60 protein-coding genes and 1 riboswitch (2 of these 61 only partly in view) are annotated in these 57,671 nt (G+C 40.5%); of the genes, 28 read left to right on the top strand and 32 right to left on the bottom strand.

Translation table 11 applies throughout. The annotated features are described in order from the left end of the window. The 8 genes from GJU41_RS01190 to GJU41_RS01155 form a co-directional block, all read right to left on the bottom strand. A protein-coding gene (locus GJU41_RS01190) for a hypothetical protein (protein ID WP_154317863.1) crosses the window boundary here: on the bottom strand, window positions 1-477 show its 5' portion. The gene continues 12 nt to the left of window position 1, outside the view; 477 of the gene's 489 nt are visible here — the first part of the coding sequence; it begins with the start codon at window positions 475-477; its stop codon lies off the left edge, out of view. 167 nt (window positions 478-644) lie between these two features. Beyond that, window positions 645-2,138 (bottom strand): coproporphyrinogen III oxidase, encoded by a 1,494-nt coding sequence (locus GJU41_RS01185; RefSeq protein ID WP_070879380.1) that lies wholly within the window; start codon window positions 2,136-2,138, stop codon window positions 645-647. Window positions 2,139-2,562: 424 nt separating this feature from the next. After that, complete coding sequence (locus GJU41_RS01180) at window positions 2,563-3,291, bottom strand: Cof-type HAD-IIB family hydrolase (RefSeq protein WP_070879379.1); 729 nt, start codon at window positions 3,289-3,291, stop codon at window positions 2,563-2,565. Between the two features lie 107 nt (window positions 3,292-3,398). Continuing rightward, window positions 3,399-3,878 (bottom strand): hypothetical protein, encoded by a 480-nt coding sequence (locus GJU41_RS01175; protein WP_070879378.1) that lies wholly within the window; start codon window positions 3,876-3,878, stop codon window positions 3,399-3,401. A gap of 293 nt (window positions 3,879-4,171) precedes the next feature. After that, window positions 4,172-5,110 carry an FkbM family methyltransferase gene (locus GJU41_RS01170; RefSeq protein WP_070879377.1) on the bottom strand — a complete coding sequence of 313 codons (939 nt, stop codon included), beginning with the start codon at window positions 5,108-5,110 and terminating at the stop codon, window positions 4,172-4,174. Between the two features lie 496 nt (window positions 5,111-5,606). Further along, window positions 5,607-6,473: a Cof-type HAD-IIB family hydrolase gene (locus GJU41_RS01165; RefSeq protein ID WP_070879376.1), complete on the bottom strand. Its 867-nt coding sequence runs from the start codon at window positions 6,471-6,473 to the stop codon at window positions 5,607-5,609. A gap of 788 nt (window positions 6,474-7,261) precedes the next feature. Beyond that, entirely contained in the window at window positions 7,262-7,615 is a 354-nt protein-coding gene (locus GJU41_RS01160; protein ID WP_070879375.1) for a YlbF/YmcA family competence regulator, read from the bottom strand. 94 nt (window positions 7,616-7,709) lie between these two features. Beyond that, window positions 7,710-8,846: a DUF445 domain-containing protein gene (locus GJU41_RS01155; RefSeq protein WP_170292688.1), complete on the bottom strand. Its 1,137-nt coding sequence runs from the start codon at window positions 8,844-8,846 to the stop codon at window positions 7,710-7,712. 119 nt (window positions 8,847-8,965) lie between these two features. Here GJU41_RS01155 and GJU41_RS01150 point away from each other — a divergent pair, with 119 nt between their 5' ends. From GJU41_RS01150 to GJU41_RS01120, 7 genes are all read left to right on the top strand, one after another. Further along, window positions 8,966-10,339 carry a YheC/YheD family endospore coat-associated protein gene (locus GJU41_RS01150; protein ID WP_083328377.1) on the top strand — a complete coding sequence of 458 codons (1,374 nt, stop codon included), beginning with the start codon at window positions 8,966-8,968 and terminating at the stop codon, window positions 10,337-10,339. A 29-nt stretch (window positions 10,340-10,368) separates the two neighbouring features. Beyond that, complete coding sequence (locus GJU41_RS01145; RefSeq protein WP_070879373.1) at window positions 10,369-11,730, top strand: YheC/YheD family endospore coat-associated protein; 1,362 nt, start codon at window positions 10,369-10,371, stop codon at window positions 11,728-11,730. Further along, window positions 11,727-12,788 (top strand): YheC/YheD family endospore coat-associated protein, encoded by a 1,062-nt coding sequence (locus GJU41_RS01140; protein ID WP_070879372.1) that lies wholly within the window; start codon window positions 11,727-11,729, stop codon window positions 12,786-12,788. The genes GJU41_RS01145 and GJU41_RS01140 overlap by 4 nt, the downstream gene beginning before the upstream one ends. A gap of 23 nt (window positions 12,789-12,811) precedes the next feature. Continuing rightward, on the top strand, window positions 12,812-13,024 hold the full coding sequence (locus tag GJU41_RS01135) for a YheE family protein (protein WP_154317860.1): 213 nt from the start codon (window positions 12,812-12,814) through the stop codon (window positions 13,022-13,024). 51 nt (window positions 13,025-13,075) lie between these two features. Next, window positions 13,076-13,264, top strand: coding sequence for a hypothetical protein (locus GJU41_RS01130; protein ID WP_070879370.1), 189 nt, complete (start codon window positions 13,076-13,078; stop codon window positions 13,262-13,264). A gap of 56 nt (window positions 13,265-13,320) precedes the next feature. Further along, window positions 13,321-14,208, top strand: a complete 888-nt coding sequence (locus GJU41_RS01125) for a PucR family transcriptional regulator (protein WP_083328376.1) — start codon at window positions 13,321-13,323, stop codon at window positions 14,206-14,208. Between the two features lie 126 nt (window positions 14,209-14,334). Next, entirely contained in the window at window positions 14,335-15,447 is a 1,113-nt protein-coding gene (locus GJU41_RS01120) for an ABC transporter ATP-binding protein (RefSeq protein ID WP_070879368.1), read from the top strand. A gap of 68 nt (window positions 15,448-15,515) precedes the next feature. On the opposite strand, the gene GJU41_RS01115 is transcribed toward GJU41_RS01120, so the two are convergent. Beyond that, the gene (locus GJU41_RS01115; protein WP_224771155.1) at window positions 15,516-15,785 is read right to left on the bottom strand and encodes a hypothetical protein; all 270 of its coding nucleotides are present in this window, start codon (window positions 15,783-15,785) and stop codon (window positions 15,516-15,518) included. Between the two features lie 253 nt (window positions 15,786-16,038). Here GJU41_RS01115 and GJU41_RS01110 point away from each other — a divergent pair, with 253 nt between their 5' ends. Together GJU41_RS01110 and GJU41_RS01105 are read left to right on the top strand one after the other, a co-directional pair. Beyond that, the gene (locus tag GJU41_RS01110) at window positions 16,039-16,245 is read left to right on the top strand and encodes an alpha/beta-type small acid-soluble spore protein (RefSeq protein WP_070879367.1); all 207 of its coding nucleotides are present in this window, start codon (window positions 16,039-16,041) and stop codon (window positions 16,243-16,245) included. A gap of 144 nt (window positions 16,246-16,389) precedes the next feature. Further along, window positions 16,390-16,539 carry a hypothetical protein gene (locus GJU41_RS01105; protein WP_154317859.1) on the top strand — a complete coding sequence of 50 codons (150 nt, stop codon included), beginning with the start codon at window positions 16,390-16,392 and terminating at the stop codon, window positions 16,537-16,539. Window positions 16,540-16,594: 55 nt separating this feature from the next. Here GJU41_RS01105 and GJU41_RS01100 read toward each other — a convergent pair whose 3' ends face one another. The 3 genes from GJU41_RS01100 to GJU41_RS01090 are packed head-to-tail and all read right to left on the bottom strand — an operon-like array spanning window position 16,595 to window position 18,851. Next, window positions 16,595-17,332 carry an amino acid ABC transporter ATP-binding protein gene (locus GJU41_RS01100; protein WP_070879366.1) on the bottom strand — a complete coding sequence of 246 codons (738 nt, stop codon included), beginning with the start codon at window positions 17,330-17,332 and terminating at the stop codon, window positions 16,595-16,597. 15 nt (window positions 17,333-17,347) lie between these two features. Further along, window positions 17,348-18,049 carry an amino acid ABC transporter permease gene (locus GJU41_RS01095; protein WP_154317858.1) on the bottom strand — a complete coding sequence of 234 codons (702 nt, stop codon included), beginning with the start codon at window positions 18,047-18,049 and terminating at the stop codon, window positions 17,348-17,350. Further along, the gene (locus tag GJU41_RS01090) at window positions 18,036-18,851 is read right to left on the bottom strand and encodes an amino acid ABC transporter substrate-binding protein (RefSeq protein ID WP_070879364.1); all 816 of its coding nucleotides are present in this window, start codon (window positions 18,849-18,851) and stop codon (window positions 18,036-18,038) included. Before GJU41_RS01090 ends, GJU41_RS01095 begins: the two co-directional genes overlap by 14 nt. Before the next feature lie 183 nt (window positions 18,852-19,034). Between GJU41_RS01090 and GJU41_RS01085 the strand changes: the two genes are divergently transcribed. Beyond that, a complete protein-coding gene (locus GJU41_RS01085; protein WP_070879363.1) occupies window positions 19,035-19,652 on the top strand; it encodes an NAD(P)-dependent oxidoreductase in 618 nt (205 codons plus the stop codon). A 64-nt stretch (window positions 19,653-19,716) separates the two neighbouring features. On the opposite strand, the gene GJU41_RS01080 is transcribed toward GJU41_RS01085, so the two are convergent. From GJU41_RS01080 to GJU41_RS01070, 3 genes are all read right to left on the bottom strand, one after another. Then, entirely contained in the window at window positions 19,717-21,735 is a 2,019-nt protein-coding gene (locus tag GJU41_RS01080) for an ABC transporter ATP-binding protein (protein ID WP_070879362.1), read from the bottom strand. After that, a complete protein-coding gene (bmrC, locus tag GJU41_RS01075; protein ID WP_154317857.1) occupies window positions 21,732-23,489 on the bottom strand; it encodes a multidrug ABC transporter ATP-binding protein BmrC in 1,758 nt (585 codons plus the stop codon). Before bmrC ends, GJU41_RS01080 begins: the two co-directional genes overlap by 4 nt. Before the next feature lie 443 nt (window positions 23,490-23,932). Beyond that, entirely contained in the window at window positions 23,933-24,250 is a 318-nt protein-coding gene (locus GJU41_RS01070) for a YbjQ family protein (RefSeq protein WP_070879360.1), read from the bottom strand. A 352-nt stretch (window positions 24,251-24,602) separates the two neighbouring features. Here GJU41_RS01070 and GJU41_RS01065 point away from each other — a divergent pair, with 352 nt between their 5' ends. After that, on the top strand, window positions 24,603-24,917 hold the full coding sequence (locus tag GJU41_RS01065) for a hypothetical protein (RefSeq protein ID WP_070879358.1): 315 nt from the start codon (window positions 24,603-24,605) through the stop codon (window positions 24,915-24,917). A gap of 177 nt (window positions 24,918-25,094) precedes the next feature. Next, the gene (locus GJU41_RS24570; RefSeq protein WP_165970973.1) at window positions 25,095-25,253 is read left to right on the top strand and encodes a hypothetical protein; all 159 of its coding nucleotides are present in this window, start codon (window positions 25,095-25,097) and stop codon (window positions 25,251-25,253) included. A gap of 377 nt (window positions 25,254-25,630) precedes the next feature. Here GJU41_RS24570 and GJU41_RS01060 read toward each other — a convergent pair whose 3' ends face one another. Continuing rightward, window positions 25,631-27,976: a transglycosylase domain-containing protein gene (locus GJU41_RS01060; protein WP_070879357.1), complete on the bottom strand. Its 2,346-nt coding sequence runs from the start codon at window positions 27,974-27,976 to the stop codon at window positions 25,631-25,633. A 200-nt stretch (window positions 27,977-28,176) separates the two neighbouring features. Here GJU41_RS01060 and GJU41_RS01055 point away from each other — a divergent pair, with 200 nt between their 5' ends. The 4 genes from GJU41_RS01055 (at window position 28,177) to nhaC (ending at window position 32,255) form a co-directional block, all read left to right on the top strand. Further along, a complete protein-coding gene (locus GJU41_RS01055; RefSeq protein ID WP_070879356.1) occupies window positions 28,177-28,695 on the top strand; it encodes a universal stress protein in 519 nt (172 codons plus the stop codon). 109 nt (window positions 28,696-28,804) lie between these two features. Further along, window positions 28,805-30,106: a globin-coupled sensor protein gene (locus GJU41_RS01050; RefSeq protein WP_070879355.1), complete on the top strand. Its 1,302-nt coding sequence runs from the start codon at window positions 28,805-28,807 to the stop codon at window positions 30,104-30,106. Between the two features lie 208 nt (window positions 30,107-30,314). Then, window positions 30,315-30,596, top strand: a complete 282-nt coding sequence (locus tag GJU41_RS01045) for a hypothetical protein (protein ID WP_070879354.1) — start codon at window positions 30,315-30,317, stop codon at window positions 30,594-30,596. Between the two features lie 267 nt (window positions 30,597-30,863). Then, on the top strand, window positions 30,864-32,255 hold the full coding sequence (gene nhaC, locus GJU41_RS01040; RefSeq protein ID WP_154317855.1) for a Na+/H+ antiporter NhaC: 1,392 nt from the start codon (window positions 30,864-30,866) through the stop codon (window positions 32,253-32,255). A gap of 414 nt (window positions 32,256-32,669) precedes the next feature. On the opposite strand, the gene dat is transcribed toward nhaC, so the two are convergent. Further along, window positions 32,670-33,524 carry a D-amino-acid transaminase gene (gene dat, locus GJU41_RS01035; protein WP_070876124.1) on the bottom strand — a complete coding sequence of 285 codons (855 nt, stop codon included), beginning with the start codon at window positions 33,522-33,524 and terminating at the stop codon, window positions 32,670-32,672. A gap of 248 nt (window positions 33,525-33,772) precedes the next feature. Then, a riboswitch (cobalamin riboswitch) is annotated at window positions 33,773-33,955 on the top strand. Between the two features lie 192 nt (window positions 33,956-34,147). Here dat and GJU41_RS01030 point away from each other — a divergent pair. The 4 genes from GJU41_RS01030 (at window position 34,148) to GJU41_RS01015 (ending at window position 39,009) form a co-directional block, all read left to right on the top strand. After that, window positions 34,148-36,424 (top strand): ribonucleoside-diphosphate reductase subunit alpha, encoded by a 2,277-nt coding sequence (locus tag GJU41_RS01030; RefSeq protein WP_154317854.1) that lies wholly within the window; start codon window positions 34,148-34,150, stop codon window positions 36,422-36,424. Window positions 36,425-36,439: 15 nt separating this feature from the next. Beyond that, window positions 36,440-37,483, top strand: a complete 1,044-nt coding sequence (locus GJU41_RS01025; protein ID WP_154317853.1) for a ribonucleotide-diphosphate reductase subunit beta — start codon at window positions 36,440-36,442, stop codon at window positions 37,481-37,483. A gap of 187 nt (window positions 37,484-37,670) precedes the next feature. After that, window positions 37,671-38,234, top strand: a complete 564-nt coding sequence (locus tag GJU41_RS01020) for an RNA polymerase sigma factor (RefSeq protein WP_070876127.1) — start codon at window positions 37,671-37,673, stop codon at window positions 38,232-38,234. After that, window positions 38,227-39,009 (top strand): anti-sigma factor, encoded by a 783-nt coding sequence (locus tag GJU41_RS01015; protein ID WP_070876128.1) that lies wholly within the window; start codon window positions 38,227-38,229, stop codon window positions 39,007-39,009. The genes GJU41_RS01020 and GJU41_RS01015 overlap by 8 nt, the downstream gene beginning before the upstream one ends. A 429-nt stretch (window positions 39,010-39,438) precedes the next feature. Here the strand turns inward: GJU41_RS01015 and GJU41_RS24565 are convergent, their stop codons facing one another. From GJU41_RS24565 to GJU41_RS01000, 4 genes are all read right to left on the bottom strand, one after another. After that, window positions 39,439-39,546, bottom strand: coding sequence for a YhdX family protein (locus GJU41_RS24565; protein ID WP_165970975.1), 108 nt, complete (start codon window positions 39,544-39,546; stop codon window positions 39,439-39,441). A gap of 262 nt (window positions 39,547-39,808) precedes the next feature. After that, window positions 39,809-40,696: a YitT family protein gene (locus GJU41_RS01010; RefSeq protein WP_165970976.1), complete on the bottom strand. Its 888-nt coding sequence runs from the start codon at window positions 40,694-40,696 to the stop codon at window positions 39,809-39,811. Between the two features lie 341 nt (window positions 40,697-41,037). Next, the gene (gene proC, locus GJU41_RS01005) at window positions 41,038-41,841 is read right to left on the bottom strand and encodes a pyrroline-5-carboxylate reductase (RefSeq protein WP_224771154.1); all 804 of its coding nucleotides are present in this window, start codon (window positions 41,839-41,841) and stop codon (window positions 41,038-41,040) included. Window positions 41,842-41,995: 154 nt separating this feature from the next. Then, window positions 41,996-43,084, bottom strand: a complete 1,089-nt coding sequence (locus GJU41_RS01000; RefSeq protein ID WP_154317852.1) for a mechanosensitive ion channel family protein — start codon at window positions 43,082-43,084, stop codon at window positions 41,996-41,998. 170 nt (window positions 43,085-43,254) lie between these two features. On the opposite strand from GJU41_RS01000, the gene GJU41_RS00995 reads away from it, so the two are divergent. Next, window positions 43,255-43,401 (top strand): hypothetical protein, encoded by a 147-nt coding sequence (locus GJU41_RS00995; RefSeq protein ID WP_154317851.1) that lies wholly within the window; start codon window positions 43,255-43,257, stop codon window positions 43,399-43,401. Between the two features lie 87 nt (window positions 43,402-43,488). Continuing rightward, complete coding sequence (locus GJU41_RS00990) at window positions 43,489-44,058, top strand: thioredoxin family protein (RefSeq protein ID WP_070876130.1); 570 nt, start codon at window positions 43,489-43,491, stop codon at window positions 44,056-44,058. A 78-nt stretch (window positions 44,059-44,136) separates the two neighbouring features. Here the strand turns inward: GJU41_RS00990 and GJU41_RS00985 are convergent, their stop codons facing one another. From GJU41_RS00985 to GJU41_RS00955, 8 genes are all read right to left on the bottom strand, one after another. Further along, entirely contained in the window at window positions 44,137-44,595 is a 459-nt protein-coding gene (locus tag GJU41_RS00985) for an OsmC family protein (RefSeq protein WP_070876131.1), read from the bottom strand. A 61-nt stretch (window positions 44,596-44,656) separates the two neighbouring features. Beyond that, window positions 44,657-45,730, bottom strand: a complete 1,074-nt coding sequence (locus GJU41_RS00980; RefSeq protein WP_070876132.1) for a copper resistance D family protein — start codon at window positions 45,728-45,730, stop codon at window positions 44,657-44,659. Window positions 45,731-45,735: 5 nt separating this feature from the next. Further along, window positions 45,736-46,302, bottom strand: coding sequence for a copper resistance CopC family protein (locus tag GJU41_RS00975; protein WP_154317850.1), 567 nt, complete (start codon window positions 46,300-46,302; stop codon window positions 45,736-45,738). 504 nt (window positions 46,303-46,806) lie between these two features. Continuing rightward, window positions 46,807-47,292, bottom strand: coding sequence for a hypothetical protein (locus tag GJU41_RS00970; RefSeq protein ID WP_224771344.1), 486 nt, complete (start codon window positions 47,290-47,292; stop codon window positions 46,807-46,809). Window positions 47,293-47,306: 14 nt separating this feature from the next. Then, window positions 47,307-47,912, bottom strand: coding sequence for a DedA family protein (locus GJU41_RS00965; RefSeq protein WP_070876134.1), 606 nt, complete (start codon window positions 47,910-47,912; stop codon window positions 47,307-47,309). Window positions 47,913-47,983: 71 nt separating this feature from the next. Next, window positions 47,984-48,169: an HD-GYP domain-containing protein gene (locus tag GJU41_RS00960; RefSeq protein WP_070876135.1), complete on the bottom strand. Its 186-nt coding sequence runs from the start codon at window positions 48,167-48,169 to the stop codon at window positions 47,984-47,986. 17 nt (window positions 48,170-48,186) lie between these two features. Then, on the bottom strand, window positions 48,187-48,321 hold the full coding sequence (locus GJU41_RS25145) for a hypothetical protein (RefSeq protein ID WP_263596906.1): 135 nt from the start codon (window positions 48,319-48,321) through the stop codon (window positions 48,187-48,189). A 273-nt stretch (window positions 48,322-48,594) separates the two neighbouring features. After that, window positions 48,595-50,064, bottom strand: a complete 1,470-nt coding sequence (locus GJU41_RS00955) for a potassium/proton antiporter (protein ID WP_070876136.1) — start codon at window positions 50,062-50,064, stop codon at window positions 48,595-48,597. 232 nt (window positions 50,065-50,296) lie between these two features. On the opposite strand from GJU41_RS00955, the gene GJU41_RS00950 reads away from it, so the two are divergent. The 6 genes from GJU41_RS00950 to GJU41_RS00925 all read left to right on the top strand — a co-directional run bounded on the left by GJU41_RS00950 (window position 50,297) and on the right by GJU41_RS00925 (window position 55,579). Continuing rightward, the gene (locus tag GJU41_RS00950; protein ID WP_070876137.1) at window positions 50,297-50,956 is read left to right on the top strand and encodes a cobalamin B12-binding domain-containing protein; all 660 of its coding nucleotides are present in this window, start codon (window positions 50,297-50,299) and stop codon (window positions 50,954-50,956) included. Then, entirely contained in the window at window positions 50,949-51,692 is a 744-nt protein-coding gene (locus GJU41_RS00945; protein WP_070876138.1) for an STAS domain-containing protein, read from the top strand. Before GJU41_RS00950 ends, GJU41_RS00945 begins: the two co-directional genes overlap by 8 nt. Before the next feature lie 96 nt (window positions 51,693-51,788). Further along, a complete protein-coding gene (locus GJU41_RS00940) occupies window positions 51,789-52,160 on the top strand; it encodes a DnaJ family domain-containing protein (protein WP_224771152.1) in 372 nt (123 codons plus the stop codon). Between the two features lie 184 nt (window positions 52,161-52,344). Continuing rightward, the gene (locus tag GJU41_RS00935; protein WP_070876163.1) at window positions 52,345-53,469 is read left to right on the top strand and encodes an AI-2E family transporter; all 1,125 of its coding nucleotides are present in this window, start codon (window positions 52,345-52,347) and stop codon (window positions 53,467-53,469) included. A gap of 61 nt (window positions 53,470-53,530) precedes the next feature. Further along, window positions 53,531-54,499, top strand: coding sequence for a cation diffusion facilitator family transporter (locus GJU41_RS00930; RefSeq protein ID WP_070876139.1), 969 nt, complete (start codon window positions 53,531-53,533; stop codon window positions 54,497-54,499). A gap of 210 nt (window positions 54,500-54,709) precedes the next feature. Then, window positions 54,710-55,579, top strand: coding sequence for a DUF6612 family protein (locus tag GJU41_RS00925; protein WP_070876141.1), 870 nt, complete (start codon window positions 54,710-54,712; stop codon window positions 55,577-55,579). Between the two features lie 75 nt (window positions 55,580-55,654). On the opposite strand, the gene GJU41_RS00920 is transcribed toward GJU41_RS00925, so the two are convergent. The 3 genes in view from GJU41_RS00920 to GJU41_RS00910 are tightly spaced (at most 28 nt apart) and all read right to left on the bottom strand, a layout consistent with a single transcriptional unit that may run on beyond the window. Beyond that, window positions 55,655-56,182 carry a YfiT family bacillithiol transferase gene (locus tag GJU41_RS00920; protein ID WP_070876142.1) on the bottom strand — a complete coding sequence of 176 codons (528 nt, stop codon included), beginning with the start codon at window positions 56,180-56,182 and terminating at the stop codon, window positions 55,655-55,657. Between the two features lie 28 nt (window positions 56,183-56,210). Then, entirely contained in the window at window positions 56,211-57,383 is a 1,173-nt protein-coding gene (gene chrA, locus GJU41_RS00915) for a chromate efflux transporter (protein ID WP_154317849.1), read from the bottom strand. A gap of 2 nt (window positions 57,384-57,385) precedes the next feature. Continuing rightward, window positions 57,386-57,671: the 3' portion of a PadR family transcriptional regulator gene (locus tag GJU41_RS00910; RefSeq protein ID WP_070876144.1), read on the bottom strand. It continues 17 nt past the right edge of the window; the window shows 286 of its 303 coding nt (coding positions 18-303); its start codon lies off the right edge, out of view — the gene reads right to left on this strand; the stop codon is at window positions 57,386-57,388.

Raw genomic sequence — 57,671 nt, 5'->3', positions numbered from 1 at the left:
TTCAAGAGTAACATCGTTCTCTTCTGCCAGCATTTCTAACTCATCACTGAATTCTCTGATCATTTTACGTGCTGTCGCAAGCTTATCATTCGCCTCGATAATTTTCCCCCTGTCCTGTTCTTCAAGCCCTGAAATGATCAAAATAAAAGCACTATGCTGAATATTGGCTGCTTTAATGTAATTTTCATGCAAGGCCTTTATTTTTTCCGATTCGACCTGAACGTCTTCTAAATCAGCAATAAAGGAATTGTACGTTGGCGAAACTTCATCTACCATCACTGAATACATGACTTCATCACTAGTGTAATTGTCGCCGGACACACTGTCATATGCGCTGATGGCAGCTGTTTCTTTTACCGTAACCTCAGGCAGGATTTCATTCACATAGGTCAGCAATTCCTCCTGTACAGAATCCTCCGAACATCCCGAAAGCAAAAACAGAAACATAAACAGACAGGTGCCCAGTAGTTTTTTCATTTCTCCCACCTCCTCACTCCCCTAGGCTATTCAGCCATGAGCTGTCTCATGTTGGGGGATGCTTGGATTATTTAAGTGGTTGAATAGCGCAGGAAGACATGTGAGCTTATTACGAAAAACATAAAAAAGAAGCTCCCCCTTTTCTGGGAAAGCCTCTCTGACCAATATCACACAAACATTTCTTCCAGAATCTTAATTTTCGCTTCTGTATAATGCTCAAAGCTGTCGTTATAAGATTTGGGATCCTTTGGATTCGCAAATTGCGTAATCTTCCCTGTTTCAGGATGTATGAATTTGCTGGCAGCGCCGCATCCGATGCCAATGATGGATTGCTGCTCCTCCATGATCATAATGTTATAAATGCTGTCCTGGCCCTCAAGCGCGTAGCCGACATTTTCCAGATTGCCAAGAATGTTTTTTTGACGGTACAAGTAGTATGGAGTATAGCCGTGTTCATCTGTCCATTTGACAGCATGGTCCATCATTTCTTCGATTTCTTCGCGTCCTGCCACTTTGTATTTTTGTTTATTTCTTGTCATCTCTGATGCACGTTTAAAGGACAGCGTATGAACCGTTAAGGATTCAGGCATCAGTTTTTCTGTTTCAGATAGAGTATAATCAAATTCTTTTATTCCTTCACCTGGCAATCCAATAATCAAGTCCATATTAATATTGTTCATGCCCATGGAGCGTGCTAAATGGAATTTATCAATGGTTTCCTGAACGGAGTGATGACGGCCGATGGCTTTTAATGTTTCATCAATATAAGATTGAGGATTGATGCTGATTCGGTCGATATTCCATTTTTTCAACACGTTCAGTTTGTCCTCTGTAATCGTATCCGGACGGCCTGCTTCTACTGTAAGCTCGCGGATTTTATCTACACCCGGGAATGATGCGTTCATTTCTTCGTACAGCATATCCATTTCTTCTGCAGTAATGCTTGTAGGAGTGCCTCCGCCGTAATAAACAGTCGTGATTTTTATGTTTTTCTCTTTCAGCCATTTTCCCATCTCACGGATTTCATAGTGCAGCCCGCCGAGAAACGAATCGACAGATCCCTGTCTACCGCCGATTGCATAAGCAGGGAACGTGCAGTACGCACATTTAGTCGGACAGAACGGGATGCCAATATAAATGCTCACTTCTTTTGAAAGATCATACAGATCGGGAACAACGCTCAGCTGCCTGTCGACGATCCGCTGCATCAGCTGAATTTTTTCGTCTGAAATTAAATATTCTTCCTTCAGCATCTGATGCGCTTCTTCTTTTGACATGCCCTCACGCAATTTTTTATGAAGAAGCTTTGTCGGACGGATGCCTGTTAAGATCCCCCACTGCTGAATCATGCCTGTGTAATCCTGAAGCAGGTTCAGATGCACGTATACGAGTGTATGTTTAACCGCTTTAAATACTTCTTTTTCACTCAGGTCATCTGAAATACCTTTTTCGTGCGCAGCCGACTTCTCATATCCATTTTGATCAGACAAAGTTCCGCGGACGCTAATGCTTCCATTCTTTTCTTCTATTTGAAAAACGATGCTGATATCCGCTTCTGTTTCTTCAAACATCAGCTTTGTTTCTTCGTAAAACAAATTTGAAATTAACTGCAGCGGACGATGAAATCGTTCATCGTTTATGCCATTTATAGTAAAACGCAAGATTCTCACCTTATCTTCTTTTAGTTTCAAAACTTCCTTAAGTGTACAAAACCTAGAGCATATGGTCAATTTAGAAAAGCAGAGACGCTCGGTCAGTTCAGGGAGACAGATTCGTGATCTGAAACCTGCAAATAATTGTGAGTCTGTCTCAAACGCGGTTAGCAGCAGCACGTAATTCAGTAAAAATAACGCTTTTATTAGCGAAAATATAATTTTTTATAGCGGTTTTTCAAGTTCATTTAGCCGTTTTGAAGAATTCAGCAATTGGAATTTTTTATTCGCCGATCTTTCACTTATTTAATCAGTTATTCTTGTTATTTACAGGAATCACGATTCAATTCACGGAAACACTCTTCCAACTCTCAACAGCCGATTTTTCGAAAAAAATATAAAAACAGATGGCGAAAACGCCATCTGCTTCTATTTACAGCACATATTTTTTAATTGCTTCAGCAACCCCGTCTTCATCATTGGACAAAGTGACCCAGTCTGCTGCTTCTTTGACGATGTCCTGAGCATTCCCCATTGCAACACCAACACCGGCTTCTTTAATCATCGCCAGGTCATTCATGCTGTCGCCGCAGGCAAGCACGTTTTCCATTGTAATGCCGAGCAGTCCGCATACCTTCTCAATGCCCTTGGCTTTATTAATTCCAATTGCATTCACCTCAAGGTTTGTAGGACTTGAATTTGTGATTTCAAACTCGCCTCTGCTGCGGAGCTCATTTAAAATGGTTTCACGGGCTTTATCATCTTCAATTTCAAATCCGAACTTCAGCCACTGAAATGTGCTTAAATCCTCCGGCATTTCATTAAAGAAGACTCTTTCTGTGCTTGTTGCCCAGTAACCTGTTTTATGTGTTTTAGATAAATCATACATCCAAGTCATCAAATCATTATGGACAATATTTCTATCCACGAGTTCACCTTGCTCGTCCCAGATTTCGCTGCCATTTACAGTGACCAAATAAGAAGATAAGCTCAGTGACTTAGCTAGATCCCTCAGGGTTGCCATGCTTCTGCCAGTGCTGATGACGACGTGAATGCCCCGGGCTTCAGCGTCTCTGATTGCTTTTCTGTTTCCTTCTGAAATTTCTTTTTTTTCGTTTAGAAGTGTTCCATCCATATCAAGTGCAATAAGTTTAATCTCCATGTAAAAATCCTCCTATACCTTCTCGGCTCTTTACATAGGATATCATTTTACAGGCTGATAAACCAAATCGATGCCTCATGCTACTCATAAAAAAAGTCTTTTATTTATTAAACATTCGCCGATTCCATTGCAAAGTACTCTTTAATCGAATAGCTGAATAACTGGCGTTTAATTCTCCCTTTATCGCCAATTAGCCTGTACCAGCTTTGCCCGACATAAAAGTGATTTGAAAGCAGGATCTCCAGAACATAGGAAATCCGGTCATCGGCTTCTTCAGTTTCAATTTTCACTTTGCTTGAAAAAGCTAAAACAAAGTATGGTTTTTCATAATCCAGCTCCAGAACTTGCAGATGATAACTATCTCCGTGTTTGCGGTTAAAGTCTTCAAGCACTTTTTCGAGGCCCATTCCTATTTCTATATCGAATTTGCCCGCTTCACTCCAAGTTGTGATGAGTGAATCATAAAGTGACAGTGTAAGGATATAGTGCGATTGATACTCGCCTGGATTAAATTCTCGATTTGCATTTTGATCTTCGAGCGGCACAATAATGTACTTTTCGTAATTTGAGAAGAAGTCCCCTTTCATCTCTTTACCTTCTTTCTTTAGTTATTGACCCAGGAATGTTGTGAGTGATCCGTGCATTTCTGAAAAAATAGTTATACCTTATTAGTTCTAAATAAAATCGGAAATACCTTCTCATTCTTTACAAGAAAAGCGCAAGAGTCCGTTTAGCACAGGCATGACAGATAAATATCCTCAATTCTTGGCGCTTTTTCCAATACTGGCGGTTCCGTTCTTGACGAGGAGCCTGAGCGATTCCGCTCGCCATCGAAGCTCAAACTTTCTTATCACTGAACAAAAAAAAAGAGCTATATCTTTCAGCTCTTTTCATTGCCTGTTAATGAATCTGCCATTTCTGCGTCTGTCGCTAAAATAAAATCTGTATGAACGTAGTGCGATCCAAACATTTCATGAAGGTCTTCTATTTTCAGCGATTTCACTTTTACGATATCATCATTCTCTTTATAAACATAAATAGTAAAATACTGATTTAGGTACTCAAAAAAGGAATTCGGATCTACTCCCGATTTTTCAAAATAGTCACTGTTGAACTCGATAAAACCTAGAACAGAGCGGCTGTTTTCAAATAATTGCCTCATTCCCTTTAAAACGAAAGCTTCATATCCTTCGACATCAATTTTAAAAAGAACCGCTTTATTTTCCATGCTTTTATTAAATAACGAATCAACAGTAATTGATTGTACGGAAACCTCGTCGACCATGTGATGCGCCGGCATATAAGATGCCGAAGAGGTTCCTGACCAGTGGTTATCTATGAAAAACCGTTTTTCTTCTCCGTCTGAATCAGAAGCAAAGGCATGAACAATCTTGATTTGTGATTGATTCGGATGAGCATCCCGGGATTGGCTGATATATGTAAGCAGGTTTCGGTTAGCTTCAATTCCGTAAATCTTTGTATGTTTCGGATAGATCATTGAGAAAATACATTCTCCATAGTTGACGCCTATATCAATAATATAGTCCGGCTTCACTGCTTCAACAGCCTGCTGCCAAAAAGAAAGCAGCCTCTTTTGCGTCACGCCCCCTCTGATCAGCAATGCTCTGCCCCGATTCTCTTTTGAATCAACATAAAGTACGGTTGAAGACGGCAGTACGATTTTATCCGGAAGTTTGCTGATATCCAATGTTCTGTATTTCATCAGTATCCCAAAATCAATTAACCCTTTCCAAAGCTTAGGGTACTGCTCCCACATTTTCATAAGAAACGGCTTTCTTACAGCTGCTTTGTTAATCATGATGGTCCTCCTTTTTAAGCATTCTTATATCTTCTTATTAACCTATAAAAATCCTTTTGAATTGGATATAGATTAACATAGAATTTACAATTGGCTAAAAAAGGAGATTTCCGGTTTTTTAAACGATTCAGCTTATCCTGTTCTTGATTCCTCTTTACGAGCCATCTCGGCGCTTTGAGGAATCATAGCGGGTCTTCTTTTCCACTTTTCGTGCCATCTCAGCGTTTTGAGGAATCATAGCGAGTCTTTGTTTCCACTTTTCACACCATTTCCACGTTTTGAGGAATCATAGCAGGGCTTTGGTTCCTCTTTTCGTGCCATCTCGGTGCTTTGAGGAATCATAGCGGGGCTTTGGTTCCTCTTTTCACACCATCTCGGCGCTTTGAGGAATCATAGCAGTTCTTTAATCACCTGAAACAACAAAAAAACGGATACAAATTGGCTTGCAATTTAGTACCCGTTTTATTCTGTATTTTGCTGCTCCAGTGGTCCTCTGTTATCGGTCAACCTTCAGTTTATCTAAGAACTCAATGCGATGCTGTTTTCTGAAGTGTTCTTTAACCATATATGAAACACCCTGGTCATCGTTATTTCTTGTAATCCAGTCAGCCGCTTTTTTCACATGATTAGGGGCGTTCCCCATCGCTACTCCAAGTCCTGCCATTTCAATCATTTCTTTGTCATCATCAGCGTCTCCAATAGCGACCATTTCTTCAGGCAAAATATTTAAATGCTGACCAAGCAGCCTTAAGCCGTTCACCTTTGATACACCTTTTGCAGTAATTTCGAGCACTGTTGGGTTTTTGACCCTTATGGTAATGCCTTCGAACGCATCAGAAAGCACTTTTTCAACCTCTTGGCATTCGTGCTCTTCTGAAAAGTACACTTCCATTTTGGGGGCTGAGAGCGGTTCATCTCTTAAGTTTTCTCCAAGCGAATCGACAAACTGTACTGGATAAAACAACGGATCCGTTGGGCTTAACAATGTTTTCCCCACGATATTTGAGGATACTTTCTTCCTGTTTCCGAGCGAAAAACGTTCATGCACGATTCGGACGTTGCAATCAAATGTTTCGAGCACCTGAACGAGGTTAAATGTTTTTTCCTCTGATATTCTGTTTTCATAGAAAGACCTGTCAACTTTATCAGAAATAAACGCACCGCTGTGCGTAATCAAAATATTGTTTATCTTAAGCGCTTTTGCAAGTTTTTTGGCCGTCTGAAAATGCCGGCTTGTAACGAGAGTAACGTATACTCCCTTTTTTTGAACATAATGGATCGCTTCCCTTGTAGAAGGTTGAAGTCGACCGTTGGAACGAAGCAATGTTCCGTCAATGTTTAATGCTAGTAGTCGGTAGATCACTGTGAATCCCCCTTCAGCTGATGTCTGATTTCTAATATGAGGATATGTCCTTTCATCCTGAAATAGAACGAAATGCACCGCAGCCTGTTTCCATGATTTTCGAATCAAAACGAAAACAGCTCTGTGATTTTTGCCACAGAGCTGTTTTTATAATTGTAAAACCCCAGTATTTAACTTTCTCCCAATAAACGTGCCGGAAAACTGTTACCCGCAGCTTCCGATGACAGAATGGTTCAGGCGATCATCCCCATAATCGCAGAGCAGACCATAAAATAAGTGAAATAAAAACGCTTACATTTATTATTGCAAGTTATTTTAAATTTGACAAGGGGTTTTCTTAAAAAAATGAAAGCGTTTTATTATTTGATTTATTCTGAATTCGCAAGATAAATTTAAGCCTTAAGGATTCACTGAAGTATTAAACTGATTTCTTTGCGAAAACCTTCAGTTTATTAGCGGTATTTTCATTATTTTTAGCGGATTAATGCAATTTAAAAGCGAACTGATTTTTTCTTTATCCTTTTGCTTATCATCTGAAATTGCCTTTGATTAGCCAAAATCATTTATTACTGGCCGGAGCCGTCAATTCCATGCCACGCAAAAAAAAAAGGCTGTTTTCGCACACATTGTTGTTTTCGATTATAAATGTTGTCCGTTGCTTTCCGCGGTCCGGCTGGGAGCCTCATCAGATATGCCTGCAGGGGTATTTAACATGTAGTCTAAAAGCAACAATGTTTACGAAAAGAGCAAAAAACGGAGCATTTCGTCCTCGCTCCGTTTTTCCTTTATTATTGCTGAAGACTGCCGTATAGCTCTTCAAGCGGCTTCATGATGATTTTATTTAATTCTGCAATCGTCATGCTCATGCGCTGTTCAGCTTCCATCAGCTTTGAAATTTTATCGTGCTGCTGTACAAGTGCCACTGATTTCTGTGCCTGTTCGATTTCTTCTGGAGAAATTTCCTGGCCTGACATTTGCTTCTGCTGAAGGTTTAATTGAATATCTCTGAAGCTTTCAAACAAAGTGCGTGCTGAATCATCAGCGTTCACTTCATCATAAAGACTCTTTAGTGTTTTGAAATCATCACTGTCTCTAAGTGCTTTCTCAAGATCGTATCCTAAATCATAAACATTCGCTGCCATAAGTATTCCTCCTAACATCTTTTCACGCTGTGCCTTTAAAGCACCCTACAACTATAACAAACTATTCAACAAATTTCATTTCGTGCCCATTTTTCTATCTGATCAGCATCACGACTATCGCCTGGAAGCCTCCAATGATACCTCCGAGCAATGCACCTAAATAAGTAATCATGGTAAACTCCCTTCTCGAAATGCCAAGGACCATTTCTTCGAGCCTTGAGACAGAGAAAGATTGAACCTGCTCTTTAACAATCTCCTGAAGGTGAAGCTGCTCCAGCATCTTTTCCATATGGTTTTGGAGGTATTGGACAGCAAGTTTTACTATTTTGGGGATAAAGTCATCTGTAATCCATTCGGAATAAGGCAGCAGATAGTCAGAAACAGGAGCATTGAGCCTGTCTTTGATCGCCATTTCTTTTAAAATTGCCTGCTTTGACAGTGACAAGAGTTCATCAAGGCTGAATTTTTCTTCAAGGTCTCCAAGTTTAAGGTCTTCTATTCTCTTCCACTCTTTTTCAATTAAGGAAGTGAGCAGCCGTTTGGTTTCACTATTTCGAAGGAATTTCAGCACTTCTGGCTGCACCTTCTCAAACACGCTTGTATTTCCTAAAAACATTTGAAGCATTTGGCCGAGCATGCCTCTTTCTGCCAGAAAGTCATCAATCATTCTTCTGAGGCGCTGCTTGCCCTCATCACTCTGAAAATAATCAATGCCCTTTTGAATAACAAATTCTGATGCTGCAGGCAGTGAGCGCTCTATTTTCCCGTGCAGGTGTGCGGGAATTGCTTCTTTAACAGTCAGGACCCGATATTGTTCAACTTTCTCTTTCATTTTATAATCGATCATTTCACTGAGCTTTGTTTCTATTTTCCCGTCCAAATTTTCGATGCCGATGTCAGCAGCAAATGCTGTTACCGTTTTTTCACTGTTTATGAAACGTTTCGCTTCATTATTTACCCACGATGTAACGGTTTTATGAAAATCGTCATTTGCTAGCTTTCTTCGAATGCCTTCTGGTGTAAGCAAATGTCCGACAACCATTTTTCCCATTTGATCAGCAAGTTCCACGCGCCGTTTTGGAATAAGTCCGGGTGTAAAGGGAACTTTCTTTCCGAATAAATACTTCGCATTATGCGGTTTGAAGAGCATCTTAATGGCAAGGTGGTTTGTGATTCCGCCAATTACCGCTCCAATTGCAATCATAAATAAAATTAATGTCAATCCAGTCATATCCATCTACCTTCCAAATCTCACCTATTCACTGATTTATTCATACGATGCTTATATCAGCGTCTGCCTATAAACATATTATAGTGCTTGTTAGAACAGTCAGCAAATGAGGGTTTCCTATGAATATAGAAAAAATAGTTGTATCCCCGCGCCTTACCTCTCATGGCAGCAAAAGCATCCAAATCAGTTATTCTTTGAGAGCAAAACTAAGTTTGCCATTTTCATCTGGCCTTGTGAAAGTATTGTGCGGAAGGAATAGTATTTTCGCAAAAATCGTATGTATGAATGAAGAACATACTCATGTTTCTATTCACCAGGAACTGCTTAGAGAGCTTTCGCTTCCTGCTTATCCTTTTAAGATCAGTATAAAATATGATTCTCAGAAAAGATGGCTTGAGCTTGGACCTGTTGTGGCTGTCTTAACCGAAATTGACGTCGGTGAAAAGCCGGTCTCCCTTGGAAGCATAGATTCCTTTTGCAGAGAGCTCGCTTCATGCAGCGAAGAAAAGGGAATCTTCTTTTATGTTTTTTCCATGTCTGATTATGTTCAAGAAAAGATGAATGGCTATACACTCAATCAGAATGAATGGCAGGAATGTTCTGTTCCTCATCCGAGCGTTGTCCATAATCGCATTCATTCCCGGACCCTGGAACAGTCACAGGATTTTTTAAGGATGACGGCAGATTTCATCCAGCATAAAGTTCCCTATTTTAATGACAGATTTCTAAATAAATGGGAAGTTCATCAGATTTTAAATGCAAATCCCCATCTCACCCCCTTCCTGCCGAAAACTGAACTGCTTTCATCAAAAACGGTTCTCGAAACGATGGTACACCTGTACCCTGTTGTATTCCTCAAGCCTATTAACGGCAGCCAGGGAAAGCGGATCTTTAGAATATGTCATACAGATGAAGGGTTTGAACTTGATTATTCTACTTTCTCAGGGCATTTGCTGCGGGATTATCTTTCCTTTGACGATCTTTTTCAAAGTCTTCTTCCAAGAATTAAGAAAGAAGCCTTTATCGTTCAAGAAGGAATCGAGCTGCTGACTTATGAGAAAAAGCCAATGGATTTCAGGATACTGTGCCATAAAAGAAATTATTCGCAATGGAAAATCTCTTCCGGTGTTGCCCGCGTTTCTGCGGAGAATCAATTTGTGGCCAATATAGCCCTCGGCGGCTCTCTGTACAAAATCAGAGAGGCCCTATCTGCTTCTTTTGAGTTGTCAGAAGCTGCTCATATCAGCAAACTCTTAAATGAACTTTCACTTGAGATTGCCGAGGCATTGGGTAAATATGCAGGAGGTCTTTACGGCGAATTCGGCATGGATCTGGCCGTCGATTCACAAGGGCATCCATGGATTATTGAAGTAAACACAAAGCCTTCCAAAAATGCAGAAGAGCGCAAATCACTGGCAGCAAGGCCTTCAGCGAGGTCCATTATTGATTATTGTTTATTTTTGAGCGAATCTCATCAGGATGAAGCTCATTAAGCTTTTTTAAACTATGCAGGAGGTGTTTTATGAATCCTTCTTACAGCCTTGCGGCAACATTCACTGATGCAAAAAAATTGATCCTTCCGGCTTCCGTCAGACATGAAACGAATGAGAATATCACAGAGGTTGTTTTTGGAACCGCAGCATCTCCATGCTTTGTTGAATTTCAGGAGCTGAATGGTGCTATTAAGATATCAAAGGACTTACTGGATCAGCTCCGTCTTCCTCTTGGAAAAACGCAATTGATTCTTCACCAGAACTCTGTATACCTGGGACCGCTGATAGGTATATTTACTGCTGGATTTACTGGCTCCATTCTGCGCCCTATTGGTAATCGTTCGTTATTTTTCGCAAAATACTTAACAGCTCAAAAAGCAGCCGGATTGTTTGCCTATGTTTTTGGGGCTCACCTCATTGACTGGGAAACCGGCTTTGTAAATGGTTATACTTTTGATGATGATGGCTGGAGGCAAATGAAAATCCCGCTTCCGAACGTTGTATATGACCGGTTGCCAAATCGGGAAACCGAAGATCATCATGCGATGAAAATGGTCAAAAAACGGCTTAAAACGGAGTATGGGATACCATGGTTTAATCCGGGGTTCTTTGATAAATGGACGATTCACGAGCTCCTCCTTCCCTACGCTGAAACAGCCGTGTATTTGCCGGAAACGATGCTTGATCCTTCATACGGGCAAATAGAAAAAATGCTCCACCGTTATAAAAGCGTGTATTTAAAACCGCGAAATGGAAGTCTTGGACTTGGTGTTTTTCAATTAATTTATGAGCCCGATGAGCATATCTACTATTGCAGGTACCGTTCACAGGAAGATAATATCCTGCGCAAATACAAATCGCTGGATCAATTTTTCAAGTTTTCATTTGGAAGCAGAAAGATGGAAGATTACCTCCTCCAAGAGCGGATAAAACTAATTCGGATCGATCAGCAGCAAGTTGACTTCCGTGTCCATACAAATAAGGATTCAAAGGGCCGATTTCACGTTACCGCCATTGCCGCCAAAATTGCCGGTAAGGGCAGTGTTACTACACATGTAGATAATGGAGGCATTGTCAAAACACTTGAAGAGCTATTTGATCAGAAAGATGAACGCAATCAGGCTTTTCGTTCGCTCACTTCTGCCGCTCTCATCCTGAGCGAGAAGATTGATCAGGGCATTGAAGGCTTTATTGGAGAGATCGGCTTTGATTTGGGCATAGACACCAGCAGCAATGTGTGGCTGTTTGAGGCAAATTCAAAACCGGGCAGATCCATCTTTTCTCATCCTTCACTAAAAGAAGAGGATTTGCACTCAAGAAAGCTGTCACTTCAGTATGCATTGTATTTATCTAAAAAAGCGATTGAAGAACCAGAGGTCCTTTACGAATGAGCCTGCCCCGCTGCTGGCCAATCGTCGGCATCCTGACAGGAGAAGGCGGAAAGGGAAAAATCTTTCATGGAGATGGCACCTACTTTAAAAACCTTCAGCGCAAGATGAAAGCTGCTGGCGGTTTTTGCTATGTATTTACTCTAAACGGTGTAAAAGAAAAATATATTGAAGGATTTGCCTTCAGCAGAAAAAAACAGCAATGGGCTAAAATGGCATGCCCTTATCCGAATGTGATCTACAATCGGATCGCTTCACGGGACGCTGAAAGCTCGGAATGCTTTCTGTTGTTTAAAAAAGAAATGATTTCTGCCCAAATCCCATTTTTTAATTCTTTCTTTTTTAATAAGTGGGATGTGCATCAAATCCTGTCTAAATCTTTGCTGTCCTATCTCCCCCCTGCAGAAAAAGTACATTCCGCAGAGGATATTCACTCTTTTCTCTCAGCCTGTTCAGGTGCATATTTGAAGCCATTACAGAGCAGTCAGGGCCAGGGAATTTACCGGATACGCTCTGAGGAACATCATTATGAGGTAACATCGATTGATGGTTCAAGTGAATTATGTGATAAAACGTTTTTTGCTGAAAAAAAATACCCTTTCTATGAGGGCTATCTCATTCAAGAAGAAATAGCCTCAGATACCTTTCAAAACAAAAAATATGACCTTCGGGTGCTCACACTGTTAGGCAAAGATGATTATCACATCTGCGGCATTGGCGTACGTTCCGCTGCAAATCGTCAGACACTGACGACACACGTTCCAAATGGAGGATCGATTTTACCATTTGAATCTGTTTCAGATAGAGTCAGCATGGAGGAGCTTGAAATGATTGTAAGAACTGCTGGCAGGGAGTTAGCCTCCCATTATGGCCAAATTGGAGAATTTTCAATGGATATAGGAGTAACGGAAACAGGTCCGGTCATTTACGAAGTAAACAGCAAGCCTATGCCCTTTGATGAGCCTCATATTCAAACACACCGCATCAACAAGCTTGCCGATTTATTTATGTTCCTTTCTGCAGGTACATCTTCACTTCGCTCCCGATTTCCTTTAAGATGAAATCATAAGGAGCGATGAATGAGATGATTACACATTTTCAATGGAAGCCTTTGTTTAAACAAACAAATCTGCCTGGCTGGCGTGTCTCTTTTTACTTTAAAGGGATTCACTACGATGTCATTTACCATAAAAATGGAGAAATCGAGTGGGGAACGTCCAAACCTGCATTAGAGGACGCAGAACAAATTCGTTCCCGCATTCACGAGCTAATGCTGTTTCATGTTTATGACGGTTAATTTCCGCCTTTTCTTCGCAAAATAAAAGCATACAGCGAAGGAGGGTTCACTTTGAAAAACAAAGCAAATGAGCAAAAAGATACGGAGTATGAGGGCAGAGATAAAGCCTATTTGGATATTGACCGAATGATCAACGAAGGATTATCAGGCGGTTCTGTGCATATGCGGGATAAGTACACGAATATTGAAGAAGCACGCGACCTCGAACAAGAAGAACCTCCCGCTCAAAATGAGAGCTAGGCTATCGCCAGGCTCTCTTTTTTTTATATAATAGAAAGGCAGGGAAAGGAGATATCATGATGATTGATAAATTAGCATCCCACTACAAAGAAGCCTTCTCTCTTGCCTATTCGCATGAAAAAAAGGGCTACAAATGGTACAAATCAGAAGATGGCCAGGTATTCGGCATCTTAAAAGAAGCCTTATCTGAACAGGAAGAAAGCCTGCTTTCGACTTTATATATATCTTATGATTCGGGTTTTGGAGAACACAGTGAGCGTTCTGAAAAATGGCTGCACTATCTGTACGGTGAAAACAGCCCTCCTTTCGTTCCATCGGCAAACGGCATCAGGTGCTATTACTTCTTCAGCAAGCAGCCGGTCTCTGACAGGCAGAGCTTTGAAGAAGCGATGCAGGGATCGATTCCAGCTTCAACTATTCTCTGGATCAGCCGCCATAAAGGCATTATCTTTGAAGAAAGCCCTGAACCAGTCATTGATAAAGAAAGCTTCGATCAATGGATTGACACATTTACAAGCGATTTTTTCATCGAACTGCACATCTATATTGGCCAGCTTCATAAAATGTCAGTTGAATTAAAAGCAAGAATTTTATCTGAGCAGGCAAGCTTCGAAGTGATTTACAATTTGTTCAGGATGAAAAAGTGCGTAACATTTTCAGAGGCTCTGCCCGTGCTCTTCCTTAACGGAAGCGTCAGCGGACAGCTCATATCTGAATTACTGAGAGAATCTTTAGAGGACAGCGAGCTGGTGCAAACATTGAATGTTTACTTTGAATGCAATCTGAACGTGTCCCTTACAGCAAAAAAAATGTACATGCACAGAAACAGCGTACAATACCGGATTGACAAGTTCATTGAAAAAACAGGGCTCGATATCAGGCATTTTCACGAAGCAGCTGCTTTTTCTTTAATGATGAAGTACTTGGAGCAACTTGCAGAATAACTCAGCTGTTCACCCTGCACGAAAACCCTTACATTTTTTTGTGCAACCTGTCCATAGGCTTATCTTCAGAAATGAATTACACTGAATCTATAAATAAAACGTTTTCATTTTCTGAGGAGGATTCAAATGGCTGAACTTAAATTAAACAATATTTATAAAATGTATGATAACAAGGTAACGGCAGTTGAAGATTTTAATCTACACATTCAAGATAAAGAATTCATCGTTTTCGTCGGCCCATCCGGCTGCGGTAAATCAACGACTCTTCGTATGATTGCAGGCCTTGAAGAAATTTCTAAAGGCGACTTCTCAATCGACGGCAAACGCATGAATGACGTTGCGCCGAAAGACCGCGACATCGCGATGGTTTTCCAGAACTACGCACTTTATCCGCATATGTCTGTTTATGACAACATGGCATTTGGACTTAAGCTCCGCAAATTCCCTAAAGAAGAAATCGATCGCCGTGTGAAAGATGCTTCACGCATTTTGGGTCTTGATCAATATTTAGACCGCAAGCCTAAAGCATTGTCAGGCGGTCAGCGTCAGCGTGTTGCACTTGGACGTGCTATCGTTCGTGACGCAAAAGTATTCTTAATGGATGAGCCTTTATCAAACTTGGATGCTAAATTGCGTGTGCAAATGCGTGCTGAAATTTCTAAGCTTCATCACCGCCTGCAAACAACAACAATTTACGTAACACATGACCAAACAGAAGCAATGACAATGGCAACACGCCTTGTTGTTATGAAAGACGGCATCATCCAGCAAGTCGGCGCTCCTAAAGAAGTATATGAAAAGCCTGAAAACCTTTTTGTTGGCGGATTTATCGGTTCACCATCTATGAACTTCTTTACTGGTCAATTAACAGACGGCAAGTTCTCTATCGGAACTCAATCCATTGTTGTTCCTGAAGGCAAAATGAAATATCTTCGCGAGCAAGGCTACGTTGGCAAAGAATTGATCATGGGCGTGCGTCCTGAAGATATCCATGATGAGCCAGTGTTCATCGAATCTTCTCACGGATCAAAAGTAGATGCCAAAATCGAAGTATCTGAGCTTATGGGTGCTGAAACGATGCTTTACTCTAAAATCGACGGCCAGGACTTCATTGCACGTGTAGATTCACGTACAGACGTAAGACCAGACCAAATCATCCAGCTTGCTCTTGATATGAACAAAGCTCACTTCTTTGATAAAGAGACAGAGGTTCGTATTCGTCCGGCAAGTGAACAATAATAAACACCTAATCAGCCTGAGACTCTCTCAGGCTGATTTTTTTCATTTCCTCGCCTTCCCCTCACATTCTACTCCCTAATGTGTTTTGCCTCTTCATGAAGACAATTGCTGCAAGAAAACAAATGGATGCACTGATGTGATTCAAGGGAATCCATGACCCCATCGAATAGCTTCATTGTGTCAATTTCCATATATGCGCTGTATTCATCTAAATAATCGGTTATTTTCCCATGATCCGTCATGCTGATTTTGCAATTCGGACAGACTGCTGCTTCCATTTCACTGTTAAACCCATTACAAAGCGGGCACATGTTCATTTTTATCACCTGCAGCTTCATATACTTGATTCCTCTTTATATATTCCCTAACTCTCTTTCACTTTATGTAACACCTATATTTCCATAATAATTACCATTTTCGCATGTGCATATATTTTCACGGTAAATACATAATACGTAATAACAACAGTTGAACAACCCGCTGCACCCTCACATGATGGGTTAGCCGAGAAGGCCATGAATCATTACGACTCATGCACTGGTGCAACTCCAGCTTACCCAAAAACTATATTATTTCAAGGAGTGTATTTACATGGCACAATCACGCAGCAATTCTTCAAATCAACTAGTTGTACCTGGTGCACAACAAGCAATCGATCAAATGAAGTACGAAATCGCTTCTGAGTTCGGAGTGAACTTAGGTGCAGAAACAACTTCTCGTGCTAACGGATCTGTTGGCGGAGAAATCACAAAGCGTTTAGTTTCATATGCTCAATCAAACATGGGCGGAAAATTCTAATAAGACAACCAAATAACATGGCTTAAAGGACCCTGGCATTCCGCCGGGGTCTTTTCCAGTTTCCATATTTCTTATCAGCCCTTAGTATCAAACAAGTTCCCTTCTCCATATACATGAAGAAAACATTCAGAAGGAGAATGCTCCATGTTTGAAACCATTGATTGGAGAGCTGTTACATTCATTTGCGCAAGCCTCGCACATGAAATGATTGTTCACTTTAACATGCCCAGAGTGTATTATTTTGAACAGGAAAAAAAGCAGCTGCTGAATGATGTTAAATCTGTAAAGCTGTAAATTTCATTTAGAAAATCCTCCATAAAAAAAGAGCAGGCTGCATAATTGCTGGCGCCTACTCTTCAAGTTTTCTAAGGAAACGTTTTGTCCGTTCTTCTTTTGGATGATCAAATACTTCACCTGGTGCACCGCGTTCTACGATGACCCCATTATCCATGAAGATCACTTCATCTGCCACATCTTTTGCAAACCGCATTTCATGAGTGACGACTACCATGGTCATTCCTTCTGCGGCTAAATCTTTCATCACATTCAGTACGTCGCCGATAAGTTCGGGATCAAGGGCTGAAGTAGGCTCGTCAAACAGCATGACCTTAGGCTCCATTGCAAGTGCTCTTGCTATGCCTACGCGCTGCTGCTGCCCGCCTGAGAGCTGAAAAGGATAGAAATCCATTTTATCCCCAAGGCCTACTTTTTCAAGCAGGGCACTTGCTTTTTTCACGGCTGTTTCTTTGTTTTCTCTCTTCACGATTACTGGCCCTTCAATTACATTTTCAAGAGCTGTTTTGTGCGGGAAAAGATTATAGCTTTGAAAAACCATGCCGGTATTGCTTCTAAACTCTGTTATTGTTTTTTTAGCCACATTCCCTGAGAAATCAAGTGTTTGCTGATCAAGCTGAATGATTCCCATTGTCGGTACTTCCAGTACGTTCAGGCATCTTAGGAATGTTGTTTTTCCAGACCCGGATGGTCCAATCACAACAACTACTTTCCCCTTTTCAATCTCCAAATCAATGCCTTTTAGAACTTCTAATTCACCAAAGCTTTTATGCAATCCTTTTATTGAAATCATTTGAATGCTCCTTTACTACCTTGCAACATAGCGATCCAGTTTTGCTTCCATGCGCTGCTGGATGACCGATAAGATAAAACAGATGATCCAATATAATAGACCAGCCAGAGAATACATCAACAGAAATTCATAGTTGGTTGAAGCAATTTCCTGTGCTTTTCTGAACATCTCTGTTACAAGAATCAATGATGCAAGGGATGTATCCTTAACTAAACTGATAAATGTGTTGGACAGCGGTGGTATCGATACACGCGTAGCCTGCGGCAATATAATTCTTTTTAGCGTCTGTGAGTAGCTCATTCCGATTGAATATCCCGCTTCCCATTGTCCTTTAGGTGTAGATAGTATAGCAGCTCTGATTATTTCCGATGCATATGCGCCGACATTCAGCGAGAAGCCAATAACTGCAGAAATAAACGGACTGATTGTAACCCCGACACTTGGAAGGCCGTAGAAAATAATAAATAATTGAACAAGTAAAGGTGTTCCTCTAATAATTGATACATAGATTCTTGCTATTATTTGAAATGGCTTTATAGTTGAAATTCGTGCCAAAGCAGTAAGAACAGCTAAAATAAGTCCAATGACAAACGTAATCAGTGTTAATGGAAGAGTATAATACAAAGCTCCCTTCACCAAAGGGAGAAGGGAACTTTGTGCAATATTGGCCAAACGTTCTAACCGTTCAGGGTCTGCAAAAATATTATTCAGATACATCTTCGCCAAACCATTTCTCGGAGATTTTCTTGTACGTGCCGTCTTCTTTCATTTCTGCTAATGCTTTATTTACTTCTTCCACTAACTTGCCGCTGTCTTTGCGGAACATTAATCCGCTTTGTGCAGCATCTTTACTTTCATCAACAATTTGAATTGGTGCGTTGCCGCGCTGATTCTTGAAATCAAGGACAGAAAGCTTATCATTGATCGTTGCATCTGCACGTTTAGAATTAATGAGATCGATTGCTTGAGTAAATCCTTCTACACCAACAAGCTCAGCACCGTTTTCTTTGGCAATTTCACCGTAGTTGCTTGTTAAAGATTGTGCTGCTTTTTTCCCTTTTAAATCTTTAAATGATTGAATGTCTTTGTTATCTTTGTGTGTAACAAGTACAGCGGCAGATGAAATATATGGATCAGAGAAATCATATTTTTCCGTGCGCTCAGGCTTGATGCCGACTTGGTTGGCAATCATATCAAAACGTTTAGCATCAAGACCAGCGAACATCGCATCCCACTGTGTTTCTTTAAACTCAGCCTTCACGCCAAGACGCTTTGCAACCTCTTGTGCGATTTCTACATCAAAGCCGGTTAATTTATCTTTTTCATCATGGAATGTGAAAGGCGGATATGTACCTTCTGTTCCAATGACAAGCACACCCTCTTCTTTTACTTTGTCAAACAGTTCAGCATCAGTTCCTGCCTGATCTCCTTCTTTCTTTTTATCGCCGCCTGTTCCGCAAGCAGACAAAATCAGCACAAACACTGATAAAAGTGCAAATAGACTAAAAAATCTTTTCATGTTTAAACCCCCACTAATCTTATCGGATTTTAATAAAGTACGTTAGAATATTACCTCCAAGACCGCCTTCTGTCAATTCATTTGTTTTAATTTTTATTAGTGTAACCAGATCAGTTCATAGTATGTTTTTCTCTTCTTCAGTAAATGAAGTAAAATGGAAGAAAACCGACAGGAGAGTTTGTTATGATAATCGCATTGTTTGGCGGAACAGGAAGAGTTGGCAAAGCATTTTTAGAACAGGCCCTAAATGAAGGGCACAATGTCCGAATGCTTGTCAGAGATCCTTCAAAAATAGAGAACATAGATAAAAATGCTGAAATGATTAAAGGAAATGCCCGGGATATTCAAAACATCGAGAAAACAGTTTCAGGCTGTGATGCAGTTGTAAGCTGCCTTGGCACAGATGGAGATGATACTCTTACAGTTGCGGTGCCGCTGATTGTTGAAGCCATGAGAAATCGCATTAACAGAGTGATCACGATTGGAACAGCAGGCATATTACAGGCAAGGTCCAATCCTGACCTGTACAGATTTCAATCAAATGAGTCGAAACGGACTTTGACAAGAGCAGCGAACGAACATTTAAATGCCTATCTGACATTAAAAGAGTCCAATCTCCAATGGACAATCGTCTGTCCCACTTACCTGCCGGATGGAGAATTAACAAAGAAGTTCAGATTTGAAGAAGATTATCTTCCGGAAGACGGAAAGCAAATATCTGCTGAGGATACAGGGTATTTCACTTATCAGGTTCTGATTGAGAAGTCCTTTATCCGTAAACGGGTCGGACTGGCTTACTAATGCCTTACTATCTTTTTAAAAAACAAAAAACCAAGTGCCTTACTAAATCAGGCACTTGGTTTTCTTATCCTGCAAGGGTATTCTGTTTTCCCTGCTGCAGTTCATACATTTGATAGTACTTTCCTTTTTGTTTCATTAATTCATCGTGATTGCCCCGCTCCGCTATTTCACCCCGGTCAAGGACAAGAATTTGATCTGCATTTTTAATAGTAGAAAGCCGATGGGCAATGATAAATGTTGTTCTGCCTTTTTTCAGAACTTCAAGTGCATCCTGTATGACAGCTTCTGTTTCTGTATCAATGCTTGCCGTAGCTTCGTCTAATATGAGAATGGCCGGATCATAAGCGAGCGCTCTAGCAAATGAGATCAGCTGGCGCTGTCCCGATGAGAGCGTGCTTCCTTTTTCGATAACAGGCTCATCAAATCCAAGAGGCAGATGTTTCAGCAATTGATCTGCGCCAACATCTTTTAATGCTTTTTCTACTTGTTCTCTGGTGATATCCGGATTATCAAGGCTTACATTCGAAGCAATCGTTCCTGTGAACAAAAATGGATCTTGAAGCACAATCCCCATATGCTCTCTGACTGCTTGGCGCGGCATGGATAAAATATCTTTGCCGTCAATTGTGATTTTGCCTTCTTTTATGTCGTAAAAACGGAACAGCAAATTCATAATCGAACTTTTTCCTGAGCCGGTGTGCCCGACTAATGCTACGGTTTCACCCTGCTTCGCTTCAAAATCAATATTTTTTAAAACATACTCGCCTTCTTTATAGCCGAACCACACATTTTCAAATGCCACATTTCCATTATAGCGAGGTTCTTTTTTCTCGCTGACATCCGTTCCTTTTTCATCAAGCAGGCTAAACACTCTCTCAGACGCAACACGCGCTGTTTCAAGCTGTGCGAATTGATTCACAATCCCGGTGATTGGCTGAAAAAGCCTGTTTAAATAATCAACGAACGCATACAGAACTCCTATTGAAACCATCGAACCAACGCCTAAAGAGGCTCCTCCAAAATACCAGATAAGGGCTACGAACGCACAGTTCCGCATAAAACCTACCATATTATGCGACAGCAGAGAGTTCAGGCTCAGCAGTTTATTTTGATAGTGAAAATGGGATGCGTTTAATTCTTCAAATTCCGCTTTCGTTTCTTCCTGTCTGCGGAAAGCCTGAATAATCGTCATACCCTGTATTGATTCATTGATTGTTCCGTTAATATCGCTGACAAGGGAACGAATCTTATGATTGTAAGTTGAAGCGTATTTACGGTATACGATGCTCCAGACGACTAGGATCGGCAGGATGACCGTACAGATTAATGCAAGTTTTGCATCAAGCAGGAATAAGGCAATGAATATACCTGTTATATAGATGGCACTTGTAAAGAATGTTGAAAGCACAGCTACAAACAGTTCTCTGATTGCTTCCGTATCATTTGTAATTCTTGCCACAACTTTCCCTGCCGGAAGATTATCAAAATAAACAACCGGCAAGCGCTGTATATGCTCAAATACATCCTGGCGCATCTTTTGAATAATGCGGTTTGATGTAATTTGCAGAAAATACCGCTGTCCATAGTGAAAGAATGAAGCAAAGACTAGTAAACCAAAATAAATGGCAATCAAAGTGATAAGCCCTTTAATTTCAGGCTGATAAAACGTAAACAGCTGTTCAGAAGTAAGTCTGCTGCCTGTATAAGAAGCGGAATCTGTCCCGCGTTCAATAATGACCGAATTGCCGGCCGCTCTTCTGTCTCCATCAAACTGAATTTTACCAGGTATGAAATAATAATCTCGCTGCACTTGCAGAATGTGAACTTCTTTGCCTTTTTCTTCACCTGGTTCAAAGTAATCCTCCCGTTTATACCAGGATCCTTTGTAGGCTACAGCATTTTCTCCTTCTGCTGTTTCATGCCACTTCTTCTCAATTCCCAATATGTGGTCATCGATCATTTTTTTTGCGATAAATGGTCCTGTAAGCTCAGCCCCCACTGCAACAGCAAGCATGATTAAAGCAAGTATTAATGTTCTTTTATAAAGGGCAGCATAGCGGATCAGTCTTTTTCCTGTGCTCATGCTCCCACCCCGCCTTCGTTTTCAGCTTCAATTTGCTGGCGTTCATATTGCTCTTTGTACCAGCCGTTATTCGCAAGCAGCGATTGATGCCTGCCTTCTTCAATGATTTTTCCTTCATCAAGCACTAGTATCCAGTCTGCGTGTTCGACAGCAGATAGACGGTGTGTCGTAATAAATGTTGTCTTCCCGGCACGCTCACTTCTAATATTTGAAATGATGGCTGTTTCCGTTTTTGCATCAACAGCTGACAGGGAATCATCTAAAATCAGAATTTCCGGATTGACCAGAAGTGCACGTGCAATGGAGATCCGCTGTTTTTGACCTCCAGATAATGCAACTCCCTTTTCCCCTACTAATGTATTCAATCCATCAGGCAGCATTTCAAGATCTTTTCTGAAAAAAGCAAGATCGATTGCTTTATTCAGCTCTGCGTCTGATCCTTCTTTCTTTCCAAATAAAATATTCTCTCTCACTGTTCTTGAAAACAGCACGTGATCCTGAGGAACATATCCAATAAAGCGCTGCAATGTTTCAAGGGGAATTTTCTCAATCGGAACCCCGGACATTGTGATTTCCCCGCTTCCAGCAGGGTATTGTCTGAGCAGCTGTTTAACGATTGTTGTTTTACCGCTGCCGGTTTTGCCGACAATGCCGATTGTGTCCCCTCTATTTACTGTAAAGCTGACATGCTTTAAGTTCTCTACTTCAGAAGAAGGATACTGAAACGATACATCTTTAAATTCAATCTTTTTAGGTGAAACAATATCTTCCGGCTGATCATGATTTTTCACATCTGCTTCATAAGATAGTGTTTCGTTGATCCGGTCAAGTGATGCATTACCGCGCTGCATGATATTGATCAGTTCACCAATGGCAAACATCGGCCAGATCATCATTCCAAGGTAAACGTTAAAAGACACCAGCTCACCAAGGGTAATTTCGTTATGAAATACTAAGTAGGCGCCATAACCAAGTCCAATTAAATAACTGATCCCGACAAGCAATTTCATTGTTGGTTCAAATAATGCGTCAATTTTTGCTACACTGACATTTTTCTTAAAAACATCATCTGTTAACGTGTTAAACCGGTTTACATCCGCTTTTTCCTGAACGTAAGCACGAATCACACGCACGCCTGCTACTGACTCAAGCACCTGGTCATTCATATCGCCGAATGAGTCCTGAGCTGCCATGAACCTCGCATGAATTTTTTTACCGTAGATTCCCATCGAAACCGCCATAATCGGCAGAGGCAGTATCGCGGCAAATGTAAGCTTCCAGCTGATAAGTATTCCCATTGTCAACAGAATCGTCAGCATGAACATGCTTGAGTCAACCAATGTCAAGATCCCAAATCCGGCAGTCGTCGAGATGGCCTTCAAATCATTTGTGGCCCTGGCCATTAGATCTCCCGTTCTGTTTTTCTCATAAAAGCGCGGTGTCATCACTAAGAATTGCCCCATCAGTTTTGATCTTAGGATTCTTTCAGCCAAATGTGCGCCGCCAAATAAATTGTACATCCAAAAATAAGATAGAATATAAACTAGAACACCCAATCCAAGAAATAAGACAATATATTGAACGAGCAGCTCACTCGAAAATTGCCCAACCTGAATATCATCTATCGCATTCCCAAGCAGTTTAGGGGGGATAATTTCAAGAACATTTACAATTAAAAGCAATACGATTGCAGCCGTGTACCGCTTCCAATACTTTTTAAAAAACCAGCCTAACTTCACTAACACCGAGAACATCTGATCATCTCCTTTGTCTTTCTAACCTTTTCCTGCTAACCGCTGTCTGGATCTCCTTTTTTCATCAATTTCTCTTTTTTCATCATCATTACAAACATACTTGCTTCCTCCTCTTAGATTTAAATTATATAAAAAAGGCAAACCTCCGCATGCCGGGGGTCTGCCTTTTTACAATCAAACGTAAAAAGGCACAGAAGTATACAATGCAGCATACCCCTGTGCCTTTTCCTTTTTATATTCAGAGACTGATCTCTCTAAACGATATAAAGGTATGGCGGGGCTGCACAAGAAAGAACGCTTCGATCATACGCAATCACAATTAATTTTTTCATGTCAAACCCCTCCTTTACCAAATTTTTATTTTAATCCTTAGATAGATTACCATCTTTTTCATTATTTTGTCAATTGGGATTTTTCCTTATTTTCTGGTTAACCTGCAATTATTATTCTTCAATGAACACAGCCGTTCCATATGCAATAATTTCAGACGCATTCTGCATAACAGCAGAGCTTTGCAGTCTCATCCCTATAATCGCATTCGCCCCTTTATTTCTTGCATCCTCAGCCATCCGTCCGATAGCCTTTTGCCTTGCTTCCTCCATCATCTCTGTATATTCAGAAATTTCTCCACCAACAATCGTTTTCAGACCCGCCATTAAATCTTTTCCAATATGTTTCGTTTGCACGGTTGCTCCTCTGACAAACCCTTTAAGTTCTTTGATTTCTTTTCCAGGAACGAAGTCAGTAGTTACGATAATCACGTTCATCATCCTCCTTTTTTTCTTTCAGCCTGGCCTTTATCAGCAGACTAAATAATAAACACATTGATAATAGGTGAATCAAAAATAAGATAACAGCCAGTTTCATATTAAAACACAGAAAAATAAGTGCAGCAGTTTGAGCTGCGAAGGTAAGGAGTATTAAGATGAATTTCATGAATTTCGCCTTCCTCCTGTATCTTTACAACTGGATTTGCGAAAATGACCCCCACAAAAAAACAGGTTTATAGGTACATATCACTATTTTCACCTTCAAGATGTTTCAAAAAACAAAAAACAAGGTAAAGAACTGTAACAAACAACAGAAGATAAGGAAAATTGAAGGAGGAAAACAATGAGCCAGTTAGTTTCCACTAGCCTATGTACCCAGGATCAATTCAGAATGGATCAAATTATCAGTCTAAATCAGCTCGCAAAAAACTATTCAGGAAAGGTGTACTTCTTAGCTGGAAAACGAAGCATCGTAGATGTCTCAAAGTTTCCTTCTTTGATTACTTTCTTTCTGATGACATCTGGATCCAATCAGATTAAAGTGCTCATTGATGGGGATAACCCGAGTGAGATCTTAGCTGAAATGGACACCATTTGTTCAACTGAATCAAGATTTACAACGAATTTCTTAAACACAGCTGAAAAAGTAAAGGTATAAAATCAGTGATCCCTTACAAATGATAAAGGGAGTATGGCTTACTTACATTACAACAGAGAAAAGGAGATTATGACTTATGATCAGAACTATTTTAATCGTTATTGGAGCAATCGTTGTTATTGGCTGGCTGCTTAATGTAGTTATGTAATTTAAAGATAAACAAGGGAGAGGAACCTTATGTCTGAACATAAACAAGTGAATGTTGAGAGAAAAGAAGAGCATAAAACGAATAACAGTCTTCTTGGAGCTACTTTTATTAAATATGCAGCATATTTGGTTATATTCTTCGGTATTATCTGGTTTTTAATTACTTATATTTTACCCATGTTTCAATAAGCATTTGAACTAATATTTTTCTCAGCACCCTGCGTTGCAGGGTGTGTTTTTGTTTTTATAATAAAGCTGTTCCGTGCCTATAGAGGAAAGAAATAGACAATAATCCCGTTTTGCAGCTCCAAATCGCACCTTGAACCCAAAGTTCGTGCGGCATTACTGATTTTGCACCTCCAAATCACAACTCGTACCCAAAGTTCGTGCGTCAAAACTGTTTTGCACCTCCAAATCACAACTCGTACCCAAAGTTCGTGCGGCAAACCGATTTTGCAGCCCGAATTCGCAACTTCCGCATCTCCCAAATTTGACGCTTGTCCCAAAAGCAATGCAAATGATTATACTGAAAAAGCTGAACGAGAATAATCTCGTTCAGCTTTTTGTTAATTACCTGATGCATCCCCGGCATCAGATCCACCATCCGCTGGCGGTTCTGCCGGCTGCTCTGGATCTGCAGGCGGCTCTGTCGGTTCTGCCGGCGGTTCTGGTTCTGCTGGCGGCTCTGCTGGTTCTTCAGGTTCGGCTGGTTTTTGCTCTTCTTCTTTCTTTCGTTCTTCTTCTTTTTTGCGTTCTTCTTCTTTTCTGCGTTCTTCTTCTTTTTTAGCTTCTTCCTCTTCTTTTCTTGCCTGTTCTTCTTCTTTTTTAGCCTGCTCTTCTTTGCGTTTTTGCTCTTCAGCCTTTTGCTTTTCAGCATCAGCTTTTGCTTTTTCTTCCTGCTTTAGACGTTCCTGTTCTTCCATTCTTGCCTGTTCTTCTCGTTTAGCCAATTCATCAGCTTCTTGCTTTCTTTTTTCTTCTTGTTTCTTTTTACTCTCTTCATTAGAAGTGTCTGTTTTCTTTTTCTTTGGCTTGCTTTCCGTTTTCTTGAGAGGAGGAAGATTAAAATCCTCCGGTTTCTCATTTTTCAGGGCTGCATCCATAATTACTTTAAATAACGGTGCAGCTGTCGCACTGCTTGAGGTATTCAGATAATGGTTTTGATCTGTTTGATCATAGCCAAGCCACATTGCTCCAACTACGTTTGGAGTATATCCGACAAACCATTGATCTTTTACTCCATCAATTCCATCAATACCAAGCTGGGTGGAGCCGGTTTTCCCAGCCAGCTCATGATTTTCAAGCTGTGCTTTTTTCCCTGTTCCTTCTTTCACTACGCCAAGCATCATATGGGTCATTTTTTGCGCGATTTCCTTTGTTGTAACGTTTGTTTCTTTCTTTTTCCATTCTGCTATCGTATTTCCCTGAACATCTACAATTTTCGTAATCGCATGGGCCTCTACGCGGGTTCCTTCATTTGGAAAAGCCGTGTAAGCTTCTGCCATATTCAGCGGTGCCACACCTCTATCAAGGCCCCCAAGACCTAAACTCAAGTTACGGTCATTCTCAGTAATTGGCAGGCCAAAGCGTTTAGAAGCGTCAACGCCGGCTTGTACGCCAATTTCATTCAGCGCCCATACAGTCGGTACGTTGTATGACTTAATTAAGGCTTCATACAGGGTAACCTCGCCACGATAGCTGCCATCAAAGTTTTTAGGTGAATATCCGTTAATATCGAGCGGTTCATCTTTCAGCTTCGTATCAACGTCCATCCCGTTTTCTAATGCAGGTGTATAAACAGCTATTGGTTTCATCGTCGAACCAGGCTGTCTTTTCAGCTGAGTTGCTCTGTTAAACTGTCTGAATGAATGCTCTCCTCTTCCTCCAACAAGCGCCTGTACTCCTCCTGTTTTAGGATTGACGAGAACTGCTCCGCTTTGAACGAGCTGATCGCTCTGACTTTCAGGAAAATTAGCATCGTCTTTATATACCTCTTCTATAGAGGACTGCATATCCTGACGCATCTCGGTATGAATCTCAAAGCCCCCCGCTAATATTTCATTTTGCGTCAGACCGTATTTTTTAATGGCTTCTTCAATGACATGATCTACATAGAAAGGATAGCGTCCTTTATATTCATCTAGTTCCTTTCGTTCAAGCACAACTTTTTCATTTTTTGCTTCTTTCATTTGTGCTTCCGTTATGAACTTCTCTTTTTTCATTAAACTTAAAACAACATCCCTGCGGTCTAATGATTTTTCAAGGTTTTTAACAGGAGAGTAATTTGTCGGCGCTTTAATAAGTCCTACTAAAATGGCAGATTCATTAATTGTTAGATCAGCTGCTTCTTTTCCAAAATAAACTTTAGCTGCTCTTTTCAGCCCCCATGCTCCCTCTCCAAAATAAATCTTATTCACATAGAGTTCTAATATTTCTTCTTTTGAATATTCTTCATCTATTTTTTTCGCAATGAAGTACTCATCAAACTTCCGTTTAAATGTTTGATCATGAGTAAGCAGCGTGTTTTTAGCAAGCTGCTGAGTCAGGGTGCTTCCTCCCTCAACTACGCCTCCTGCTGCTACATTCTTAAACATTGCGCGGATAATTCCTAAATAATCTATTCCGCTGTGTTTGTAGAAATTTTGATCTTCTGTCGCTTGAAGAGCTTCGTAGAAATGATCCGGTACATCCTCATAATCTACCCACTCATTTTTTGAGGTTGAAATTTTGCTCGCAATCTCGCCATTTTGATCATAAATAATAGTCGGCGCATTTGCTCTTTCTTCTAATTTGCTGACATCCTGTGATGCAATGACTACATTATGTACCATAAACATAAGGATGATGGCCAGCAGAACGAAAATCAAAAGCTTCGTAAATACACCCTTAATTGAGAATAATGACTTTATCATTAGTAACCCCCTGAAATTAGAAAAATTAGTGCTTCTACTTATTACCCTAATTATCAAAGGTGTACGCCTATTTTGGAAAATATGTGGCTGTCAAATCCAAAAATCTTTATGTAATCGATTTCTTTAAGCGAATTGATTATTTTTTCTGAAAAAGGGTAACTATTTATAAACACATTTTCCCTAGAGAGGATATGATTAAGATGAATACGTTTAAACATATAGTCGTTGCCTATGATGGACTTGATGAAAGTCAGGCAGCTTTAAAAACAGGAATTGATCTGAGCAAACAATTAGAATCTAAGCTGACAGTCGTGCACGTTTTCCAGGAAGAACACGCGATGCACACCAAAGGAGTTCAGCCTGTTATTCCGAGTGCTCCTGCTAATGGCTATTTGACAGACAATCTTCAAAACTACCCGGTTGCGCCTCCTCCTTCTCAGGAGCTTGATCAAACTCATACTCAGCATGATTACTTTGATAACGCAGATGAAATTGTTTCAAGAATTAGAATGAAAATGGATGAGAATCAGGCGATTGGAGAGGTTGAAATCTTATCAGGCTCTCCCTCGGATGCGATCTTGAAATATGCAGAAGAAAAAAATGCCGATTTAATCGTAATGGGCAGCAGAGATTCAGGCGGCCTGAAAAAATTGCTGTTTGGCGGAGTAAGCGATAAAGTGTCCCATAACTCAGCCATTTCAGTACTTATTGCAAAATAACCTTTTAGACGAATGCTCTTGCATTCGTTTTTTTTTGTTCTCATTAATCTTTTTCAGGTTTATCCGATAATAAAACAAGAGTCGATATCAATCTAAAAGGAGCCTTATAATGGGACTGTTCAAACGCAAAAAAGAGATAAATAATCGTATTTTTTTAAATAATATCAGTAAAGAGAATACAAAGCTTGATGTATCATATAGTGCTGATTTAACAAAACAGATAGAGATGATTTCTCTTACGGAGAAGGATTTAGGTATTTTATTTGTATTAAAACCACTAATAGACCAAAACATTTCTGAAATAGTTGAAGACTTTTACCGGGTCATTTCATTAGAAAAAAGTTTGATTCAAATCATTAATCGCTACAGCTCAATTGATAAATTGAAGGAAACGCTGAAGATCCATATTAGTTCAATGTTCAGGGGTATTCTGGACAAGAACAGAGTTGAAAGCATTCAGCGTATAGCCCATATTCACGTCAAAATCGGTCTTGAAGCAAAATGGTATATGTCTGCCCTGCAGACTTTATCAAAATCACTGATAGATTGTGCCGGTTTGAAAGCTGAAAACAGTGAAGATTTAATGTTGATTGTTCAAGCCATCAGCAAAATGATCAGTTTTGAACAGCAGCTTGTTCTTGAAGCATATGACAAAGAATATGGGGAAATCCGTATGAAAGCAGAGAGAGAAAAGGAGGCAATCCGAATCGAGCTCAGCGAAACAGCCCAAATGCTTTCTGGCATCACCGAAAACACAAATGCCTCAGTTCAGGAAATCAATGCTCAATCCAAAGAAATCTCCTTGTTTGCAAGTGGAAGCTTTGAAGTGGCTTCTTCAGCAGAAACAGAAGCATCTTATGGCAAAAAAGACCTTGAAAAACAACATGAACTGATGACCTTCATCGAGACAAGCACTGAAAATATCTCGATTAAAATGAAAGCCTTAGAGAATACATCTGAAAAGATAAATCAAGTCGTAGCAATTGTTACATCAATAGCAGATCAAACAAATCTTCTTGCATTAAATGCAGCTATAGAATCTGCGCGTGCAGGAGAATACGGTAAAGGGTTTGCTGTCGTAGCAAGTGAAGTGCGAAAGCTTGCAGAGGAAACAAAAAATTCGGTCCAGGGTGTATCAAGTTTAATTTCAGAGATTCACTCTCAAATAGACAGCATTGCCGGCTCTGTAAATGAGGTGGCACGCCTTACTTCAAAAGGTGCAGAGCAGGCAAATAATATGAACGAATTTTTTAATTCTGTCGTTCATCTTATGAATAACAATAAAAATCAAAGTGAAAAAACCAAGAAGGAATTAACTAACTTTACCGCAGTTATCGGTGAATTGACATCTTCCATCTCTCAAATCAATGATACTGCCGAAAGCCTCAGACTGCTTTCAAGGAATATTTAAACAGAGCCGCTATTACCATTTCAGTACTGATTGCAAAATAACCTTTTATACGAATGCATTCCTGCATTCGTTTTTTTGATTAATTCATCTTTTTCAGGTTTATGCACGAACAAATAACCTTTTCAGAAAATACCAATAAATGAGCTGTATGCCACCCTTCTATTATGGATATAAATAAATTATCTATATTCAGGAGGTACAGCAGCATATGAGTAATTTAAATACTGTTTTATATGATATTCATGAATACTTTATCCTTAATCCAAACCTTCTTCGTGCTTATATTGAAGATACGCAGTCGTCCGAAAATGTAAGCGGCAATTTTTCTATAACTAACAAAGCGTTAAAGCTTCATTTTAGAGATGTGCATGAAGAAGAGTATCACAGCACGCTTATTCCTGTGTTAAATGGGAATGGCCACAACATCCAATTTCACTATGGCGAGGATCATACATTGTATATATACAAAAAAGAAGAGCAGGCCAGTTAATGCCTGCTCTTCTTTTTATTTGACTGTTGTACCTCTTTAGTTAGGAGATATATGAAAAAAAGACAGTGTTTCTTTCAGGCTGACAAGTATTTGTCCCGTTCCCGCAAGTAAAAGACCATATTAGGCCATGTAAAAGAGATATCTGATTGAACAGGGGACTATATGCTTACTAATTTCTCCAGTTGACATAAGTTAATAGATTGATATAATACTTTTATGCACAAAAGCATAAAAGCGTTCAAGTATAAAAGGAAGGAATTACAAGTTATGAACCATTTCAAAACCGTTCCATTTGGAGCTGCAGTCATGATTTTCCTATCGATGATTGTCATCATCTTTATCAGTCTATTTTACTTAAAAACAGAACCGCACCTGCCGCTGATGCTGTGTCTCGTTTTATTAAGCGGAGTTGCTTTTATTTATAAATATTCATGGAAAGAGATTGAAGCCGGGTTAGTAAAAGGAATCCAAAATGGCGTTCAGCCTATCATTATCCTTGCATTAATCGGTATTCTGATCGGTGCGTGGATGTTCAGCGGCACCATTCCTACTGTGATGATAGCTGCATTGAATCTTATCGACCCAGGTTCACTTCTCATTCTTACACTGATTTGCTGTACGATCATTTCTTCTTTAGTGGGAAGCAGTTTCACAACAGTGAGTACAGTTGGAGTGGCTCTTATGGGAGTTGCGATTGCAGCAGGTGTTCCGGCCCAGTGGGCTGCAGGAGCTGTTATTTGCGGTGCATGTTTTGGAGATAAGATGTCTCCGATGTCTGATACGACTAACTTTGCATCAGGAGTAGCATCCGTAAATATTTTCACACATATTAAGCATATGTCGAATACAACTATCCCTGCCTTCTTAATTACGGCATTCCTTTTTTGGTACTTGGGGACGACTTTAACGGTAAACGATGCAACACTTGAAAATATTCAGGAAATTATCTCTGTCATGGAACAGCATGTACAGATTAGCGGCTGGACGTTAATTTCTCCTCTGATTGTGATTGCCCTTGCCATCACAAGAATTCCCGTAATCCCCGCTCTTGCTGCCGGGATTGTGACAGCAGGCGCTACAGGAATCCTGCTTCAGGACGGCGCTTCTTTTGCACAGTTTTTGAATGTCCTGCAAAATGGCACAGCTTTTGAGATTGAACAGGAAACGGTTCAGAAAATGCTGAACCGCGGCGGACTTCAATCGATGATGTGGTCGATTTCATTAATCATGATTGCTTTTGCTTTAGGAGGATTAATGGATACATTGCAGCTGATTCAAACCCTTCTAAAAGGACTGATCATGCGGATCAAAGTCAAAGGACAGTTGATTCTTGCAACGGTTTCTTCTTCTATAGGAGTAAATTTGGTGACAGGCGAGCAATACCTTTCGATATTAATTCCTGGTCAATCGTTCAAAGATGCCTATGAAAAAATGAACATTGATAAGAAATATTTATCAAGATCCTTGGAGGATGGGGGTACACTCATCAATCCATTAATTCCATGGGGAGTAAGCGGAGCCTTTTTCGCCCAGACACTTGGTGTTGACGTGATAGCGTACCTTCCATTCGCTTTCTTCCTCTACTTGTCTCCTTTATTCAGTGTTTTATTTAGTTTTTTGCCAGGGAGAAAGAAGCCTGCGGAGCAATTAGCTGCATAAGGAAGAGGCTGGGACAAATGGTTTTCAGCCAAAGAAAAATCCGAATTATTATGTGAAATTCCAACTTGAATTTCGTTTTAGTTCGGATTTTTTTCTTTGGCTCTTTTCATAAATATTGTTGCTACAGTACTAAATGTTAGAAACCTTAAGTGGATTGCAGCGGATAAACTTGACTCCTGCGGGAAATAGAGCAAAATGGGAGACCCCACAGGCAACGCCGAGGAGGCTCCCAGCCGGACCGCGGAAAGCAAGTTCCTCTCGCTGCAAGGAACGGACATTATTTATCATGAAAAACAACAATTTATGCGAAAATTGCTCTTTCTTTTAATGGTTTTCGCACTATTCAATGTTCGGCTTTCATTCAGGAGATGATCGTTACGTCCCAGTCTCTCTTCTTGTTTTGATACATGTACCTTATCCAATAACCTTTTCTTCGTTGTGAATCATTTCTTCAAACAACCGCTGAAGCTCTCTCGTAACTGGTCCGGGCACCCCTTTCCCAACCTTCATGGAATCAATCTCCGTGACAGGTATGACCTCACTTGTCGTAGAAGTAATAAACGCTTCATCAAGTGTTTTGAGGCCGTCTACTTTCAACATCTCTTCTGCCAGCGTTAACCCGTTTTTTCTGCAAAGATCAGCCACTTTCATGCGAGTTACACCATTTAAAATCAAATGATTCGCAGGGTGTGTATAAATGGTCCCATTCTTTACACCGTAAAAATTAGACGAAGACCCCTCCGTTATATGCTCACCGCGATGAAGCAGAGCCTCGTATGCTTTATTTTCGTAAGCCTCCTGTTTGGCGAGAACATTCCCAAGCAAATTCAGGCTTTTGATATCACATCTCAGCCAGCGGATATCTTCCATAAGATACAGCTTAATGCCTTTTTCCTGCTCTTTAACAGGCTTTGAGCAAGGAATTGGATAGGCTACTATCTGAGGAGTGACGTCTTTTCCCGGAAAAAGATGCTTCCTTCCTGTGACCCCGCGTGTGACTTGCATATAAACGGCACCATCATGCACTTGATTTTTCTGGATGAGTTCATTCAGCATCCCTGTTAATTCTTCTGCTGAATGCATAAGCACAATCTTAATCTCTTTTGCACTTCTGACAAATCGCTCCATGTGCTCTTTCATCGCAAAATATGAGCCATTATATACTCTGATTACCTCGTACACGCCATCCCCAAATTGATATCCTCTATCTTCAAAATCAATGGATACTTCGTTTTTCTGCTTAAATTCACCGTTTAAAAGTATGTACATATGAAGGCTCCTTTGGTTAGATTGAAGGCTGTTTTCTGAAATAAATCGATTTTATTACAAGAGATTGAATGAAAAACTTCCTCTCTCTATGTTATGATGAAACACGCTGGTCTGTAAAATGTTTCATCTTTTTATTTGATTTTTTTACAGATTTCAGTTGAAATTTATTTTCCTGTCCATTATGATGAAATTAACTAAAAACACAACATATTGACAAAAAACCAAAATCACAATACTACATATTGAAAAAACAACAGCAAGCAAAGGTGCCAATTTATTGGCTTAAAAGGGAATCCGGTGCAAATCCGGAACTGTCCCCGCAACTGTAAGTGTGACGAACTGGGAATACCACTGTACGAGATTGAAGTATGGGAAGGACTCAGCGCAGAATGATCACAAGTCAGGAGACCTGCCATTTGATTGCGATAGTTTCGAATTCTTCGGGGACTGAGGAGATGAAACGATGGTTAATAACAGGACTGCTTGTATCCTTTTATTCTATCGTTTGATCCGCTCATGATCCCATGAGCGGATTTTTTTTAGGCGTAAACATTCAGCTCCCCGATCACTACCAAGAGCTGACTAAAGTCTTTGCGCTTTATTATTTTTTAGGAGGATGTCAAATGGCAACCAAAATGGCAACAATTATTTTTAATGAACTGACACTTGAAAAAGCCCCATTTTCAGAAAAACGGATAAGAGACTTCATAGATGAAATCGGACACGGCTTCAAAGAGCTTGACATGGATGCTTACAGCACAAGAATCGTACAAAGCATTGAAGGCCGCAGTGAATATACAACATCCCAAATCTCCAATCTCCTTATTCTCGAAGGCCTCTCCAATATTAGTGAGCTTGAACCTCAATGGACTTACTTTTGTGCACGCATTTATCTAAGAAAGCTATATAAGGAAGCTGCGTTCAACCGCAATCAGCCAAATGGATATGATTCGTTTCTGAACTTACTTAAAACACTGACTGATAAGGGCATATACAGTCCGCATTTGCTGAACGCATATTCAGAAGAAGAAATAGAAAGCCTTTCATCAATCATTCAGCCGGAAAAAGACAAGCTGTTTACATACATTGGACTCCGCACCTTGTCGGACCGCTATTTAGCAAGAGATTTTGATAAAAAAACATTTGAACTGCCGCAGGAACGTTATCTTGTCATTGCCATGACGCTTATGGCCAATGAAAAAACAGAGCATCGCCTTCAGCTTGTAAAAGAAGCTTACTGGGCACTCAGCAATCTTTATATGACCGTTGCTACTCCGACATTATCAAATGCAGGGAAGCCTGTGGGCCAGCTGTCGAGCTGTTTTATAGATACTGTTGATGATAGTCTGCAAGGCATCTTTGACAGCAATACAGATATTGCAAATCTTTCAAAATCTGGCGGAGGCATCGGGGTTTATTTAGGCAAAATCCGCAGCCGCGGCAGTGACATTAAAGGCTTTAAAGGAGTCTCATCCGGTGTGATCCCGTGGATGAAGCAGCTGAACAATACAGCAGTGAGTGTAGATCAGCTTGGCCAAAGAAAAGGAGCCATCGCCGTCTATCTGGATGTGTGGCATAAGGATATCTTTTCATTCCTGGATTCTAAACTGAATAATGGCGATGAGCGCTTAAGAACTCATGATCTATTTACAGGCGTCTGCTTGCCTGATCTATTTATGGAACAGGCGGAAAACCGCGGTGACTGGCATTTATTTGATCCGCATGAAGTCCGTAAAATGATGGGGTACTCCTTAGAGGATTTTTACGACGAAGGAAAGGGCTTCGGCTCATTCCGCGATAAATATTGGGAGTGCGTCAATCATCCGGATCTGACTAGACAAACCGTACCTGCGATTGAAATTATGAAAGGCATCATGAAAGGCCAGCTGGAATCAGGCACCCCCTTCATGTTCTATCGTGATGAAGTGAACCGCAGCAATCCGAATTCTCATAAAGGCATGGTCTATTGCAGCAATTTATGTACAGAGATCACTCAAAACCAGAGCGCTACGACGATGGATGAACAATATACAGAAGACGGCAAAATCATCACCGTTAAAACTCCGGGGGACTTTGTTGTCTGCAATCTGTCATCTATTAATCTGGCAAGAGCTGCCGGTGATGAAGTGCTTGAGCGCCTTATTGCCATTCAGGTCAGAATGCTGGATAACGTGATCGATTTGAATGACATACCTGTGGTGCAGGCTAAACTCACCAATCAGAAATACCGTGCAGTCGGTCTTGGAACATTCGGCTGGCATCACCTGCTTGCTTTAAAACGCCTGAAATGGGAAGACGAAGAAGCTGTACAGTATGCTGACAAATTATATGAAGAGATTGCCTTTTACACGATCCAGGCAAGCATGAAGCTTGCTGCTGAAAAAGGAGCCTACCCAGTGTTTGAAGGATCAAAATGGCATACCGGAGAGTATTTCGAAAGCAGAAATTACACATCAGGACATTTACCATGGGATGAATTAAAACAGCAAGTCATGGAAAAGGGGCTTCGCAACGGCTACTTAATGGCGGTGGCGCCTAATGCTTCCACCTCCATTCTGGCAGGCAGTACAGCAAGCATCGATCCGATTTTCCAAAAAATGTACTCTGAAGAGAAAAAGGATTATAAAATACCTGTTACTGCTCCTGATTTAAATCCGGAAACCACATGGTATTATAAGTCGGCTTATTTCATTGATCAGATGTGGAGCATCAGGCAAAATGCCGCAAGACAAAAGCACATTGATCAATCCATTTCGTTTAACTTTTATGTGCATAACACAATAAAAGCGAAAGAATTGCTGAACCTGCACCTGTCAGCCTGGAAAGCCGGCTTAAAGACCACTTATTATGTGAGGTCTACTTCAAGTGCCATAGAAGATTGTGAATCTTGCGCGAGCTAAAAGGAGAGACAAATCATGACACATTCATTAAAAACAAGGTCCATTATGGATTCGGGAGCACCGAACCGGTCCACGGCCATTATTAACGGCAGCAGCTCTAATGTATTGAACTGGGACGATGTAACGTACCCCTGGGCCTATGCAAAATACAAAAAAATGCTGGCTAACTTCTGGACACCGTTTGAAATTAATATGTCCGGAGATATTAAGCAGTTCCCGCAATTATCAAAAGATGAGCAGGATGCTTTTCTGAAAATCATCGGGCTTCTTGCCCTGCTTGACAGCATTCAGACAGACTATGCGGGAAAAGTTGCAGACTATATAACAGATTCAAGCGTTAACGCACTGATGATTATGCTCGCCCAGCAGGAAGTGATCCATAACCATTCATACTCGTATGTTCTCTCAAGCATTGTTCCAAAGCACGTTCAGGATGAAGTATTTGAATATTGGAGAAGCGAGCCTATTTTAAGAAAACGGAACGAGTTTGTCACGAACGGCTATCAGGCCTTTGCAGAGGAACCGAATGTCAGCAATCTGCTCAAATCCATTGTGTATGATGTCATTCTTGAAGGTCTGTTTTTTTACTCGGGATTTGCTTATTTCTACAATCTTGCCCGTAATCAAAAAATGGTCGCTACAAGCACGATGATTAATTACATTAACCGGGACGAACAAATACATGTAGATTTGTTTGTGAAAATCTTTAAAGAAGTGCTGCGCGAGTATCCGGAATATCAGACAGAGGAACTCGCAGCTTTTGTAAAAGAAACCTTTATGGAAGCTGCAGCTCTTGAAATTGAGTGGGGCCGCTTTATCATTGGCAATAAAATCGACGGCATTCATATGAAAGACGTTGAGGATTATATTAAATTTTATGCAAATGTCAGATGCAATCAGCTTGGATTTGACCGCCCCTTTGAAGAAAACCGGACGAATCCTCTGAAGTGGATCAAAGCCTATGAAGAGGTCGATCTTGGAAAGTCTGATTTCTTTGAACAAAAATCGCGCCAGTATACGAAAGTCAACTCCATTGATAACGGATTTGATGACCTATAAAATGAAATGGACCGTCTATTATTAGACGGTTATTTTTTAACATTTTTTCTATAAAAAGTGATACAAAAACATCTTTATTTCGTTATTCTATATACAAAGAAAGATTATCCTTCAAAGTTTCAAATAGCGACAATTAATGATATCCTTTAATTTATGAAAGTCTGATCAAATTAGAGGAGATTGGGAGATGACAGTAAACGACGACGCTTTATTGTACGAAAGAATCCGCAATAAAGATAAAGATGCCCTTGAAATCATGTACGATCGTTATGAAAAACTGCTTTTTTCATTTGCCTGCCGCATCACTCATGATCAATCTCTTGCTGAAGAAGTTCTGCAGGACGTATTTATGAAGCTATGGCATGGGAACCGTGTGTATGACAGCAGCAAAGGAAAGTTTACTTCCTGGCTTTTAACCATCACAAGAAATCAGGCAATCGATCTGATTCGCAAACATAAAAAAATCGATACCGTTGAAATCATGGAAAAAGACTCTGTATCAAGTTCCGAACAGTCTGTCGAGAATGAAGTAGAGTGGCTTGAGCAGGGTGAAATATTGAGAGAGGCTGTTTCCAAGCTGAAAACGGAACAGCAGCAAATGATTGAGCTCTTTTATTTTAAAGGCTTTACTCAGCAGAAAATTTCAGATGAATATCAAATTCCGCTCGGCACCGTCAAAGGAAGAATACGGCTCGCACTGAAGCATTTAAGGAGCACGCTGGGCAAGGAAGGGAGGGTCATAGATGAATAGCCAAATGTGCGATAAACTATTCGATTATTTTAATGAGACGATGACAGCTGAAGAGAAAAGAGAATTTGAAGCTCATTTGGAGTCTTGTTCTGACTGTTCGGCAGAACTTCAAGAATTGACTGCTTTAACAGAAGACCTTCCTTATCTTTCTGAGCCTGTAGAGCCTCCTAAAGAAATGAAGCAGCGTATTTTAGGAAGCATCCTGAATGGGGATTCTGCAAATCACTCGCCTGAGCCTGTTTATGTCAAAGAAAAAGAAGTTCACTCTGCAGAAAATAAAGACAAAATTGTTCCAATCAAAGCAGAAAAAAGGCCCAATAGGTTTCTTCTTCCTTCCGTAGCTGCCTTGCTTTTTGCATCACTTCTCGGAAATGGCTATTTCTTAACACAAATGGCTGATGAGCCTCCTAAAGATGCAGCATTCAGCAATGAAGATTTGAAAAAACAAGTTGCGCTTGCCCCCGTTGATGAGCAAATGAATAATGTAACGGCGATGGCTTCACTGATGAAAAACGATTCTAAAGAAATGGTTGTCCTTCAGGCTGAACAGCTGAAGCAGCTGAAAGACGGCGAAGTGTATCAAATCTGGCTGATTGAGAATGAAAAGCCAGTCGCAGCAGGTTCATTCGTTCCAGATTCATCCGGACATGGTGCCGTCATGTACGAAATGAACCTGGAAGGCGAGCTGAATTGGGATACGATAGCCATAACGATTGAACCAAAAGCAGGAAACAAAGCTCCTGAAGGTGCTGTGGTTCTTGCTTCACAGCTATAGTCAACTCAAGAAGGTACGGTAAACCGTACCCTCTTTTTTATTTGATCAAACTCTTTATCTGAATTTTCTTTCTTTAAGCTCAGGAAGAGACTACCCGCTTGGATAGTCTCCCTATTTATTGTCCATGAAAGTTGTTCATATCCCGATTGTCATTATGAATTTGCTGTTCTGCTCTCATTGCTTCAGCTTTAGGATCTGAGTGTTAAACATTTAACTCTCTTCTTCGTTTTGTCCTTAAATCGCTGATCCAGCCAAGCAGGACTAAAACAAGAAAACCAACTAGCAGCCAAGTCTGGCATATCACGTACCTCGATTCATAAGAATCGCTACGCTGTCTATACCTGTATACTGGTTAATCTGCAGTCATGCCTTTTTTCACCAGAGACAAAATTATCAAGGATTCACACGGTGTCTTTAAACGGCTGATTGTTACTTTACCTCTTCTTCTTCCGTCTTTTCAATTAAAGTCGCTTCGTACATTTCTTCGTCCGTCTGCACTTTAATGCTTTCTTCCACACGAATTCTTCCTTTACCCATTTTATCTCCTCCTTTATTGATATCATAATTAAACTGAAAATTTAGTAAATAATGATATATCCCTATTTATTTGACTTTTTTTTGAATAGAGTCAAAGGTAATGACAAAATTCATCGTTCTTTTAAGGGAGATTTTCGACTCCCACATTTGAAAAAGCCAAGCGTGACACGATTTAACAATCATCCGAAAATAAGGGTCTTTTTACTTAGCTGACCTTGTAAATTTTTTTGTTATCCTGCTGTATTTTTAAAGAATATGTCATTTAATGGATGCTCTTCTTTTTAAAGCGGCCTCCTCTTACTTCCGTTATATTCGCTACGGCTAAAAAAGCAGAAGGATCCAATTCCTCTACGATTGATTTTAACTTTGCTTCTTCAAGTCTTGTAATTACACAAAATATAACCTTCTTATTATCGCCCGTATATGCTCCTTCACCGTTCAAGTATGTTACTCCGCGGCCAAGGCGATCCAGAATTGCCTGACCAACCTCATCCGGGTTCTCACTTATGATCCACGCTGATTTTGACTCATCAAGACCCTGAACGACCACGTCAATCGTTTTATAAGCGATGAAATAAGCGATCAGGGAATACATCGCCCGGTCCCAGCCGAATACAAAACCGGCACTCCCTAAAATAAACAGGTTAAAAAACATGATAATCTCCCCGACTGAAAAAGGAGATTGCTTATTAAATAGAATCGCCAGAACTTCTGTCCCGTCAAGCGACCCGCCATACCTGATAACCAGGCCGACTCCAATGCCGAGGATAATTCCGCCAAATACAGATGCGAGCAAGAGATCCTCCGTCAGTACAGGAACAGGGTGCAGCAAAACCGTCGCAGCCGACATAATTCCAACACCGAACAAGGTGGAAAGCGCAAACGTCTTTCCAATCTGGTTGTAGCCAATAAAGAAAAAAGGCACATTCAGAAAAAACAAGTATATACCAAGCTTCACTTTCGTCAGATGAGAAAGGATAATGGAAATTCCCACAATCCCCCCATCTATCACACGATTAGGAACGAGGAAAATTTCCAGACCTATTGCCATCAAGACTGCACCGAAACAAATCAGCACCATGCGTTTGCCAATTTCAGCCTTTGGCAGCTTTTTATGCTGTTTGATGACGGACATTTGATGGGGCTCCATTTATCCTCCTCCTTTTAGTCACTCTTTGTCATTTCAGTTATATATTAAAATATAGATGCAGAAGACCGCTTAAATGACTGATTTCAAAAAAAAACACCCCTGTTCAGGGTGTTTAATAGTAACTTTAAGCGGAAAATCTGTGATAAAATAAATAGTAAGAAAATTCAGACGGTGATGCGAATGAAAATGATTAATATTTGTGTAAAATGCAGCGGAAAAGGAAAGGTCCGATCAAAGCTTCCATTTTTCAAAAAAGCATGTCCTGCATGCAACGGGACGGGAAAGCGCGAAACAACCATTAAAAATTCGAAACGCGCTTGACCCCTCCCTCCTTTTTTATTCTATTCCAGCCCTTTGCTCATGGCTTTTTTATTTGCAGCAATGACTGCATGTTTAATTAAGTCGTCAAATCCGCCTTCTTTAAGGACTTTTATTCCCTCAGCAGTAGCTCCACCTGGTGTTGTCACTTGCTCTCGAAGTTCTTTTGGAGCAAGCTTCTCCTTCAGCATGGAAGATGAGCCGGAAAGCATCTGCGAGACAAGCCTGACGGCTGTTTCATGAGAGACTCCGTAGGACTCCGCCTGATCGATTAAACTCTCTGAAAATGCATAAAGAAAAGCCGGGGCGCTTCCTGTGATTGCAGTTAATTGATGAACCTGATTTTCTGTGCACTCCTCAGCCTCGCCAATGGCATCAAGCACTTGCTTCAGCATGCTTTTATGATTTTGAAGCACAGCTTTCCCGTATGCGACAAGCGACATCGACTCGCCTATTTCCGATGCTGTATTCGGCATCACCCATGCAGCCGGGGTATTCTCAGGCAGATGCTCTTCCAAGAAAGAAGGACCGATTCCAGCAGCTATCGTTACAACGAAATGATTATGTATGAATGGTTTCATTTCATGCAATAAATTCAAATGCACTTCAGGTGGCATTGCAAGAACAACCATATCCGATTTTCCAATATCTTCCTTCCAATTGAAAGAAGGGATGATTTGATATTTCTCCTGCAGGTAAATCAGTTTCTCTTTATTCTTATGATTGGATACATAAATGTCTTTTACGTTTGGAGATTGAACAAGCCCGGATAAAATGGATTCTGCCATTCGCCCTGCTCCAATAAATAAAATCGTGCTTTTTTTCAAAAAACTACTTCCTCTCTTTATCGACTATCGTTATTTTATCAAACTTGAGAGCAGACAGAAAAGTCCGGTTTTGACTTTGCTGTTTCATTCTCCACAACCTATTACCAATTATAATTTCTTAAACGAAAAAAAACCGGTGTCAAAACACCGGATTCTAGCTGTACTGCTTTGTTTTTTCTAATGCATCCTGCTTAGCGCCTTCCACATAAATGGTGCGGCTCGGGAATGCAAAACCTACACCCTCTTCTTCAAGAATCCCCATGATCTTATAATTAATATCCTGCTTCACACTTAAATGATCAGCATAGGCTGTTGTTTTGGTGAAGAAGTTTAAGAAAATGTTCAGGCTGCTGTCGCCAAAAGCATTAAAGATCACATTGATTGTGTCATCATGAATGCCATCGTGCTCTGACAGCATGTGTTCAATTCTTCTCACACACGTTTTCAGCTGAGATTCTGATGTATTGTAGGTTACTCCAATAGTGAATTGAATCTGTCTTTTTCCCATTTTCGTCCAGTTCGTAATAGGCTCATTAGCAAGTGTTGAGTTTGGAACCGTTACAAGTGCTTGAGCAAATGTCCGGATTCTCGTGCTTCTGAAAGAGATATCCTCTACAACCCCTTCTACACTCGGCGTCTTAATCCAGTCTCCGAGCGTAAACGGCTTTTCTGTAATGATGATGATTCCGCCAAAAAAGTTGCCGATTGTTTCTTTCGCTGCAAGGGCAAATGCAAGACCTCCAAGTCCGAGCCCTGCCACAAAACCATTTACATCATAATGGAATTCCTGCGCAATGATGCTGAATGTCAGCGCAAGAATAAGAAAGCGCATAACCTTTGATAAAAAGGGGCCAAGAATATCATCCATCTCAAGTTCAAAACGCTGATTCACTTTGTCAAATAAGAGCGATGAAGATGCCGTCAGATTGTAAAGCCCCCATGCTATCGTCATCACGATGGAAGATCGATAAAATTGACTCAGCACATCCCTTTGGTTTTCAAAAAATGGCGAATACAGAACGGCCAAATATAGACCGATCAGGATAAAAAACATGCGCAGCGGTTTTTCATAAGCAACCAGAACATTCCTGAAAATATCAGTCGGCGTTTTGTTGCTGAACTTCAATATCATTTTGAATACGTATTTCGTGAAAAGTTTGCGAAGGACCATAAATAGCACGAAAATCCCGATGCTTACGGCAATTTGAATCAAACTTTCCGTTGTCATATATTTTTCAATCATGAACTTCTCTCCTTACTCTGCATACCTAATGTATTCACAAAATACTATTATACTAAACTCTTCGAAAACCTCATCGTCTTTTGGTCCCTATTATTTTTAAAAAACTGGTAACTTTGAGGTTTATTCCTGCGTCTTTCTTGTAACATAACAAAATGAAGGGCGGCAGAAACATGCATCACAACGTTATTTACCGTAATGAAGCCTACACTCTTTTTCACAAATATAAAAGCGGATATTGTGAAATTTTAAAAACAAAGGGCTATTCGATGGTTATTCTTGTACATGAATCTGAGCTCCTTTATGAAGATAAGATATAAAGTCAGTTTGTCAGTTCAACTTTCTGGATTTTTACAGGAGATTCTGATACCGTTATCATTAAATCAATCCTGGAAGAGGTCTTAAATATGTCACTTAATACATGGTTTGCTAAAGGGTTAACTGTACAGGAATACATCGAAAAAATGAATGTCAATAAAGAAGAAATGAACACCATCTATCAGCAGTTTACACTTGATGAAGACGACGTATCTATTCTTGAGAGCATCCGCAATCAATCTCTTCGCGTCATTGTTCTCACAGAGGACTGGTGCGGAGATGCGATGCTGAATAACCCCATTCTATTAAAAATTGCTGAAGAAGCAGGAATGGATGTCCGCTTTTTGCCGCGTGACTCGAACTTGGAGCTCATGGATCAATATTTAACCAATGGTACATCACGTGCGATTCCCATCTTCATTTTCATCGATCAAGAAGGAAACGAAAAAGCCGTCTGGGGACCCCGCGCTCCTAAAATTCAGCAGCTCGTTGACCGTATGAGAAAACCGCTTCCGGATAAAGAGCACCCGGATTTCAAAACAAAGCAATCAGAAATGATTCAAACATTAACGGCATCCTATAAAGAAGACGAATCACTTTGGAAAGAAGTTTCATATAGCATTATTACCACGCTCAAAAAGAAGAGATTGCACGTTTAATCAGCAAAGATAATAATTACTTTTAGAACAGCCTATCAAACTAATTTGCTTTGGCTCTTTACAGAAAAAGAAGTCACCTCAGCCGGTGACTTCTTTTTTACATATATTCACTTCAAGACCCATTTCAACGTTCCCTTGAATCGCACGGCTGATCATACAGGAGCTCTCCGCCCGCTCAGCAAGCTTTCTTGCAAGCTCTTCATCTTTTGCAGATGCTGTACTTTTTAACACAATGACAGGCCGATGAATGATTTTTTTATAGGTAATGACACCATTTGTAACATCGACGATTCCCTCTGATGTCATGGTAAGGTCTTCTTTTTCTAATCGGCTGCGCTCCATCATTGCTGCAAGTGTGATGATATAGCAGGTTGCTGCAGCGCCAAGGAGCATTTCGTCAGGGTTAGTTCCGATACCCGGACCGTCCATTTCCGGCGGAATCGACACCTGTGTTTTTAAATTCCCGCTTTCGATTTCCCCAACGTCGTTTCTAAGGCCTGGCCAATGTGCTTTTAAATGAAAAGAATGTTCCGGCATGGGAATCCCTCCTTGTATTTAAGTATAAGGCTAGTGCAATGTCTTTTAATCAGCCTGCTGATTAGCTGACAGCAACATTCGCCATGAAAGCAAGATAAGCAGATACTATGAATAAAACCGCAAATGCACATGCTAAATATGCATTTCTTTTTTTTATAAAGCTGATCACCATCATGCCAATAAAAAGGGCTGCAAAAACAAAGAGCAGAATTCCATTCCATGTAAAAGCAAATCCGATCTCAATTGGCGCCTCAATTTTCAGTCCTTTACTAAATTCAAATAAAGTCGAAGCCCCGTCAGAACGAAGTGTTGTGTTGACATCATGAGGAGGAGCCTGTGTGCCAAGTACGCCTGTTAAGAAAAAAACAATCATGACGACAATACTCTCAGCTCTTACCCAGGCAAGAGCCTGAAAATGACCGGCTCTTTTGCCTGCAAAGCCATTTAAAAAAGCAAAAACAAGCAAAGGGACTATACTGATATGTTTTAATAGAATCACTTGCCCGTACGATAAACTCCAGGCAGCAGCATAATCATTCAGATCAACGACAAATGTCATAACGATTAACCCGCTTGCCGTCAACACCGTCATACATACGAGAGCAAACGGTGTAAACCAGTTCAGGAAAGCCTGCCAATTCTCCGCTTTTTTTGAAAACCAAGCTGCATGAAGCAAAACACCCGTCCACAGTGTGACGGAAAGAAAATGAATGCTGTGAGAGGCGATTCCGGGCCAGAAGGATAATGATGCAGCATGGCTTGCATATCCTAAAGCTATGATCATGAAGAGCAGCAACAGCCCCTGAATATATTTTGGACCATCCAAATAAATCACAATCCATAAACAGACGGCGCCAGCTGCTGTCATCAACCACGATTGGCCAGCCTTAAAATCAGCCAATACCGATTGTATCGTTTGACTGAGCCCTGCTATTTGATAGAAATTCAGGATAATGTTTAAAACAGGAAAAAAAGAAAAAAGAACGATTAACAAAACCGATAACAGCAAAAATACTTTTGGAAGCCGTATATCAGGTTTCTTGTCTTTTTTGACAAACTGCAGGGCAACATGCCCAATTAAGAAAGAGAAGAGAACATACGTGATCCCTTCTCCAATCGGTATAAGATAAGCCATGCTGATCAGCCTTTCTTTTTCATTAAGAAAACAATACCAATCACGGCAATAACACCAATTGCAACAAGAATAATCGTCATGACCGGGCTGTTCTCAGACTGCTCTGACTCCGCGTTTTCAGCCTGTTCATCTGTTTGTGCTGTCTTTTCATTTTCCGCATTTTGATCATCCTCATCCACTGCTGATTCTTCTTCAGTTGATGGCTGAGGCTCTTCTTCCTTGACCTCTCGCTGAACGGTAAAGGCAAGAGTGCCTTCCATCTCATGGCCGTCTTCACCGATGATTTTCCAATCTGCCGTGTATGATCCATTTTCAAGTTCACTTGACGAAATTCCTTTAAGTGTTTCTCCTTCAGCCTTCACTTCCAGAGGAACGGCAGCGCCGTCTCTAGTTAAGGTCATCGTACTTAGTGACTCTACCGGTGTATCAAAGGTTAACTCAATTTCTTTAACCGGTCCTGTTACAGTCGAACCTTCTTCAGGATTTGATGAGGTCATATGAGTATGTGCAAAAGCTGTATTCGGTAAAATAAGCAGAACGAGCATTCCAAATAGAGAAAGTATTTTTTTCATATGTATCTTCCTTTCTAGAGTTAAATTCTAATTTTCATTCTAACATGATGTGTCAGCTTCCCATTCGCCGAAATTCGACAGTTTTCTAAACACTGTCCCTCTTCTTAAAGGTTTGTTTAAAAAGCTAACGGTATACTCATCTTTTTGGATGTTCACTTCTAAGTACAAAAGCGCAAGCGCCTTGGTCAGATCCGACAGGCAGATAAGAATCCGACAGAAAAGTCCGGGTCCCGCCTTTGTTGGCGATTTCGTTCTGACCGAGGATCTAGGCGCTTCCGCTTGCCGTAGATAACTTTATTTACTTATCCACAACCTTTTACAATTTATAATTTCCTAAACAACAAGAAAAGCGCAAGCACCCGTTTAGCGCAGGCACGACAGATAAGGAACCCCCAGTGAAGGCGCTTTTTGCCAATACTTTCGGATCCGTTCTGGCCGAGGAGCCTGAGCGCTTGCGCTGGACAAAGAAGCGCATAACATATATCAAAAAACCCGGGAATGTTATCACCCGAGTTTTTCTGCCGCTATCTGCAATTGTTTCATATCGTCCAGCAATAGCTGCTTATCTGCATCTTTCTCTATTTGATTGCTTGCATGATGTGCTTTTTCGAAGTATAGATTGAAGTTTTCCAGATGCTCTGCTATTAAATAGGCCCTTGCAAGCCCCTCATATGCATATGCTAAATCAAAATCACCAATTTGATTGGATAGACAGATTTCCAGATTGCGGGCTGCATGATAGAGGGCAGGCTCAGATCTGCCGGAAATCGCATACACCCTTGCTATTTGCCATTCTCCGCGCGAAAGATTAACCGCTGTGCCAACCTGCTCCCAATGATATCGTGATGCATGTGCCATATGAATCATTGCATCTGTTTCAGCTGGTGTGCGGTCCTGTTTTTCCATCAAGTCCCACACTCCATTGAATAAAGACACCGCACATTTTTTATGAAAATCGTTCATCGCCTTAACTGCTGTTTCACTATTCACTTTAATCCCCCTTGTTAACGTGACCTCATTTTTTTCCGGCGATAATACCTAATAAAGATAATTGATAGAAAAAGCAGACATCCAATCCCAATAAAAAACGGACCAAATCTAGTAAGATACCCGTTTACTGCATCGATTGAAGAGCCGAATTTATTGCCCAGGCAAAAAAAGAGAATGGCCCATAAAAATGCTGATCCATATGCCAGCAGAGCGAATTTCCAAAACTTTAATTTATTCATGCCGGCGAGTACTGGGCCAAGATGCCGCAGCAGCGGGAAAAAATAGGTCATACCAAGTGTATAATCGCCATGTCTTGCAAATAACTGCTGAAATTTAATAAATCGGCGTTTTGCTCTTTCTCTTCTTACTAAAAAAGACAGAGCCAGTTCCCCAAAACTTTTTCCAACAAAAAACCAAAAGGTTAGTGCCGTCATAATGCCTAAATAAGAGGAAAAAAAGGCAGGCACAGGGTGCAGAATCCCATGAGAAGAAGCAAACCCGCCCATCATGACAATCACTTCGTTAGGAAGCGGGATAAAAAAGGTACCGGCAGACAGCATCACAAACAGAGCCAAATATCCATACTCCTCTATAAAAATAAGAATCTCAGAAATCTCCATTATCTCACTGCCTTCATCTTTATCTATCTTCTATTATACTAAGATAATAAGAGTTAGAGTATAAAGACGCCTCAATCAATTTTACCTTCCTTCTGCAAGATGGAGATCAATGTATTCACGATCTCTTGATCAAAATGGATTCCGCTCCATTTTTTCAGTTCACTCACAGCTTCATCTGCACGAAGGGCATTGCGGTAAACCTGATCCTGCGTCATCGCATCATAGGTGTCGCTTACTGTTACGATTTTAGATTCCAACAGGATTTCTTCTGATTTCAGTCCAAAAGGATAACCTGTACCATGCTAGTAAACTTCTTTATTTCATCGCTTAAATTATCAAAAGCCGGTTCTGTAATAAACCAAAGCAGTTCTACATCGGTTAATGCTTTAAAAAAGATTGGCTTTTTCAAATCCTGAACATCCTGAATTTTTACTGATTAATCACAATTTTTTAACTTTTCATTGCTATTATATATCAAGGCTGACAATATGTAGTAAAAAAGATCGAATTTTGTAAAAAAAGCATGATAAATATTTTTGCAGGAGTATGATTATGCAAATTTCGCCAGTGATGATCACAGGAATTTGTTTCGTATGGGTACCTGGATTTCGCTTTGTCCGTTTTGGGGTTCATTTTCACAAAAAAAATGATGCAGCATAGCCTGCATCATTTCTCTATCTATTTATTCAAAGTTACTCGCGCTCTCTACGTTTTCACCCTGAAATATAGTCTTGATTTTTTCCCGGTTTTTCTTTGAGACAAGAATATATAAGGTATCCCCTGAAAAGATGTTGGTATCCCCTCTTGGAGTATGAAGCTTTTCATTTCTTATAACAGCCGTTATTAAAGCATCATTCGGCAGCTCAATGTCCTTTAATTCTTTTCCTGAAACACTTGCGCCTTCTCCAACCTCAAGCTCAATCATCTCATTATTGGTTTTGCCGATTGAGATTAATTCAAGGGTATGAGGCACTGAATTTTTCTTGCTTTCTGAAAGCTTCAGCTTATTGGCAAGAGGTGTAAGCGTCGCACCTTGAAGCAGAGCCGAAGTCAGAACAACGAAGAAAACGACGTTAAAGATCAGCTGACTGTTTTCAAGCCCTGCAAGCATCGGATAAGTAGCCAGAACAATCGGAACCGCTCCCCTTAGTCCCGCCCAGGAAATAAACAGCTTTTCTTTTATGGAAAACTTAGAAACAATCATACTGATGAATACCCCTATTGGACGCGCCACTATCATTAAAATAACCGACAGGAGCAAACCTTCCCAAATGATATCCAACAGCTGATTTGGAAACACTAGCAAGCCGAGCAAAATAAACATTAATATCTGCATCATCCACGCCAAACCTTCATTAAAACGGATGATGGAATGACGGAAGGTCAGATCTGAATTTCCGACTATTACAGCCATTACATAAACAGCAAGTAGTCCGCTTGCGTTTGCGAACGTGGTTAAACTGTAAGTTAAAATGGCAAAGGCAAGCGATAAAACTGGATAAAGTCCGGACGAGTCTAAATTTATTTTGTTAATGGTCCAAACCGTAAGTTTCCCGAAAAGCAATCCTGCTGCAAGGCCAAATCCCATTTCCCAGAAAAACCTTAATATGAGGCCAATAAAACTCGTATCTGGCTGCCCAATCAGATGAATGATCGTTACTGTCAGAAATACGGCCATTGGATCATTCGTACCAGATTCAGCCTCCAGAGTAGACGTCAATCTCTTTCTGATGTTCTTGTTGCCAAGAACAGCAAAAACCGCTGCAGCATCCGTTGACCCAACGATCGCGCCAAATAATAACCCCTCAAGCCAAGTTAAATCGAGAATGAATTTTGCAAATACGCCGATAATAATCGTCGTGATAAAAACACCGATTGTAGCAAGCATGGATGATGGCACAAGAATTTTTCTGACATCCACCCATTTTGTTTGTAATCCGCCATCAAAAATAATAATGATCAGGGCGATAATACCAAAAAGCTGGGCAAGCTTGGCATTATCAAAATAAATATAATGACTGAGCACCATACCGACAACGATAAAAAATACCAGGGAAGGCAATCCAAGTCGAGAGGAAAACTTTGCGGTCATAACACCGATTGTAAGAAGAACAGCTAAAATTAGAATGATATTATCAACAGAAAACGACAATACTGCATCACCTCATAGTTTGATTTTTGTAAAACGTTTTGAAGAGATTTAATAGGGGAATAAGTCTATTTTATCGCAACAATCAGCCTAACGTCTAGAAATTGGCCTTGGGAAAAAGATTTTCCGATTTTAATCTATGGGTGTTTCTTCCTCCGATATAATGGTCTACTTATGTTAAAATGATTGTGATGAAATAATGATACTTCAGCTAATAGATTCAGAGGTGACTTATATGGAAAAAGACACGGCAGCTTTTACACGATTGCTTTTAGATGGCAATCAAAACCGGGCATGGCAGATGGTTGAAGCAAGGCATGCAGATGGTGCAGAACCTATTACAATCTTTCAAGAGCTGCTGACACCGGCTATGGCACATATAGGGATACTCTGGGAAGAGGATCAAATATCAGTTGCCGATGAGCACTTAGCGACGACAACTTGTGATTTTGTCCTCTCCAGATACCAGCAGCACATTCTGACAGAACCGAAGCAAACGGAATCCAACAAGAAAGCCATGTTTTTATGCATAGAGGATGAACTTCATCACCTTGGTCTTAAGATGGTTTCTATTTTGTTTGAACTATACGGATATAAAACAAAGCTTTTTGGAGCAAATCTCCCATTGGAATATGCCCTGATAACAGCAGCTGACTGGCAGCCGGACGTAATCGGCCTTTCTTTTTCCCTGCGAAAGCACGCAAACCGCCTGAATCACTACATTCAGGAGCTTGAACAAATAGAACACTCTCCCGTAGTTATCGTTGGAGGCCGGATTGTCTCAACTATAAATAAAGCTGAGTACTGTTCTGATAAAACGCGACTATTTCATGCATTGTCTGATCTCCATGAATGGCTCAGTAATACAGAAGAAAAGGAAAATTCCCATGTTTGACAGCAAAATGCTTCCTCTTCCTTTTTTCAAATTAAATCACAGCTTCCGCATAGAGCAACAATCTCTTGCAGCATTAAAATTGTTCGAAGAAACGGATAGCTTTATTGACTTAATTGACGAAGACAGCAGAACAAAAGCAGAAAAAGTTCTGAAATCAGATAAACAAGAGACAGAGCTGGTTCTAAAAACATTCAGCTCTCCTCTCGCCTTATTTAAAGTAAACATCAGCAGGGATGATGATTTTCTTTATCTTCTGTTAACAGAGCAAAACTCACGCATGGAAGCTCTCGTCCATCAAGTAGAGCTTCACCGCAGAAGACTGGCAGAAACAGATCTTCAGCTCCTAGCAAAAAAAGAAGAAGCCGAAGAGGCATACAATAGAATCGTTGAACTATCCAGCCCGTTTATCATGCTGACCAAAAAAGCTGTGCTCATTCCGCTGTTCGGACCGCTGACACAAGATCTGATTTTTAAAAATACAAGCCGATTGTTAAATCTTTTGGCGGATTCAGGAGCTGAACAGATCTTTATTGATTTTCATGGTGTAGGCGAGATCACTGAAGCTGGAATACAGGACCTTTCAAATCTCGTTCAGGAATTCAGCCTAATGGGAGCAGCAGCATTTTTTGCAAGTTTGACGCCCGCACAGGCAAAAGATGTATACAAAATTCATTCAAACATAAATGTCACTTATGTTCAGAATTTGAATACTGCCCTTGAAACCTATCTTTTATGATAGGTTTTTCTTTTTCACAAATTCGACTAAAATCCTTACAGGACTTTCCAGATCCATCAAGAAGTTATCCATATTAGATCTATTGGAGGGATTTTCTTGAAAAAGAGCAATGATGACTTATCTAACAGAGATTTAATGAGCTCTATTTATAAGGATTATGAAAAAAAAGGCGGTGCTGAAAAATTGCCGGGTATGGGCAAGCCTCTTCCAAAAGGCGCTCTGGAAGGAGATATTTTCACAAAAATCGTCAAAAACGCAAACTACCTGCCTGCATGGATTAAATTGCAGAAAGAGATTAAGCATCGCATAGAAAACCTGATGAAGCTGAGTGATGATGAAAAACGGACAGCAGAAGCGGAACTGATTAATAAAGAAATTATGAAATACAACCGCTCTTGTCCCGCAGCCCTGCAAAAAAACTTGATTTCTCTTGGTGAGCTTGAAAAACATTATAAACTTTGGGAATAACAAATAATGATAAACTTATGCCCATTCAAAAAATAGGCTTCGCCGCTGCACCGAGAAATGGTGCTGGCATGCTATAATGAAAACAATTTTGTTTCACCTTATCTCCTTATGGGAAAAGCTACATATGGCAAATCTCCGCAAACTCATGGAAGTGAGAAATACATCAAAAGGTGGTGCATGTCATTTGCCGAAGGACAAAATTTTTAAAATTGGATATGGAATCATTATTTTTTTAACGATTATTCTGCTGTCGACTAAAGTGGATTTCATTTTCAGACCGCTTGAAATCATATTCACGACCCTGTTTTTCCCCTTTTTGGTTTCAGGGATCATCTTTTATTTGCTTCGCCCAATCGTACGATTTTTAGGAAGAAAAGGTGTTCCGAATACCATTTCGATCATCATTATTTATTTGCTGGTTATTGGTCTTGGAACCTTGCTTGTGTTCTTGATCGGGCCGGTTATTCAGAAACAATTTCAAGAACTGATCAAAAACTTTCCTCAGATTGTGCAAACCCTTCAGGATAATCTTCTCGCTCTAAGAGAAAATAAATGGTTCGCCCGATTTGAACAGAATGATATTTTGACATTTGAAAAGATGACAGCCTCTGTTACAGACTATTTCCAGTCGAATGTCAGCAATATCGGCAGCCGTGTTTCTAATTTCATTGGAATTCTGACAAGCATTGCAACTATCTTTGTAACGGTGCCGTTTATTGTTTTTTATTTGCTGAAAGATGGTGAATATGCGCCAAAACAGGTTTTGCGCTTTTTGCCCTATACAAAAGCAAACGAAGCCAAGCTTATTTTAAAAGATATGGATCATGCACTAAGCTCGTACATTCAAGGACAGGCACTTGTCAGTCTTGTGGTTGGTGTGATGATGTACATAGGTTATTTAATCATTGGACTTGATTATTCCATCCTCCTTGCCATGTTTGCGATGCTGACAAACGTCATCCCTTTCCTTGGACCGTTTATCGCAGTGATTCCTGCCGTCATTGTCGGCTTCCTGGATTCACCGTTTATGGTTATACAAGTGCTCATCGTTGTTATTGTCGTGCAGCAAATCGACGGGAATGTTTCCTCGCCGCTGATCATGGGCAAGAGACTTGATATTCATCCATTGACCATCATCCTGCTGCTGATTGTTGCAGGAAGCATGGGAGGATTGCTTGGAATGCTTCTTGCCGTTCCGACCTACGCTATATTGAAGGTCATTTGCAGCCATTCTTACAGACTTTACCTTCTCCGGAAAGAACGGCTTGATCCAATCCGGAACACGAATATTGACATTGAAATTGAGTAATTTCTGCTAGTTTGAAGGATAGTAACTATAGAAAAATAATCATGATTTGGCAGGTGGGCATATGACGTTTTTTCAGCTACTTAAAAAAGGGAATAAATCTTCAGGCATTGCAGCTCTCGGAAATACGGCATTAACCATTATTAAAGGAATTGCTGCTTTTATTAGCGGCAATGGAACGATGTTCGCCACTACTTTGCATTCAGCGGCCGATGCCATCAACCAGGGTTTTGTGTTTGTCGGAAGCGCTCTTGCTGAAAAAGCTCCGACAAAACGTTTTCCGACAGGATTCGGACGGGTCGTAAATCTCTTCGTTCTGATAGCGGTAATTGTGATTTCCATTATGGCTTATGAAACACTCCATAAGGGCTGGGAACTGATTCAGCACCCTAAGGCAACCACAAACATCCTGTTAAATGCAAGCATTCTTGTCATCGCCGTTATTATTGATGGGCTCATTCTAATAAAAGCAATGAAAGAAATTGCCCATGAGACCAGAACGGAAGCAAAAGGATTTGCCATTGCAGCAAATGCATTCAAAAATGTAAGCCTTGCTTCTCCGCCGACGAGACTTGTTTTCTACGAAGACATCATTGCTACATTTGGTGCATTATTAGCTCTTGTATCAATCGTAGTGTCTTATTTCACCGGCTTGTATGTTTTAGATGGTGTAGGTACTCTGCTGATTGGAGTACTGCTGATAGGCATTGCCGTTAAAATCGGGTATGAAAATACAATTGGATTAATCGGAGTTGCTGCGCCTAAAGATGTCGAGGACCGGATTGCAGAAATGATTCTCGCTGATCCTGATGTAGAAGACATTAAAAATCTCCGCATTCTTCAGGAGGGCCGCAAATATCATGTTGAAAGCTATCTGGAACTAAAACCCGGGTTATCACTTGCCGTAGCAGATGATATAAAAATCCGGGTGAGAGATCACTTATATACCGATCCTGATATTGCCGATGTCACCCTTGGTATTTTTGAGTCAGACGGAGTCAAAACATGGGGATTGAATGAAACAACTGAATAAAAGCTTAGATAAAAGGACCATTAATAAGTGGTCCTTTTATCTTTGTCATTCTCTTATGACGCGTTTCAAATTGGATGATAAAGGGAAAAGTTTAAATGTTTTCCAAATATGTTCAGGAGGTAATGGGAAAAAAGTGAAACTTTATAAGGTTTTAATCGTTTAAGAAAGTGTACACCTTGAATCACCAAAATGGAGAGGAGCTCGTTTATTTTGAAAAAAACAGGATGGATTGTCAGTTTATTGTTTGCATTGCTTTTAGCTGGATGCGGTCAAAATACCGCTGCTGATGAAGAAAAAGATAATAAAGGAACTGAAACAGCTGAAACGGAAGCTGAAAGCAAAGAAACAAGTGAAACAGACAAGAAAGCAACTTCTCAGGAAGTATTGGCAGCAGCCAGTGAAAAATCTGCTGAGCTTAAAAATTTTGCCATGGACGGCACACTGAATATGGTCATGAAATCTGGAGAAGAAACGATGGAAACAAATGCTGATATGCAGACGAAAACAAATGTAGATCCGCTCGTCATGCAGCAGACGATGCAAATGGAAGCTGAAGGCCAAACGAATACCATTGATATGTATATGGATGAGGAATTCATTTACATAAAAGATCTGCAGTCAGGCGGATGGGTGAAAATGAAGCAGGCTGGACCAGGTATGGGCGAAATGATGAATCAGCAAAAAACGATGACTCCTGCTGATCAAATCAAACAGCTGGAGCAAATGGCAGATGATATTCAGATGGAAGAAACCGAAAGTGAATATATCTTAAATGTGAAAGGCAATGGTGAAAAATTGATGAGCCTTACAGGTAGTATGATGGGCTCAGATCCTGCAATGCAGGCAGCACTGGAGCAAATGGACATTGAACAAATTGATTATACGTACACACTGGACAAAGAAACCTATTTTCCTAAATCATTAAACATGGACATCAAAATGTTTATAACTGAAAATGATCAGAAGATCGAAATGCAGCAAACCATCACCTCTCAATTCTCTGAAATGAATGAGCTTGAGAACTTCTCCATTCCTGAAGAAGTTTTAAATGAAGCAGTTGAGGTTGACCCAGCGGCATAGAAAAGCTAAACCGTCCGTTTAGCTCATGCAAACCATAAAAACAGGAGATCTTCTTAGTGAAGATCTCCTGTTTTCTTACCAGCCCATTCTATCTCTAAGGCTCTCTATATGTGCAATATGATGATTGCCATGCCATGCATAAACACCAAAAGTTTCTGCAAGTGTAGCTGATGTTTTATTTTCAGGATGAAAAAATGTCCTGTTTAAATCCGATTCAGATAGAGTTGCCGCAAGCTGGATCAATCGCTTATGAAGAGATTCCAGCAGCACGAGTGACACGCCAATTTCCCCATGCTTTGAATCAGCCAATTCTGCCCATTCCTTTTCCTCATACGGACGAATAACCGGGTTTTCTTCTGTTAAGCCTAGTTTTATTCTTATATAGGCGTTCATATGACTGTCTGCTACATGATGAACCACTTGGCGAACGCTCCACCCTCCTTCGCGGTAAGGCGTATCCAGCTGTGAATCTGATAAATCCAATACGGCTGCTTTTAATCTTGATGGCGCTGCAGATAGTTCATGGAGCCAGCTTTCCAAATGGACCGGTTCTATTTTTTCTGGACCATGAAAAAAACCAATAGGATATTTTAAATCTTTCATTTATCATCCCCCCTTACAAATCTATTCATTACCCTATATATTGAATCACAATTCCCCCAAGTGCTGCTGCCAGTACCACAAGCCAAGGCGGCAGCTTCCAATAGACAAGAAGGGCAAAGGCTATTAGAGCGAGGGCAAAGTCACCGGTCGATTTTATGGAACTAGTCCATACTGGATTGTATAGGGCTGCAAGCAGAATGCCGACAACTGCAGCATTCACTCCCATTAATGCTGCTTGGACACTGCTCTTTTCTCTTAGCATATTCCAAAACGGGAGCATGGCAACTACAAGCAGAAACGATGGTAAAAACATTGCTGCTGTCGCAACAATTGCACCTGAGAAACCATTCATCGATGCACCAAGATAACTTGCAAAAGTAAACAGCGGTCCCGGAACTGCCTGTGCAGCTCCATAACCGGCAAGGAAAATCTCTTCGCTAATCCATCCTTGCGGCACGACTTCCCGTTCAATCATCGGAAGCACAACATGTCCGCCGCCAAATACGATGGAACCAACCCGGTAAAAAGTATCAAACATAGCTGTCCAAATCGAAGGAAACACTTGCCTGATTACTGGAAGAAGAATCAGCAGTCCAAAGAATAAGATCCAGGCAAGTATACCTGTCTTCTTGTTAATGGATAAATTCAGTTTTTCTGCCTTTGGAACCTCTTTATTTTTATACATCCAATAGCCTGCAGCACCTGCAATTAATATAATGGCGATTTGCCCAAGTGCGGTTGGAAAGAAAAGAGCGGAGACAGCTGCAATGACCGCAATTGTAATTCTTGGCCTGTCTGGAGTGAGATTCTTTCCCATCCCTAAAATGGCCTGAGCAACTACTGCCACGGCAACAATCTTCAGACCATTGATCCAGCCAGCATCTTCTGCTTGAAAGCCTGTTACAAAATAAGCAAATAAGATGAGGGCAATGACAGATGGCATCGTAAAGCCAAACCATGATAAAAATCCTCCTACCATGCCGCCCCGGACTATTCCAATCGAAATTCCGACCTGACTGCTCGCCGGACCCGGAAGGAACTGACACAAAGCCACTAAATCAGCATAGCTCCGTTCGTCAAGCCACTTCCGCTTCTTTACATATTCATCTCTGAAATACCCCAAATGTGCAACCGGACCTCCAAATGAAGTCAGCCCAAGCTTCGTAGACACAAGCAGGATTTCAATCCACGTTTTAAGCATTTTTACAATTCCTCCTTTAATACTTCTCTGGCAAGCTCTCTCAGCATCGCTTTTGATTTTTCCAATGCATCCTCCCCTTCTTTTGTAATGCTGTAGTACTTTCGGATCCGGCCATTTTCTTTTTTATCTTCCCTAGTAAGAAACCCTGCCTTCTCAAGGTTGTGCAGGTATGGGTAAAGAGTCCCCGGTCCAATTTCATAGCCGTGGCTGCGTAATTCCTCAATCATGAATGAGCCGTAAACCGGCTCAATTTTTGCATGATACAGAATGTGAATTTTTATAGCTCCC

Source organism: Metabacillus idriensis (assembly GCF_009674765.1).
Classification (GTDB): domain Bacteria; phylum Bacillota; class Bacilli; order Bacillales; family Bacillaceae; genus Bacillus_P; species Bacillus_P idriensis.
Note: the sequence above shows the minus strand (reverse complement) of the source record. Positions and strands in the feature narration are given on the sequence as shown.

Coding starts and splice junctions, on each gene's coding strand:
- GJU41_RS01180 (WP_070879379.1), bottom strand. CDS start 3,291: ATGGAGATTAAACTTATTGCACTTGATATGGATGGAACACTTCTAAAC.
- GJU41_RS00985 (WP_070876131.1), bottom strand. CDS start 44,595: ATGCCGGAACATTCTTTTCATTTAAAAGCACATTGGCCAGGCCTTAGA.
- GJU41_RS00980 (WP_070876132.1), bottom strand. CDS start 45,730: ATGGCTTATCTTATACCGATTGGAGAAGGGATCACGTATGTTCTCTTC.
- GJU41_RS01125 (WP_083328376.1), top strand. CDS start 13,321: ATGATGATTGATAAATTAGCATCCCACTACAAAGAAGCCTTCTCTCTT.
- GJU41_RS01110 (WP_070879367.1), top strand. CDS start 16,039: ATGGCACAATCACGCAGCAATTCTTCAAATCAACTAGTTGTACCTGGT.
- GJU41_RS01155 (WP_170292688.1), bottom strand. CDS start 8,846: ATGACTGGATTGACATTAATTTTATTTATGATTGCAATTGGAGCGGTA.
- GJU41_RS01160 (WP_070879375.1), bottom strand. CDS start 7,615: ATGGCAGCGAATGTTTATGATTTAGGATACGATCTTGAGAAAGCACTT.
- GJU41_RS00995 (WP_154317851.1), top strand. CDS start 43,255: ATGCATCACAACGTTATTTACCGTAATGAAGCCTACACTCTTTTTCAC.
- GJU41_RS01150 (WP_083328377.1), top strand. CDS start 8,966: ATGAATATAGAAAAAATAGTTGTATCCCCGCGCCTTACCTCTCATGGC.
- GJU41_RS00930 (WP_070876139.1), top strand. CDS start 53,531: ATGACGTTTTTTCAGCTACTTAAAAAAGGGAATAAATCTTCAGGCATT.
- GJU41_RS01065 (WP_070879358.1), top strand. CDS start 24,603: ATGAGCCAGTTAGTTTCCACTAGCCTATGTACCCAGGATCAATTCAGA.
- GJU41_RS00950 (WP_070876137.1), top strand. CDS start 50,297: ATGGAAAAAGACACGGCAGCTTTTACACGATTGCTTTTAGATGGCAAT.
- GJU41_RS00920 (WP_070876142.1), bottom strand. CDS start 56,182: ATGAAAGATTTAAAATATCCTATTGGTTTTTTTCATGGTCCAGAAAAA.
- GJU41_RS01030 (WP_154317854.1), top strand. CDS start 34,148: ATGGCAACCAAAATGGCAACAATTATTTTTAATGAACTGACACTTGAA.
- GJU41_RS01020 (WP_070876127.1), top strand. CDS start 37,671: ATGACAGTAAACGACGACGCTTTATTGTACGAAAGAATCCGCAATAAA.
- GJU41_RS01145 (WP_070879373.1), top strand. CDS start 10,369: ATGAATCCTTCTTACAGCCTTGCGGCAACATTCACTGATGCAAAAAAA.
- GJU41_RS01135 (WP_154317860.1), top strand. CDS start 12,812: ATGATTACACATTTTCAATGGAAGCCTTTGTTTAAACAAACAAATCTG.
- GJU41_RS01010 (WP_165970976.1), bottom strand. CDS start 40,696: ATGGAGCCCCATCAAATGTCCGTCATCAAACAGCATAAAAAGCTGCCA.
- nhaC (WP_154317855.1), top strand. CDS start 30,864: ATGAACCATTTCAAAACCGTTCCATTTGGAGCTGCAGTCATGATTTTC.
- GJU41_RS00945 (WP_070876138.1), top strand. CDS start 50,949: ATGTTTGACAGCAAAATGCTTCCTCTTCCTTTTTTCAAATTAAATCAC.
- GJU41_RS01000 (WP_154317852.1), bottom strand. CDS start 43,084: ATGATTGAAAAATATATGACAACGGAAAGTTTGATTCAAATTGCCGTA.
- GJU41_RS01045 (WP_070879354.1), top strand. CDS start 30,315: ATGAGTAATTTAAATACTGTTTTATATGATATTCATGAATACTTTATC.
- GJU41_RS01060 (WP_070879357.1), bottom strand. CDS start 27,976: ATGATAAAGTCATTATTCTCAATTAAGGGTGTATTTACGAAGCTTTTG.
- GJU41_RS01080 (WP_070879362.1), bottom strand. CDS start 21,735: ATGAGCACAGGAAAAAGACTGATCCGCTATGCTGCCCTTTATAAAAGA.
- GJU41_RS01105 (WP_154317859.1), top strand. CDS start 16,390: ATGTTTGAAACCATTGATTGGAGAGCTGTTACATTCATTTGCGCAAGC.
- GJU41_RS01140 (WP_070879372.1), top strand. CDS start 11,727: ATGAGCCTGCCCCGCTGCTGGCCAATCGTCGGCATCCTGACAGGAGAA.
- GJU41_RS01085 (WP_070879363.1), top strand. CDS start 19,035: ATGATAATCGCATTGTTTGGCGGAACAGGAAGAGTTGGCAAAGCATTT.
- GJU41_RS01115 (WP_224771155.1), bottom strand. CDS start 15,785: ATGAAGCTGCAGGTGATAAAAATGAACATGTGCCCGCTTTGTAATGGG.
- GJU41_RS01015 (WP_070876128.1), top strand. CDS start 38,227: ATGAATAGCCAAATGTGCGATAAACTATTCGATTATTTTAATGAGACG.
- GJU41_RS01090 (WP_070879364.1), bottom strand. CDS start 18,851: ATGAAAAGATTTTTTAGTCTATTTGCACTTTTATCAGTGTTTGTGCTG.
- GJU41_RS01050 (WP_070879355.1), top strand. CDS start 28,805: ATGGGACTGTTCAAACGCAAAAAAGAGATAAATAATCGTATTTTTTTA.
- GJU41_RS00975 (WP_154317850.1), bottom strand. CDS start 46,302: ATGAAAAAAATACTTTCTCTATTTGGAATGCTCGTTCTGCTTATTTTA.
- GJU41_RS00965 (WP_070876134.1), bottom strand. CDS start 47,912: ATGGAGATTTCTGAGATTCTTATTTTTATAGAGGAGTATGGATATTTG.
- GJU41_RS01100 (WP_070879366.1), bottom strand. CDS start 17,332: ATGATTTCAATAAAAGGATTGCATAAAAGCTTTGGTGAATTAGAAGTT.
- GJU41_RS00990 (WP_070876130.1), top strand. CDS start 43,489: ATGTCACTTAATACATGGTTTGCTAAAGGGTTAACTGTACAGGAATAC.
- GJU41_RS01175 (WP_070879378.1), bottom strand. CDS start 3,878: ATGAAAGGGGACTTCTTCTCAAATTACGAAAAGTACATTATTGTGCCG.
- GJU41_RS01055 (WP_070879356.1), top strand. CDS start 28,177: ATGAATACGTTTAAACATATAGTCGTTGCCTATGATGGACTTGATGAA.
- GJU41_RS24565 (WP_165970975.1), bottom strand. CDS start 39,546: ATGGGTAAAGGAAGAATTCGTGTGGAAGAAAGCATTAAAGTGCAGACG.
- chrA (WP_154317849.1), bottom strand. CDS start 57,383: ATGCTTAAAACGTGGATTGAAATCCTGCTTGTGTCTACGAAGCTTGGG.
- GJU41_RS24570 (WP_165970973.1), top strand. CDS start 25,095: ATGTCTGAACATAAACAAGTGAATGTTGAGAGAAAAGAAGAGCATAAA.
- GJU41_RS01095 (WP_154317858.1), bottom strand. CDS start 18,049: ATGTATCTGAATAATATTTTTGCAGACCCTGAACGGTTAGAACGTTTG.
- dat (WP_070876124.1), bottom strand. CDS start 33,524: ATGTACATACTTTTAAACGGTGAATTTAAGCAGAAAAACGAAGTATCC.
- GJU41_RS01025 (WP_154317853.1), top strand. CDS start 36,440: ATGACACATTCATTAAAAACAAGGTCCATTATGGATTCGGGAGCACCG.
- GJU41_RS01170 (WP_070879377.1), bottom strand. CDS start 5,110: ATGATTAACAAAGCAGCTGTAAGAAAGCCGTTTCTTATGAAAATGTGG.
- GJU41_RS01120 (WP_070879368.1), top strand. CDS start 14,335: ATGGCTGAACTTAAATTAAACAATATTTATAAAATGTATGATAACAAG.
- bmrC (WP_154317857.1), bottom strand. CDS start 23,489: ATGTTCTCGGTGTTAGTGAAGTTAGGCTGGTTTTTTAAAAAGTATTGG.